This is a genomic window from Rhodanobacteraceae bacterium, from assembly GCA_024234055.1.
GTDB lineage: Bacteria > Pseudomonadota > Gammaproteobacteria > Xanthomonadales > SZUA-5 > JADKFD01.
The window spans coordinates 1-57,671 of sequence record JACKOW010000002.1 but is presented as its reverse complement, the minus strand read 5'-3'; the positions used below and the strand labels follow the sequence as shown (position 1 = coordinate 57,671).

Sequence of the window (57,671 nt, the reverse complement as noted above, 5' to 3'; positions counted from 1 at the left end):
CCTCTGACGATGCGAAGCTGCGGCCACACATCTACAACGCCGGCGCGAAGAAGCAGCTGGAGAAGCGCTTCAAGGACCCGAAGGACTCGCTCAAGATCGTCATCGTGCGCGATATGTGGCTCACCGGCTTCGACGTGCCATGCCTGCACACGATGTACGTGGACAAGCCGATGCGCGATCACAACCTCATGCAAGCGATCGCGCGCGTGAACCGGGTGTTCCGCGACAAGGAAGGCGGCTTGGTCGTCGACTACATTGGCATTGCGGCCGAACTACGGCAGGCACTGAAGACCTATACCGAAAGCCGCGGCAAGGGCCAGCCCACGCTGGACACTGCCGAAGCGCTGGCCAAGTTGCAGGAGCTGATGGACGTGGCGCGCGGGCTGCTGCACAGATTCGACTATTCCGGCTACCGCACGCAGGCTGTTGCGCTGTTGATGCCGGCTGCAAACTTCGTGCTCGGGCTGGAAGGCGGCAAGAAGCGCTGGTTCGACGTGGTACTGGCCATCACGAAGGCGTTCTCGCTCTGCGGAACGCTGGACGACGCGATCGAGCTGCGCGAAGAGATCGCCTTCTTCCAGGCCGTGAAGGGTGTCATTGCGAAGGCCACCGAGACCGACAGGAAACTGTCGCAGAACCAGAAAAACGCAGTGCTGAAGCAGATTCTCGACAACGCCGTGGTCGCCGAAGGGGTAGAGGACATCTTCAAGCTCGCCGGCCTGGACCGGCCAGACATCGGATTGCTGTCAGACGCCTTTCTGGAAGAAGTGCGGCAACTGCCGCACCGCAATTTCGCGGTCGAGCTGCTGCAGAAGCTGCTCAACGACGAGATCAAGTCGCGCAGCCGGACAAACGTGGTCCTTGAGAAGAAATTCAGCGACCGGCTCGCGGCCGCATTGAACCGCTACCGCAGCCGCGCGATCGAGAGCGCGCAGGTCATCGAAGAACTGATCGCGATGGCCAATGAGCTCCGAGAGGCGGCCAAACGGGGCGAAAACCTGGGCCTGAATGAATCGGAGCTCGCCTTCTACGACGCCTTGGCGAACAACGCGAGCGCCGTTCGCGAGCTCGGCGACGAGGTGCTCAAGAGGATCGCATTCGAGCTGACCGAGAAACTGCGCAACAGCACGAGTGTCGATTGGCAGAAGCGCGAAAGCGTGCGGGCGCGGCTGCGCAACTTGGTACGGATCACGCTACGCCGCCACAAGTATCCGCCGGACATGCAGGAGGAGGCGATTCGCCTGGTACTGGAGCAGGCAGAGCGGTTGTCGGACGAATGGACGAGCTAAGCACACCGATCAGAATGGATGCCCGGGAGTTGCGAATGGGTCCGCCGGTGACGTTCGTCGCCCATCACCGGCCCGGGAGTTCGGCGTTCCGGCATCCCATGCGTACGGATTTCTGCGTGTTCGTTCTTTCCCCACGGGTGTCCGTTCTTTCTCCACGTCAAAGGCTTGGGCGCGCCAGTTTTCTGCTGGGACCAATCGAGGAGCCAGTGCTGTCGTGGGCGCTGCCGGGAATTTTCTGCAACTGACCTGGAGAGGAAAGTCAAGTGTGAAGGAGTCGCGCGCAGGGCGACCAACGTTGCTTGACTGAAGACCAAAGCATACTCAAACTCACCCACGCCTCGACTCAGCACCCCACATGTAGTGGACCCGACTGTTGCGGAACACATGGGTTAGTTGAGTGGCGGCCAAATGAATGGGGCCGAGAGATTGCAGTCTCTCGGCCCCAGCTGGGTCGTTACCCGGAGGTGACCCAGGTTGACGCGTTGAAGGTGTAACACCGCCGAGGCTACACGCCTTGAACGAGACTGCCAACGTTTCTGCTCACACTCCGGATCTTCAATTGGAAACAGGAGCAACCACATGGCAAGGTCAGTCAAACCAGGCGGAAATGCAGGAAGAGATGGAGGCGTCTACCAGGAAGTAGGGCCTCGCGGTGGGAAAGTCCCGAACTTCGCGACAATCCCGGATGGCCATCGCGCCCCCCCTACAACCAAACCGGGGCACCGGTGGGTGCAAACCGAGCGCACGCCTGACAGCAAGCGTAAGTGACGGGCTAGGGAATAGTCGAGTTGTACCCGTAAAGAGCATGGGCGCCCAATAGGGCGCCCATGTGCTGGATTCGCCGCGGGCTCATACAGCCCGCATAGGATGCGCTGATGCACAAAACGCATCTGCCCTGATCTGCGACGAACGAAATTCTGCTCGACGCCTATCCGTGGATGCTGAGGTTCGTCGCTCCCTACTGATTACCCAGCGCAGCATGCCGTGAGACGTCGAAGCAGACTGCCCCGCAGGTTGCTGTCGCCTTTCGGGCGGTAGCGGTCAAGACCCAACCATCCTCCTTGTGGGAGAGGGAGCAGGTTTTCGAAGCTCCACCATAACTGGATACGGTTGTCAGAACGCAGACATCTGTTTTCACGCCACCTGTAGTCGGATCCTGTGCGGAAATCGTCTTGTCGCTGTCCTTGTAGAGGACCTGCGCGTAGAGGGTCCGGGATAGGCTTATGTCATCAGCGACGATCGGCTTGTCAGGCAGATTCTTTGGATCTGCCTTGTCCCGTTGATCGTCCAGGTACCGCTTCCATTGGACCGATGCTGCGATTCCCGCGCAGATCACACTGACCAGGCCTGCGATCAGTGCCGCTTTGATCGTGTCATTCATCTGATGCCCCCCAATTGAAGTTGCCAATCGCCCGAGCGTGCTTCCGTTGTTGGCAGCGGAAACCTGCGCAAGGGTTGCGCTCAGAAGGAGGCATCAAGGTGGGAAATGTCTCACCCCGCATGGCAACTGACTTTGCAAGCCCGCGCAAAGCGCACCGTTCGACCGCCAGCGAGTAGCCCGGGTAAGCGCAGCGCACCCGGGACGGCCTGCAGCAAGAGCCCCGGGTGCGCTGCGCTTACCCGGGTACGCTGGATGGCGGGGCCGTGAGGGATGTTGCCGCCGCCAACTGCTTATCGCCTGGGAGAATCCGCTGTGACTCGACCCCGCCTTTGGCGCGGCTTGTCAGGCTGCTGCGGAGGCGAGTGGCCGTGGAAGGTGCGCGTCGACCGCGGCGAGTTTGCACTCAACCGAGTTCGGCCAGCACATCCCTGATCAGCCTTTCTTGCCGAGTCGTGGTGTCATCAGCACTGGCCGCGCAAGCGAGCGCCGCCTTGAATTGGTGGGCGGGAACCGTCAGCTATTCGCTGATGCGGCCCTCGGCGAGGTACCTGTTGAAGTCCCATGCGTCCAGATCATCGACCTTTCGCAAATCCAGCCACGTCTTGTGGTTCAGCACCTTGCCGGGGATACCAAGGAAGAAGCCGGGGTAGGGATCGCCGTGAAAGCAGGGCGGATCCTCTGGTCGCAGGCTTGCGTAGCGACTCGTCAGCAGTCTGATGACGATGTCGGTTGCCGGCGGTGCGGCCAGCACCAGGAAGTACTTGGGCTTCAGCTCGCCCGAATCCAGATCCATGTAGAAGCTGGAATCGCGGTAGATACGGCCGGCCTGCGCGTTCATGCGTCAGTGGACGTGGGCCAGGCGAATCGCTTCGAGTTCCGCGGCAGCCTCGCGGACGACTTCGCCATGCGGGTCGTCACTGCGAATGGCCAGCGAGTACGGGATGCGTTCCAGATTCCCGCGACCGTTGTCCCAGATTGCCGCCCACGGTCCGCGTTCCGCATGAGTGATGTTGATCATTGGCTTGGCGCGCACAACAACGGACACCCATTTTGTAGGATTTTTCGTACAGAACTTGGCGCCGATTTCCGACTGACATTCGGCCGGGTGGGGTGAATGATCGCTTTCATGACCTACGCCCGCTCCACTCTGATTCCCACCGGCTCGGCTGGCACTTTTCACTGCGTCTCGCGCTGTGTGCGTCGGGCGCTTCTCTGTGGTGAGGATCGGCTGACGGGGCGCTCCTTCGAGCACCGTCGGCAATGGGTGGAGGATCGTATCCATGAACTGGCCGGGATCTTCGGAGTGGCCATCTGGGGCTACGCGGTGATGAGTAACCATATTCACGTTGTGGTGCAGACCTTGCGGGCGGCGGTCGCGGGTTGGTCAGCCGATGAGGTGGCTGCCCGCTGGTTGCGCTTGTTTCCGCGCCAGGATCAGAACCCCGAGATGCGTGCCGAGGTGCTGGCGGGTGATGTGGAGCGCATCAAGGTGCTGCGCGAGCGTCTGTCGGATCTCTCCTGGTTCATGCGTTGCCTGTCGGAACCGATTGCACGATCGGCGAACAAGGAAGACCACTGCAAGGGTCGATTCTGGGAAGGTCGCTTCAAGTGTCAGATGCTGCTGGACGAATCGGCAGTGCTGGCGGCAATGGCCTATGTCGATCTGAATCCGGTGCGGGCCAAGCTGTGTAACACGCTCGAAGCCTCGGCCCACACCAGCGCCCGAAAACGGTTGAGCGCCATCGAGAGCGATGCGACTGTAGCCGAGACAGCCCTCGCGCCGATGGCTGGAATCCACGGATTCGGCGTGCTACACCTGACGCAAGTCGAATATCTGCAGTTGGTGGATTACACCGGCCGCCAGATCCGCGGTGACAAGCGCGGCGCCATTGCGGGCCCGGCACCCGCGGCGCTGGGTCGATTGGGATACCACCCGGACACCTGGACCCGCCAGGTGCTGGCGGTGAAATCCGATTACAGCCGAGCGATAGGCGCGGTCGAGAGCCTGGTCGAGAAGGCCGCCGAGATCGGCCAGCGCTGGCTGCGGGGCATCGCCACGGCGAGGCGGCTGGCAGCGGCGTAGCCTCGGGTTGCCCGACTACCCGTGCTGATTGCCAATGTCGGCAGGAATGATGCTGCGCGGGAAAGTCCGGGTTTAACCCGCCCAGGTCGGCAGCCGGTAACCATCTGAAGGTGCCGCATCGCGTCGCGTTCCGCAACACCTGATGCCACGTCCTTCAAACAGAGGCGCCCGAGTGGCGGTTCGGAGTCGATTGAAGGGTGAGGGTCATGGGTGTCCCCGGTCGGGCCTATGGGTGTCCCCGGTCGGGCCTCAGCGAGGTGGCTCGTTGGTTGAGGTGTCTTCCCCTCTTACCCGGCCCGTCATGACCGCCCACTCACCAAACTTGTCCTGATAGATGGCCGCCTCGCGTTTGCGTCGCACGGCATTGGTGGAATCGCTGTAATAGGTGCGGACGGTGAAGTCGACGATTGCGGCTGTGACCGCAGCACCCGGCGGAATGCCGTCGATCACATTTTGCTCGTTGGCGGGGTAGGTATTGCCGATCTTGATCTCGTTGAACTCAATCGTCGTCCGTGGTGAGAAGTCGTCTCCAGCTTTCTCCCAGGTTTCACGCATCGCGCGCTCAACGTCCTCGCGCGTCGGCTGCGCGTTGGTGTTGCCGCAGGCGCACAGCAGAATCACCATCAACACTGCAGCCAGGGCGTACCGAATTGCGCGCATGAGAATTCCTCGGTGATTAGGTTCGGCATCCTCAGAACAGACGCCCCTTGCAGCCGACGTAGCGGCCACGCAACCGGGTCAGAGGATCCTTGGCAGGATCTCCCAAGCTTGACGCTTCGGCAACCTATGCAGGCTATGCGGGCTGAAGAGTGTGCGCAGGGTGGGAATGCTGTTGGTTGGATTCAGTTGGGATCGGCTTTGTTTGACGATTCCTTACATTGTGCCCTAGCCTAGCGTGCCATTGATTGGAGGTTCTGAGAAGATGAGGAACGTGCAGCTGTGCCGCCTTGCGGTTGGGGTCGTCGGGTTGACCATTGGAAGTTTGACAAGCGCGGTCGGACTAGATGCTTCAATCGATGGCGCCGGTGTCACGCATGCACGAGATGTGGCAGCAGTTGCCATGGAGTCTGGAGTCATTTCCCCTATTCGCGCCGGAGCCGGGGATTGGACGGTCTTCGGGGGACTTCCTGACGGCTGCAACGGCAGCATCCAGGCTGCTGCGAAATTCGCCGATGGACGAATTGCAGTAGGCGGTGTTTTTTCACTCTGCGGCTCCGTTGCGGCGAACCGAATTGCTATCTATACACCGGCAACAGATTCCTGGAGCGGCCTGGCGACAGGGATACAACCTGCGACACAGACTGAGTTCATCCAGATCAACGCGCTCGCCGTCGTGGGTAACGACTTGTACGTAGGTGGCCAGTTCGAACGGGCTGGCGGCGTCACGGTGAACAATATCGCGCGCTGGGATGGCAGCGTCTGGACTGCACTTGGCAATGGCCTTGACCAGGGGGGACAAGTTGATGCACTGGCTGCGTCAGGCGGCTCGCTCTATGTGGGTGGCACCTTTGGCAGCATTGGCGGCGTGATCGCGCAGCGTGTCGCGCGCTGGGACGGCAACAGTTGGAGCAGTCTTGGAAGCGGCGCGAGCAACGGCGTGAACGGCAGAGTGTTGTCCATAGGCGTTTCTGGCGCCGATGTGTACGTGGGAGGCGGCTTCACACTAGCCGGTGGGATCACTGCGAATCGGGTTGCGCGCTGGGACGGACTCGGTTGGAGCGGACTTGGCAGCGGTGTGGGGAGTAGTGCTTCGGACGTGATCCAAACTTTGGCAGTGTCCGGCAACGTCGTCTATGTAGGTGGGCAGTTCACGCAGGCCGGCGGCGTCTCGGCACTTCGAATAGCGCGCTGGAACGGCATTAGTTGGAGCAGCATCTCAGGCATTCCTGGCGACGGCGTGAACTCCCGTGTTTACAGCCTGGCCGTCTCTGAAAGCTCGATCTTCCTGGTCGGAGCGTTCAGCCAAGCGGGCGGATTAGCTGCGAGCTACGCGGCACAGTGGGACGGGAACCAATGGCGCACCATGGGAGCCGGTCTGGACCGTCCGGCAGCTTCATTGCTGGTCGCGGGCGGCGACGTCTTCGCGTTTGGCGAGTTTCGGCGGGCGGGCGGTTCACTTGCGAACAACGCCGCGCGTTGGGATGGAATTCAATGGAACGTTATGGGCCCCTCGATCCAGACTCAGGGACTAAACGGTAGTGTAGGAAGCTTGGCAGTTTCGGAGAATGACGTCTTCGTAGGCGGCGGATTTACACAGGTGGGGGCTGTCGCAGCCAACTATCTTGCTCGATGGGATGGAAATGCCTGGAGCAGCCTTGGCGCCAATCCAGGCCAGCTGACCTCTGCGCTCGCAGTTTCAGGGGACGATCTTTTCGTTGGCGGCTTGTTTGGTCAGGCGGGCAATGTGCCTGCCAACAACATTGCACGCTGGAACGCGGGCACATGGAGCCCGCTCGGGAGCGGTGTCGGCATTGGCGGAAATTCGAGTAACGATGTCGGCGTTTTGGCGGTGTTCGGGAGCAATTTGTACGTAGGTGGCCGATTCGGTTCAGCGGGTGGACTCCAGTCGTCCAATGTTGCGCGTTGGGATGGCAACAATTGGCACAGCTTGGGACTTGGTATCGGCGGAAATTTTGTCTCAGCGCTGGCTCCGACGGTCGCGGGCGTCTACATTGGGGGCGTGCTCCCCAGCACCAACAATCTTGCGTTCTACGACGGTCAGAGTTTCAGCAGCGTGCCTGCCAGCGGCCCGAACGGACTCAGTGATAGCGTGACGGCATTGCTCGTTTCAGGCAGCAGTTTGTATGTTGCCGGATACTTCAGCGTCGCGGGCGGTGTTGCGGCAAACCATATCGCCCGCTGGGACGGGGCCAATTGGCATAGTCTGTCCAGCGGTGGGGGTAACGGTACAAATGGCGTAGTCAACGCGCTAGCGATGGTGGGTAATGACCTTTACGTTGGCGGCGCCTTTACTCTGGCTGGCGCCACGGCGGCCAATAATTTGGCGCGCTGGGACGGAAACAACTGGAGCTCATTGGGCAATGGCGTTGACAATGGCGTACTTGGCCAAGTGTTCGCATTAGCGGCATCCAATGGAAAGTTGCATATTGGGGGGTCTTTCACACACGCAGGTGGCCAACTCTCTTATGCCTTTGCGCAATGGGCGCTGCCTGAAGCGACATTATTTGGCGATGGATTCGAATGACGTGCTGAGAGTGCCTGTTTGGGCAGCCGTCGTCTGGGCCAGTCCACAACAACACTGGACAACAACACTGGAGGACAACAACACTGGACAACAACACTGGACATCCACTTTGTAGGATTTTTCCTACGAGCTCTGACACCGTTTTCCGACTGACAGTCGTCGTGGCGGGGTGAATGATCGCTTTCATGACCTACGCCCGCTCCACTCTGATCCCCACCGGCTCGGCTGGCACTTTTCACTGCGTCTCGCGCTGTGTGCGTCGGGCATTTCTCTGTGGCGAGGATCGACTGACGGGGCGCTCCTTCGAGCATCGTCGGCAATGGGTGGAGGATCGCATCCATGAACTGGCCGGGATCTTCGGGGTGGCGATCTGGGGCTACGCGGTGATGAGCAATCACCTTCATGTGGTGGTGCAGACCTTGCCGTCGGCGGTCGCGGGTTGGTCGGCCAATGAAGTGGCTGGGCGCTGGCTACGGCTGTTTCCGCGCCAGGATCAGAACCCCGAGATGCGTGCCGAGGTGCTGGCGGGCGATGTGGAGCGCATCAAGGTGCTGCGCGAGCGTCTGTCGGATCTCTCCTGGTTCATGCGTTGCCTGTCGGAACCGATTGCACGATCGGCGAACAAGGAAGACCACTGCAAGGGTCGATTCTGGGAAGGTCGCTTCAAGTGTCAGATGCTGCTGGACGAATCGGCAGTGCTGGCGGCAATGGCCTATGTCGATCTGAATCCGGTGCGGGCCAAGCTGTGTAACACGCTGGAAGCCTCGGCCCACACCAGTGCCCGAAGGCGGTTGAGGGCGATCGAGAGCGATGCGACTGTAGCCGAGATAGCCCTCGCGCCGATGGCTGGAATCCACGGATTCGGCGTGTTGCACCTGACGCAAGTTGAGTATCTGCAGTTGGTGGATTACACCGGCCGCCAGATCCGCGCCGACAAGCGCGGCGCCATTGCCGGCCCGGCACCCGCGGCGCTGGGTCGATTGGGATACCACCCGGACACCTGGACCCGCCAGGTGCTGGCGGTGAAATCCGATTACGGCCGAGCGATAGGCGCGGTGGAGAGCCTGGTCGAGAAGGCCGCCGAGATCGGCCAGCGCTGGCTGCGGGGCATTGCTACGGCGAGGCGGCTGGCGGCGGCGTAGCGTTGGGTTGCCCAACAACCTTCACTGCCGAAATCGGTACGAACGATCCGGCACGTGTCACGCCTCAGGCTTCACCAACTCAATGCAGCGATGGCTCCCCGCCAAAGAGCCGTCATGTTGCGTTCTGCCCCAGCAGATTCCGCCCCTTCGCAACTATCGCAGTCGGGCGGCGAGTAGGAGATGATCGAGGGGTGAGGTTCATGGGTGTCCTTGCTTTCTACCATCCTTGCTTTCTCCTTGCTTTCTTGCTTGGGTGTCCTTGCTTTCGCTTGCTTTCGGGTGTCCTTGCTTTCGCGGGTGTCCTTGCTTTCGCTGTCGGTGTCCTTGCTTTCGCTGTCCTTGCTTTCGCTGTGGGTGTCCTTGCTTTCCGCTTGGGTGTCCTTGCTTTCCTGCTTTATGAGGTATTGAAGAGAATAGCGATTGATCTGAGCTCAACTCTAGGCGCGAAGGATCGTGCTGCGCGTTGGGGCGGCGAGGAATTTGTCGTGCTCCTGGATGCGGCTGACGTGACCCGATGTCTGGCGTTTGCGACGCAGTTGCAGAACCAATTGTCAATTGCGGCGAACGCTGATCTACCTCGGATCACGGTCAGCATCGGAATCGCTCTTGGCCAGGGTCGCGACATGTCTACCGTTCTAGCGGCTGCGGATGCGGCGATGTACGAGGCCAAGGGCAAGGGCCGCAATCAAGCTTGCGTCGAATCCGATGTCGCTCCACCCAAGAATCCCGCCGATGGCCTGCCATGAGGCGCATGGGTTGGCTTGGTGCGCCCAGATCATTTTCAAGGAACTACCTATGGCTCCCATCAGGCCGCACCCGCTCCCGTCCGATGCCTTGCTGAAGCGCTAACGTGGGCAGGGTGGTTACACCGACTGTTTTACGGTCACAGTGGGCCTGCGGTTGACACAGGTGGATTACGTTGTGGCCTTCTACACAAACCCGCGTAAGGCGGGTTCCCGGGTAGGGTGGATCCCGCAGCCATCCTTCACCGTGCGGAATCCACCGTCACGCGTATGCCACGACGGACGTTTGTGTGTCGCGATCCGGGCGGCGGATTCCGCGCGGGTGGGGCACGGCATGGCCTTTGGAACAAGAACGGAGAACAAGAACGGACACCCATTTTGTAAGATTTTTCCTACAGAATCTGGCGCCGTTTTCCGACTGACAATCGGCCGGGCGGGGTGAATGATCGCTTTCATGACCTACGCCCGCTCCACTCTGATTCCCACCGGCTCGGCTGGCACTTTCCACTGCGTCTCGCGCTGTGTGCGTCGGGCTTTTCTCTGTGGTGAGGATCGGCTGACGGGTCGCTCCTTCGAGCATCGTCGGCAATGGGTGGAGGATCGCATCCATGAACTGGCCGGAATCTTCGGAGTGGCGATCTGGGGCTACGCGGTGATGAGCAACCACATTCATGTGGTGGTGCAGACCTTGCCGGCGGCGGTCGCGGGTTGGTCGGCCAATGAAGTGGCTGCGCGCTGGTTGCGCTTGTTTCCGCGCCAGGATCAGAACCCCGAGATGCGTGCCGAGGTGCTGGCGGGCGATGTGGAGCGCATCAAGGTGCTGCGCGAGCGCTTGTCTGATCTCTCCTGGTTTATGCGCTGCCTGTCCGAGCCGATTGCACGCTCGGCAAACAGGGAAGACCACTGCAAGGGTCGATTCTGGGAAGGTCGCTTCAAGTGTCAGATGCTGCTGGACGAATCGGCAGTGCTGGCGGCGATGGCCTATGTCGATCTGAATCCGGTGCGGGCCAAGCTGTGTGACACGCTCGAAGCCTCGGCCCACACCAGTGCCCGAAGGCGGTTGAGGGCGATCGAGAGCGATGCAGCCGCCGCCGAGAAAGCCCTAGCGCCGATGGCTGGAATCCACGGATTCGGCGTGTTGCACCTGACGCAAGTCGAATATCTGCATTTGGTGGACTACACCGGCCGCCAGATCCGCGCCGACCAGCGCGGCGCCATTGCCGGCCCGGCACCCGCGACGCTGGGTCGATTGGGCTACCACCCGGACACCTGGACCCGTCAGGTGCTGGCGGTGAAATCCGATTACGGCCGAGCGATAGGCGCGGTGGAGAGCCTGGTCGAGAAGGCCGCCGAGATCGGCCAGCGCTGGCTGCGGGGCATCGCTACGGCGAGGCGGCTGGCGGCGGTGTAGCGTTGGGTTGCCCAACAACCTTCATTGCCGAAATCGGTACGAACGATCTGGCGCGTGTCACGCCTCAGGCTTCACCAACTCAATGCAGCGATGGCTCCCCGCCAAAGAGCCGTCATGTTGCGTTCTGCCCCAGCAGATTCCGCCCCTTCGCAACTATCGCAGTCGGGCGACGAGTCGGAGATGATCGGGGGTGAGGTTCATGGGTGTCCTTGCTTTCAGGTGCTTGGGTGTCCTTGCTTTCCTTCATGGGTGTCCTTGCTTTCTGGGTGTCCTTGCTTTCCTTGCTTTCCCCAGTTCGTCGATCACCCTTGACTTGTCACCGCCATCTCACCGATCTGGTCTGATTGGATCAATTTCAGCACCACTCGATTGCCTGCAATTGCCATAACATGGAGGCTTTTCAGGGAGACCCTCATGTCTGCACGCGCCATCAGCCTCGTCCTGATCCTCGGCACCGTGCTGGCGGCCTGCCAGCAACCGCAGACCGAGACCAGCCCGACTCTTGAACCTGTGCCTGCCACCACCGAGGCATCGGTGCCGCACACCACAGATGCCGTTGCCGCGAAGGTGGCCGCCTACGCCGAGGTCACGCTCAGCGCCGACCTGTCGGCCCTGAGCGACGGTGACCGTCAGGCGATCGTGTTCTTGTTGCAGGCTGGCGAGATCATGGACGAGCTGTTCTGGAAGCAGGTCTGGGGCGACAAGGACGCTCTGTTGAAAGGCATTTCCGATCCGGCAACGCGCCGCTTTGTCGAGATCAACTACGGACCCTGGGATCGTCTTGATGGCGACAAGCCCTTCGTCGCAGGTATTGGCGAACGCCCGCCGGGTGCGCAGTTCTATCCCGCCGACATGAGCAAGGAAGAATTTGCTGCCGCCGATCTGCCCGGCAAGGACAGCCTGTACACGCTGATCCGCCGCGACGACGCTGGCCAGCTGATCGTCGTGCCCTATCACGAGGCCTGGAAGGTCGAACTCGAACAGGCCGCCGCGCTGCTGCGCCAGGCCGCAGAAGTCGCATCGGATCCGGGATTCGCTGACTACCTGAAACTGCGCGCCGACGCGCTTCTGACTGGTGATTATCAGCCCAGCGACATGGCCTGGATGGACATGAAGAACAGCCCGATCGATGTGGTGATAGGGCCTATCGAGAGCTATCAGGATGCGCTGTTCGGCACCAAGGCTGCATTCGAGGCCTTCTTGCTGGTCAAGGACATCGAATGGAGCGAGCGTCTGGCGCGCTTTGCCCAGCACCTGCCGGCCCTGCAGCGCGGGTTGCCGGTCGCGGAGGCATACAAGGCCGAGATGCCCGGCACCGACGCCGATCTCAACGCCTATTTCGCGATCTATTACGGCGGTGATGCCAACTCCGGCGCCAAGACCATCGCCATCAATCTGCCCAACGACGAGGCCGTGCAGCTGGCCAAGGGCTCACGCCGTCTGCAGCTGGAAAACACCATGCGCGCCAAGTTCGACAGCATCGTCGTGCCCATCGCCGACACGCTGATCGACCCCGAACAGCGCACGCATGTGCAGTTCGATGCCTTCTTCGAGAACGTCATGTTCCACGAAGTGGCTCATGGTCTGGGTATCAAGAACACGCTGGACGGCAAGGGTACGGTTCGTGAGGCCTTGACCGATCTCGCCGGCAGCTACGAGGAAGGCAAGGCCGATATCCTTGGTCTGTACATGATTGGCAAACTCGGCGAGATGGGTGAGCTGGATGCCGCCAGACTCAAGGACAACTACGTCACCTTCCTCGCCGGGATTTTCCGCTCGGTGCGTTTCGGCGCCAGCAGCGCACACGGCCAAGCCAATATGGTGGCGTTCAACTACCTGCAACGCGAGGGCGCTTTTGCACGTGACGAGAACAGCGGCCGCTATCGCGTCGATTTCGACAAGATGGCTGCCGCCGTCAACAGCCTCTCGGCAAAGATTCTCACTCTGCAGGGTGACGGCGACTACAACGGCGCCACCGCGTTTCAGAACGAGTTCGGTCAAGTCGGCTCGACGCTGCAGGCAGACCTTGACCACCTGCAGCAACAGCAGATTCCCGTTGATATCGTGCTCAAGCAGGGTCGCGATGTGCTGGGTCTCTGAGGGGCTGGCTCCTGCCGTGCTGCAAGGACACGACCATGCCCGGATCAATCATCATCGTGAGATCGAGATCGAGATCGAGATCAGTAGCAGAACAGCAGGCTCTGGACCCGAGTATTCGCAGCGGTGACAAGCGTTGGTCTGGCCATGCCTCCCGGGTGCGCAGCGCTTACCCGGGCTACTTGCTGTAGCGCCAAGCGTGTCCGTGCGGTGACAGGGTGATCAGCAGCATGCGCAAGTCGGCACTACGCTGCCATTGACGAAACACCTGTTGGAATGCGCGCGAACCGCAAAGACTACCGGTCTGACATCGGGCCATGGTTGGTCAAAGCTGTCACGGCCACCATCGGGAGCTTGGCAGCACTCGACATTCGATGTCGTATGAGGACCAGCAGGGGAAGGGCCAGGGCGCCGCCCAACGCAAACGGAGCGAGAAGATGATCAGCGAGATGGCGCTGCCAGTGGTCGTCAACGATGCAGATCCGACAGGCAAGGCCTGGCGTCATGCGGCAGTCCGCCCGTGGGGAGCTCTGGGGAAGCAGGGGCGCCCATCGACTGCCATTGATGGGCGATCCGATCGACTTCGATTCGCTGGCCGTCAAGCGCCACGCCCGACGGGCGTGCAAGGCGCCGCGTGGTGCCTGCTGTCCTGCCTGCTATGGCTTGGGGTGACGCATTGCCCGCCAGTGGGTGCGTCAACGATTCACAAGTGCAGCACGGACCAAGGTGAATGGGTCTACTCTGATCGCCCTTGCGCGTCGGATTCGGCTACCGACTCTCACGCGGATCAGTTGATCGAACAGAAGGACCTGCGGACCGTGTCCTCCGCTGACGGTGCGGGTCTGCCTACAGCCGCTGACATCACCCAGAGGTGTGAGTCGCCGAGCGGGCGCGAGTTGCCCATGGCAGAGGTGTTGGCTGATTCCCGGAGTGCGGCCCTTGACGCGCTCAAGGGATTGTTGACGTCAATGGCACTGTCAGCATACTCGCGAGAACGCATCAGCACCCTGAAGATCTACCAGGATGATCACGGCACGATCGCCTTGTGTCCGGCCTCACCCGCGTCGAGGTTCCCGATCTATCTGATCGAGCGCAATGGACGCGTCATCGAACTGCGACCGTCGGGTCAGGTCAAGTCCAGAAACGACGCCCACGATCCGATGGTCCTGGCCAGCCGGTGTTCGGACCTGCTTGCAGCCTGCATGGATCCGACCAGGTCGGGGCACTCCATTGATGCCTGTTTCGAGTCGGTGCCAACCTGTCCGCAGGGGACACTGGACCCTGGCATTCGCTGTTGCCCAGGTGCGTGCAAGGATGCTTACCGACTCGAACGCAGGAAAGGCACCGATCCGATGACGGCGTCTTCTGCCGTCCTCTTTGGAAATCTGGTGCGCGGCCAATCGTGCACGGCCGATGCAGCGGCCCGCTGAGGATCAACCCGCGCAAGCTGCGGCAAGCGCCTGGGACGCGGTGAGGTACAAACTGCACCTGTCGTGGCGGCTCGCTCGGTCGATCCGCAATTGACGGGGCTGCCATCGATGTACACCGCTCGCAGACAGTGGCTGCCGCCGCCCGTCATCCATAAGGTAGCAGTGCCTTGGCGGCCTCCACCCGCAAGGCCAGCGGGGCGCTAGCGTCGTTCATCACCTGCAGCAAGAATAGTCGTGGACTCAGATTGCTCGTCGAGGTTTGGGCGTGTTGTGGGGCCAGCGTGGGTTGGGTACCCGGCGCCTGCGACTCGCTCTCGGTAGCTTCAATTGCGTCCGGATGGAGCTGCTGCCATGCAGCCGCGAAGGCAGCCGGTGAGATGCTGGTCAGCCGCCGGAGCACGCTGGCCTGGCCGTCATCGCCGGGGGGTATGTCCATCCATGGGGTTTCGGCGAACATCGGGGCCAGATCAGGCGTCACGAAGGCCGACCAATTGCCGGTCCCGGCCTGGCAGGCCGGAACCGGTTTGGCCTGTTGGAACCGACCGGGCGCGTCCGGGTCTGCGACCGGCAGCAGACGGATGCGCTTGGCAGCGATATCGGGCCAGTAGCGTGTGCGCAGGCTGTGCAGAAAGGCCTGGGCTCGTGCGACGGAAACCGCCTCGGCCAGCGAGAACCAGAGCTGGAATCCATCCTCGCCGGACACCGCGATGGCCGGGGCCGGCAGTTCCAGGTCGGATTGAACGCCCTGCCAGAGCTGGTCCAGCGCCTCCCAGTCTGCCGGCCGCGACAGCTCCATGACCATGGCCCGCACCATCCCGTCTTGATCGATCAGCGTTGCTTCTGTCGTCTGGACCTGGGGCGCCGCGGCAGCCTTGGGCAGATAGAGTCGATGCAATTCAGTCTGCAGCTTGCTCATGGTGCAATCAGGCGCAGGAAGGTGGCGACGACTCTACGTTAGTTGCTCACTCGAAATTGGCGTAGTGCAGTTCGTCGGCAGGTATCTGCAGCATGCGGTCGGCCAGGACTGAACGTCTTGAGGTTTCGTGGCCGTCAGGCCAGCGCACCTTGATTTCGTCGACTCGGGTGGCGCTGCCCAGGCCGAAATGGGCTCGGGCAGGCTCCTGGCCGAGGAAGGAGATGCCCGCGCTCAACAGTCGATGCTGGGTCTGTCCGCCTGCTGTCACCGACACCCGCGCACCGATCGCGTGGGTGTTGCCAGTGGTTGCCCTGGGAACCACGACCAGATGGTGGTTGCCGGACGCCGTCGCGTTATGCAACAGGCGCAATGGTCCAGGCTGCGGGTGAATCTTGCAGGTCTGCAACAGATCGAGTTGGCCATCACCTTCGGCATCGATGGCAATCAGGCTGCTGCCCCAGAGCATGTCGTTGAAGCCGCTTTGGGTGGAGATATCGGTGTAGCTATCACCGCCGTCGTTGCGGAACAGTCGGGACTGGTCGTGAACGTTGACGAAGCCGTTGGTCACCGCCAGATCCAGGTCGCCATCCAGATCGGCGTCAAAGAAGGTGGCGCCCCAGCCCCATCCGGTATCGCCCACGCCGGCGCTGTCGCCGATATCGACGAAGAGTGGGTTGCCGATGGTCGAATCGTTACGCAGCAGCATGTTGTGCTCACCCGGCTCACGGCCATACACCTGGGTGACGTACATGTCGAAGTCGCCATCGTTGTCGTAGTCACCGACGGCAACACCCATGTCGTTCCAGTTGCGATTGACGCCGGCTGCTTGCGCGCGCTCTACAAAGACGTTGTTGCCGTGGTTCATGAACAGGAAGTTGTCGGTGAAATCGACCGCGACGAAGATATCCAGCGCGCCGTCGCCGTCGACGTCGAACATCACCGGCTGCCACTGTGAGGTCAGCGGACGATCGACACCCGCACTGACGGTGATATCGGTGAATTGTCCACTGCCATTGTTGACGAAAAGCCGCGAACGGCCATTCCAGGTTGCAACGTACAGATCCAGATCGCCATCGCCATCGATATCACCGGCGGCCATGCCGCCGCGATGGTGGCCGTCTTCCATCGTGCCCGAGTCCTGTTCGAGACCGGAGCCCAACGTGGCATCGACGAAGACACCGCTCTGCTGACGATACAGCCGCATCATCGCGAAGCCCGGGTCGCACTGGGGATTCCCGGTGCCCTGTGAGTTGCCCTGGCAATCACCCGCGACCACCAGATCCAGATCGCCATCGCCATCCACATCCAGCCACAAGGCGGTTCGGCTGCGGAGCATCGAGGCCAGCCCCAGTGCTGCTGCACGCTCCTCGAAAAAGCCGTTGCCCAGGTTCACGTAGAGCTGATCGGGAATGAGCTTCTCATTGGGGACGAACAGATCGACGTCGCCGTCGCCGTCGAAATCGGCTGCTGCCACCCCTCCTCCCATTGGCTGCGCCATCGCGTAACTGCCGATCCCGCGCTGGGCGCCGATGTCCTGCAGCGTGATCGCCGCGTCAGCAGCAGTCATGCCGATCAGGCCGCAGCAGCCCAGCGACCAGACTCGGGTCAGTCTTCGGCAGAACCGGATTGGGGAGTTTGAATTGCTGATCTTCATGCGCTGGGCCCCATATCGAGTGACGATGTGGCATCTGCCAATGGGCGGATCACGGCTTCAATTCGCGCTCAGCCTAGCACATGGTTTCGGCTCTCTTCCAAGGCTGCGCCAATCCGGCCTGGACATTGGGTCCAGGCCAGTTTGAGCAGATGCCGGTTGCGCCATCGGCTCGCGCAGGTGTGAGAAATGCGGACTAGATACGACCCATCAGCACCAGCACCAGCACGATGACGAGGACCAGTCCCAGGCCGCCGCTTGGTCCGTATCCCCAGGAACGGCTATGGCCCCAATTGGGAAGTGCGCCCAACAGCATCAGTACAACGATGATCAACAACAGCATGCCTAGCGACATTTTGCTCTCCGCGTGTGCAAGGGGTCGGGGCCAAGCATCGTCTGGCTCCCGCGTACGAGCAATCTGCGCTCTGGGCCACGCCCGGGTCGGTGCGCTGTCACACCGAGCAGAGCCGGGACCGGAGCATGCGCGCAACGCAGGTCTTGCTTGATTCGCAGTGATCGGCCAGCTCGCTGGTTGGCCTGAAGTCGGACGAGCGTGCGCCGTCGCACCGACGGCGGGAACAGCATCATGCAGATTGCAGGCACGCTACACACCCACAGGAGTTGCACCATGAAAATGAAAATGATGCCGGCGGCGCTGATCGCCATGCTGTTCCTTGGCGCTTGTCAGGAGACGCCGCAGGACACCGCCAAGGACGTCGTGGCAGCGAAGCAGGACGCCGCCAAGGACACCAGCGACGCGCGCGAGAGCAAGGATCAGATCGTGGCCCAGGCCAATGAGGATGTGGCGGCCGCACGCGAGGACTACGCCGACAAGGAATCTTCGGCTTTCGGCAAGCTCACGAACGCCGAGGCCGAGGCGATGGCAAAAACCGCCAGGGCGGACTTTGAACTGGCTACCACCCAGGCCAATGGCCGTGCCGAAGTGGCCCGACAGGCCTGCGGCGCCATGAAGGGCGCCGACAAGGACGCATGCCTGAGTGGGGCCGAAGCCGCGCTGGCCTCGGAACTGGCTGACGCCACCGCCACGCGCGATACGGCTCTGGTGGCCGCAGAACACCACGAGTAAGGCAGGACCAGCGCATCGGTTGTTGCCTCAGGCAAGCCCGTCACCCAGCGGTGACGGGCACTTCCCACGGGTTCAGGTCGAAACCTCACCCAAGGTGCCGTGCCGGCGAGATCACAATCGGATCGGAAGCACCAGGTGCGCTGCCTTGGGCGGCGTTCACGTGTTGCTGTGCCTTCTTTTCCACACGGCGGTAGGATCCAGCCATCCATCCAGAATTGGTAATGATGGCTGCGATGAATACCGACAAGGCCAGCGCCGATCCACTGATCACGGATCTGTTCGCGCCGAGACCGGGACATTGGGGTTTGCGCGGCGATCCCATGCTCTGGGACGAATTGGCCGAGCGTTTCGCCTACCTGCCTCTTCCGGCCAGCGCTGAGGATCTGCGTGCGCTGCTCGCGGAAGGCTACGTACGACTGACCGGACAGGCGCTGGAGCTGGACGATCAGGTACGGATCGATCGCTACGGGACGGCTGGGATGTCCGGCGGACTGGTTTCTCCCAAATTCTGGAGAACCGAGGCGATACCGTTGCTGTTGCAGCGCTACGCAGCTTGCATGGGCGACGGGAAAGGCGGCACTCCGCTGCCATGAACACGGCGGGCTAGAACTGCTGTCCGATCTCCAGAAACAGCGTGCCGTCGCCGCTTTCGCGCACGCCATAGCCGAACAGCATCGGGCCGATCCAGGAATCGAAGCCGAGGTAAATGCCGGCGTTGACCACGCTGCGATCCAGGCGCAGCTGCGAGCGCTGATCCCAGGCATTGGTGAATTCGACAGTGCTGCCGAAGTACGCGCTGCGGCCCATGACATCCGCCAGTTCGTACAGGTAACCGCCGATCAGCACGGCGTAGTTCTGGCCGCTGAGCTCGTTGCGCCGATAGCCGATGCCGCGACCGCGGCCACCGAGACGATAGATGCTCTGCAGCGGCGCGGTACCCGAGGTGGTGCTGTGCAGACGCAAACCGTATTGCAGGGCATGCTTTCCGAATCCACGGGCGCCGATGAAATCCAGATCGGCCTGGACGAAATTGCTGTCGGCACCGAGGGCCTTGCGTGAGCCCAGCATGCCGATGCGGGCGAAATGGCCCTGGCGCGGGAAGTACAGGTTGTCGAGTCGGTCCAGCGTCAGCGCAGCACTGACATCACCGATCTGGTAGCTGACTTCGGGCAGCGCCGGATCGCCGGTGGCGACCAGGGTTTCACCCAGGCCGCGCCGGATGCCGATGTTCAGTGCCCCGAGGCTGCCAAATTCGCGCACCCAGGCGGCACTGGTGGTCAACTGGCGCACCTCGTAGGTGGCGGTATTGTTGCCATCGCCATCGTAGGTCTGGATGTCGGCGGTTTCATAGAAGCCTCGGAACAGCAGGGCGTTGCGACTGAGCGGATCGAGCGGACGGTTGTACTCCAGCCCCAGCGTCGGTTCGCTGCCGATCTGCGCGAACACGCGCGCTTCTGCACCCAGCGGCGAGATCGGCGCCAGCAGCAGCGAGGCCCGGAAATTGGCGCTGAATTCGCTGCCGAAGTCGGAGCTGAGCGCCAGGCCGATCTGTACGTAGTTGGGGCCATGGGATTTGGGTACCGCGGTCACGACCACGCCGGTCTGGCCATGCTCGGTGACCACCTGATAACTCACCGATGCAAAAGTGCCGATGCCGTAGATCACACGCAACTGGTTCTCCAGGGCGACCATGTCCAGCGGCTGACCGATCTCCACATCCACACGAGAGAGGATCACTTCGTTGGCATACGGTGTGCGGTTGTCCAGGCGCACGAAGTCGATCAGCGGTCTGCGGTCACGATGCAGGGTGCGCTCTCGTTCGGGTGCGGACGAGCTCAGCTCAGCGAATCTCTCGCTCATCGCAAGCCCGGCGTCGAGCCCGACCTGTATGGCCAGTTCGCCCTTGTCAAAATCTGCCGATCCGAGTTCAGTCCCCAGTTCCGGGGTGATCAGCAGATCACGCTCGCCCAGGCTGGCGATGGCCGTACGGGTGTTGCCCACCGTCATCAGACTGGTCAGCTGATTGATGACCGTCAGCAGATTGGCGCTGCTGTCCAGGCGATCCAGTGGCATGCCCACATTCACGGCAATCACCACGTCTGCGCCCATCGCCCGCACCACACCTACCGGCAACTGGTCGGCGAGGCCGCCATCGACCAGAATCTGATCATCGATTTCCACGGGATCCAGCACCGCCGGCAGCGACATGCTGGCGCGCAGTGCGGTCGCCAGGCTGCCCCGGTCCAGTACCACCGGCAGACCGGTGTTGAGGTCGGTGGCGACTGCCCGAAACGGTATTGGCAGCTGATCGAAGTGGGCAACGCCGTTGGCAGCCACGGTCGATCTTTCCAGGAAGGCCTGAATTCGCTGTCCGGCGACCACGCCGGTGGCAATCTTCAGCCCGCTGCGATCCAGACCCACGCCGATGCTGCTCAGCGACAGCCGGTCCTCCTCCTTGCGCCGGATGGAGCGCTCCGGGCGTTCCAGCGCATCGTTGAACATGGTGCCCCAGTCCAGCGACAGCACGATCTCTTCCATCTCGTCGACCGGCATGCCCAGTGCGTAGAAACCACCGACCAGCGCGCCCATGCTGGTGCCGGCAATGCAATCGACATGCACGCCCGCGCCTTCCAGTGCCTTGATCACGCCAATATGAGCGATGCCGCGGGCGCCGCCGCCACTCAGCACCAGACCGATTCTGGGCCGGACATCGCCTTTGGCGCGCATACCGCAATGGTTGGTCATGTCCGTGGGCGGGTCCGCCGCCAGCGCCGACGTCGACAAGCACAGCGCCAGAAGGGCGCTGGTATGGAACCGCATCTGCCGTCACTCCTGTTTCCGCCATCCAGGCAGAGGAGGGTTCATTCTGGCAGGTATGGACAGCCGAAACCGGGTCACCTCCCGAGCAGCTGTCGGCGACCGTGGGTTTCGCGACGGCAGACAACCGGCCTGATCGGGGTTCGGCGTGCAGACCACCCGAGCCGTGGTCTGCACGATGCCGCCAGGCGCTGGCCCAGCTCATCGCTGATTGCTGCCAGGGTTGCCGGATCGCGCAGAGCGCCGATCTCCTGGCTCAAGGCTGCGGCCAGGGCGACGATTGCTGCCAACAACCCGGGAAGTGCGCGTATCCACCGGAGTTCCGGCGGCCTCCTGCTCGACAGCCTTCATGACCGAGGCCAGAAAGTCCTTGGATACGTTCAAAAGCTTGAGCGGGCCAATGCCGCCCGGTTGTGCTCATACAGCGAGCCGATTGCACGCACGCCAAACCATCCGGCCATGCCGCGCACGCGCGAGGGGCTTCGGCTTCCGATCAGGCCGGCAAACACGCTGACCGGGCGTGCGACCAGGAACAGGAACAGGGCAAAGCCGGCGGCGCGCCAACTGCAGGAATCGACGAACAGGACGACCGGTCGCCTGGCACTCGCGCTTACGGGACCGAGTCCAACGGTCTAGTCAGGCCGCTGGACGGACGGCTGCGCGCTGCCCCTGTTCGCTACGCCGAAGCTCGGCCATCATGCAGCGATCGTGGCTTGCCGCTGGCCGCATCAAGGTGGCTCAGAAACCGAGGTTTCCCATGTCCGAATTCGTATTGAAAACCGCTGATGGTCGCGCCTTTCTCACCATCACCGAGGTTGCCGAAGGCCCGTTCTTCGTCAACGAGTTGTTCCGGCGCAAGTTTGGTGGCGATGCCCCTGACATCCCGCGTCACTTCATCGCCTTCTACAAAGATCCGGATGGTGCCCTGCATGTGGCCGGTTTCTCGCACATGCTGCGCTTCAATCGGGTCTATCTGTCCGGCGGTTCCTGCAGTGACGGTTCCACGCTGAGGCGCATGAATGCGGAAGAGCTGGAACTGGTGCAGTCGCAGGGCGGGATCTGGGCGATGGTGCTGCGCCACGCCTTTCATCGACTGGATGGCGAATGCGATGCCTATTTCGGCCACTGCGGAGACAAGCGTGCCCGAGAGGTTGCCTTGGCGACGGGTTTCGAGGCCACCCACACGCCAGTGCACATCGTGCGATGGCACAAGCCGCTGCCGGAAGCGGACAAGGCCGCGCTGCTGGAATCGGTGATCGCGATTGGCTTGTTCTAGCCGCGAAGTCTTTGTGTCCCCGGGGAAAGTGCTAGTCCTCAAAACCATCGCGCAGCAGCAGGTCCGCCTCGCGCAGGGCGTCGCGGTGGAACTGCCAGTAGGCGCCTCCGAGCGTGTCCATCAGCGCCAGGACGGCGTGACCGACGCCGGGTACTTCGACATAGCTGCGGTTGAAGCCGAGCCCCAGCAGGTGCTGGTGGAAATCGCGGTTGGGCTGCAGTGTGGAGTCGAGCGTACCGATCAGCTGGCGCGAGATCTGTCCGGTCAGCGCCGCACCTGGGGCTTCGGCCAGGCGCCACGGGCTGCGCAATTCGAATACGGCCAAACTGTTGCCGTAGACTTCGGCCAGAATCTGCTGCCGCAGCGGCAAGGGCTGGTAGTTGGGATTGATCGCCAGGAAATCCAGCTGCAACGGTCCCGCACCCAACATCGAATAGCCGCCGAAAAGCTGCGGGTAGCGCAGTCCCAGGCGTGCCGCGCCGTAACCGCCCATGCTGAAACCCTCGACCAGGCGGGCCCGGGGGCCTGGCAAGGTGCGGAAGCGGGTGTCCACGGTCGGGATCAGGTCGTTGACGACCATCGATTCCACCGGCTGCAGGCCGCTCTCTGCGTCACACCACATGCCGTTGGGCAGACCATTGGGAAACACCACGATCAGTGGCGGAATCTCGCCCGCGGCAATGGCGTTGTCGAAGGCCGCCGACACGGCCGCAATGCCGCTGAGCACACTGTCGCTGCCGTGCAGGTAGTAGAGCACCGGAAAGCGGCGTGAGGGCTGCAAGGTGTAGGCCTCCGGCAGGTACACATGAAAGCTGACCTGGCCGCCGACCGCGCCACTGTTCATCAACTGGTACTGGACCCGCGGTGCCTGTACAGCTGGCGTGACCCAGGCAATTGAACCCGTTCCGGCCAGTGCCGGACCGACCGCCCAGGTGCACAGCAGCCAGCAGACCAGCAGCAGCCTTGTCAGCACCGGGCGCCGAGCTGAGACCGCCCAACGGCCGTGGATCGGCCTCATTGCGAGCCACCCGGATCGGCTCGACACTGGCGACGGGCCGCGAACCCTGGCGCCTTTGTGACCCCGGAATTGATTCGGGGGAAGCAATCCGGGGTCATGCGAATAGACACTGGATTGTTTCGTCACTGCGCTCGTCTCCATGAATCCATATCGTAAGTTGTTGATTCGGCATAAACGTGGGCGCAACGCTGGTTTTGTTCACCTGTAGGAGCGCCCTTGCGGCGCGACCGCTGCTGTGGACGTGCGACTCGCCGGTCGCGACGCGAGGTCGCTCCTACAGCCAATTTGATGGTTCATGGCCCGTGCGCAGTTTCGGACCGAAACAGGTGGCTCGCAATCACGCCTCAACCAACATCGATATGGACGCATGCATCACCCCCAGTTTCGTTTAGGTCGACGTAGTCGCCAGGCCGAGGCTGCCGCAGCGCGGCTCCCCGGCGCTCCTCGTGGCGCCGTCCCGGACGCGGTCGTCCGCTGGTCCGATCAACGCAGGATGTTGGCCCGGGTTGACACGGCAGGGCCTCAAGACCGCATCGCCGCTGGCAATTGTTTTCGAAAGCCGCTATTGCACCGGTCCAGGTCAGCGTCGAGTCCCGAGCCATGAAATCCAATCTGCCCCATGCCCTGGTCCGTGAGGTCAGCGCCAGTCTGGGCGATTGCCAGCTGTCTTTCGTTGGCCGCGCACCCATCAATGTGGACCTGGCGCGACGGCAGCATCGCGCTTATCAGCAGGCCCTGGTCGACGCCGGCTGCACCCTTGTGTCGGTGCCGGCTGAAGATCAGATGCCGGATGCGGTGTTTGTGGAAGACACGGTGCTGGTGCTGGATGAGCTGGCAGTCATGACCCGGCCGGGAGCAGTTTCGCGGCGCAGTGAGTCTGCTTCGGTGGCCGAGGTCATCGGGCGCTATCGGCCTTTGCTGTGGATCGATGAACCGGGCACGCTGGATGGCGGCGACATCCTGCGCATCGGCCGCGACATCTACGTCGGGGCGACTGCGCGCTCCAATGACACGGCGGTGGCGCAGCTGCGCAAGGCGGTGCTGGGTTACGGTTACCGGGTGCATCAGGTGGCGATCCAGGGCTGTCTGCACCTGAAATCGGCCGTGACCCAGATCAGCGATGACACGCTGCTGGTGCAACCGCAATGGCTGGTCGACGCCAAGGTCTTTGCCGGCTATCGCCGCATCGAAGTCGATCCCGCCGAAGAACATGCGGCCAACGCCTTGCGCATCGGCCGCTCGGTGGTCTACCCGAGTTGCTTCCCGCGCACGCAGGCGCGGATCGAATCCATCGGCGTTGAGGTGCGCGCTGTTGATGTATCGGAATTGCAGAAGGCCGAAGGCGCCGTGACCTGTTGCAGCGTGTTGTTCAGGGCGTGAATCATTCTGCAGAAGAGCGTCGGTGTTCGGGGCTGTTGTAGTGCCGAGCTTGCTCGGCAGGATGTGCGGCTCTTCACGCGGCGTTGCGGGAAGGGCAAAAGCCCAGCCAGAGCAGCGGAGCAAGCTCCGCTCTACGAGAGCGTCGGTGTACGAGGCTCTGGTGGTTCCGAGCTTGCTCGGCAGGATGTGCGGCTCTTCAAGCGGCGTTGCGGGAAGAGCAAAAGCCCAGCCAGAGCAGCGGAGCGAGCTCCGCTCTACGAGAGCGGCGCGCCAAGCGCAAACAATCATCCGCGCGAGTTGACGTGAAACTGACGGCTGGTCGATAACCATCCGCGTTTCGCGTCGGGGTGATCCGGGCGCGTGTCCCTCCCGGAGATTGCCCATGTTCCAGCGCACCGCGCTCGCGCTTGCCTTGTCCCTGGTAGCCGCAAATCTGGCTGCCCAGATCTCGACCACGCCCCAGCAGGGGCTGGCCGAGCACACGCCCCGACACACCAGCATCGTCGATGCCCGCATCGTGGTCGCGCCGGGCAAGGTGATCGAGAACGGCAGCGTGGAGATTCGCGATGGCCTGATTGTCGACGTGCGTGCCGGTCGCCGCGAAGCGCCTGGGGCGGTGGTCGTCGAGGCGCTTGGCAAGAGCGTGTTTCCGGCCTTCATCGACGTGCACGGCAGCTATGGTTTCGATGCCAAGGCACGCTGCCCGGCCCTGGAATCGTCAGGAGCCGGCCCTGCTGCCGGACGCGGCGGCCGCGGTCGTTTCGGCGGCGGTGGCTCGGCCAGCGCGCCGATTGCGCCGGCGGCGCGGCACTGGAATGACCGGGTGTGTCCGGAGCGTGATGTCAGTCGCCATCTGGCCCTGGATGCAGACGCGGCCAAGGCGCTGCGCCATCTGGGCTTTGCGGCCAGCGTCGCTGCGCCCGGCAGCGGCGTGCTGCGCGGCCAGAGTGCGCTACTCAGCCTGCGCGATCAGCCGACGCCACAACAGAATCTGCTGGCGCGCCGGGTGGCGCAGTACGCCGCCTTCGAGGCCGATTTCAGCTTCGGTGGCGTCTACCCCGGCTCGAAGATGGGCGCCATCGCGCTGATCCGGCAGGCCTTGCTCGACGCCGGCTGGCAGCGCGATCTGGCGGCCTGGCAGCAGAAGAACGTTGGCGAACGCGCCGAGGCCAATGCGGCCCTCGATGCCCTGTTGCCGGTGCTGGACGGGCAGCAGGCCATGGTTTTCGATGCCGATGACGAGCTGGATGTGGTGCGTGCCGCGCGCATTGCCGCGGAATTCGGTCTGAAGCGGGCCTGGGTGCTGGGCACAGGCAATGAATACCGGGTGCTCGATCAACTTCCCGATGGCATCGGCATGTTGTTGCCCCTGAACTTCCCGAAGGCACCCGCGGTGAGCGACGCCGAGGCCGCTCTGGAGCTCAGTCTGGCGGAACTGGAACGGTGGCGTTACGCGCCCTACAACCCGGCCAAGGTGGCCGCCAGCGGCCATCCGTACGCGCTGACGTTGGCCGGCCTCGACAAGCCCGACGCCGAGTTCTGGCCGGCCCTGCGCAAGGCAGTCAAGTACGGACTGAGCGCGGATCAGGCGCTGGCCGCGCTGACCCTGCATCCGGCCCGTTTCCTCGGGGCCGAGGGCAAGCTCGGCGAGATCAAGGCCGGGCAGCCCGCCAATCTGCTGATTGCCGATGCCGGCTTGTTCAACGCCGATGACGCCCGGATCTTTGAAGTCTGGGCCGATGGCGCGCGCGACCAGATTCACGCGGTGGACGCGCCCGAGATCACCGGGCAGTGGACGCTCAACTGGATGGGTGCATCGGGACCGGCCGAGTGGATCGTCGAGGGCAAGGCGGAGGCGCTGAAAATCAAGTCGGGCGAGCACGAGGCCACGGCGAAGCTGAGCAAGGGTCGCTTGCTGATCACGGCACCCGGCGAGTGGTTTGGCGCCAAGGACAAATCCACGCTGGAGGCGGCATTGTCCGAGGGCAAGCTCGATGGTCGTTGGCTGAGTGAGGATGGCCGTGTGCGCAACTGGAGCGCTGTGCGCGCGGGGGCAGCGCCGAAGCCGACGGAAGGTTCGGAACTGGCGGCCGGTGCGCAGAGCGATGCTGGACAGGATGGCGCCGACAAGGGCGCGGAGCGCGGCAAGAACGAGACCGTGCCAGCATTTCCGAATCAGATCCGCTACCCGGCCGGAGATTTCGGCCGAGTCGGGCTGCCGCCGCAGATCGACGCGCTGGTGATCCGCGATGCGACGGTGTGGATGACCGGCGCATCCGAGCCGCTCGCCGAAACCGATGTGCTGGTGGAGCGCGGCCGTATCAGCGCCGTGGGTCAGGATCTGTCGGTGCCACGCGGCGCCATCGAGATCGATGGCCGCGGTCTGCATCTGACCCCGGGCCTCATCGACGCCCACTCGCATATCGCCGGCAGCGGCAACATCAACGAACCCAGCCACGCGATCACCTCGGAAGTGCGCCTGGGCGACATCGTCGATCCCACCGACATCAACATTTACCGCGAACTGGCCGGTGGCACCACCACCTCGCACGTGCTGCACGGTTCGGCCAATCCGATCGGCGGGCAGTCGCAGCTGATCAAGCACCGCTGGGGCGCGGGCGCCGAAGCGCTGAAGTTCGCTGGCGCCACGCCGACCATCAAGTTTGCGCTGGGCGAGAACGTCAAGCAGTCGAACTGGGGACCGGTGGCGGTGCCGCGCTATCCACAAACCCGCATGGGCGTGGAGCAGCTGCTGAAGGATGCCTTCGTGCAGGCGCGCGCCTACGAGGCTGCGCGGACCAGCAAGAAAGGCCCGCCGCAGCGGCGCGATCTGCGCATGGAGGCGCTGGTCGAGATCCTCAACCATCAGCGCCTGGTGCACATTCATTCCTACCGCCAGGACGAGATCCTGATGTTCGCCCGGCTGTCGGCCGAACTCGGCATCAAGGTGGCGGCCTTCCAGCATGTGCTGGAGGGCTACAAGGTGGCTGAAGTGCTGGCCGAGGTGGGCGCGGGCGCCTCTACTTTCTCGGACTGGTGGAGCTTCAAGATGGAAGCCGTCGACGCCATACCCTACAACGCCGCGATCATGGTGGGGCAGGGGGTGCTGACCTCGATCAACTCCGACAGCAATGACCTGGGTCGACGTCTCAATACCGAAGCCGGCAAGGCCGGCCGCTACGGCGCGCTGAGCGATACCGAGGCGCTGGCCTTGGTGACCCGCAATCCGGCGCAGCAACTGCGCGTGGACGATCGCGTCGGCAGCATCAAGCCGGGCATGGACGCCGATCTGGTGCTGTGGAGCCACCATCCGCTGTCCTCCTACGCCCGCCCGCGCAAGGTCTGGATCGATGGTCGCGAGTACTTCGATCAGGCCGCCGATCTGGCCGAGCAACAACGCATCGTCGCCGCCCGTGCCGAGTTGGTACAGGCGGCACTGGCCGAAGCCCCCAAGGGCGGGCCGCCGGGAGGCCCCGGAGGGCCGGGCAAGCCGCGATTGCTGATCGATCCCACCCGTTATGCCGTGCTCAATTCCAGACTGGCCGCCCTGCGCGGTGCCTATCACAACGGCGAAGCCGTGCATTACTGCCAGGGAGAGCATTGAGATGGGAATGAATTTGTACAAGGTGGCAGGTGGCCTGGCCTCGCTGTTGCTGCTCGCCTCGGCCGCTCCTGCAGCCACGCTCTACACCGGCGCCACCCTGCATCCGGTGTCTTCGGCGCCGATCGAGAACGGGCAGATGCTGGTGGATGGCGGCAAGATCATTGCCGTGGGTGCGGATCTGTCGGCGCAGGCGGGCAATGCCGAGCGAGTCGATCTGTCCGGGCGCTGGGTGGTGCCGGCCTTCATCGCCGCCAATTCGGTGATGGGCCTGACCGAAATCGAATCCGTACGCGGTTCGGTGGATGTGGCCGAAACCGGCGCCATCAATCCCAACGCGCGGGCGCAGGTGGCCATCAATCCCGATTCCGATCTGCTGCCGGTGGCTCGCGCCAACGGCGTGCTCTATGTGCACGTGGTGCCGCAGGCCGGGCAGGGCGGCATCGTCGCCGGGCAATCGGCGCTGGTCCAGTTGGACGGTTGGACCTGGGAGCAGATGACGGTCAAGGCGCCGATAGGCTTGCACCTGATGTGGCCGTCGACACGCTTGCCGCCGTGGCTGCCGGCACCGATGCGCGCTGAGGCCATCAAGGGCGCTGCGCGCAGTCGCGAACTGATCGATCAGGCATTCGACAATGCCGCCGCCTATCGCACGGCCAAGGCCGCCGGTACCGTCGCCGCCCCCGATGCGCGCTGGGAGGCCATGGTGCCGGTGCTGGAAGGTCGGACCCGTTTGTACATCCACGCGGTTGATTTGCAGCAGATCCGCGAAGCACTGGATTTCACCCGCCAGCGCGGCCTCGAATTCGTGCTGGTCGGTGGTCAGGACGCCTGGCGCATGGCCGACGAGCTGAAATCACGGGCTGTGCCGGTGATCCTGCACACGCCCTGGGAGCTGCCCTTGCGTCGCCACGAGGGTTACGACACCAGCTACGCCAATGCCGGCAAGCTGGCTGCGGCTGGGATCAATGTGGCCATCGCCTCCGACGCCAGCGGATTCGCCGCCACCATGGAGCGCAATCTGCCCTATGCGGCCGGCCAGGCCGTGGCCTTTGGTCTGCCCTGGGCGCAGGGCCTGCGCGCCATCACGCTGGCGCCCGCCGAGATCCTCGGCGTGGCCGATCGCCTCGGCTCACTGGAAGCCGGCAAGGACGCCAGTTTTGTCGTCAGCGACGGCGATCCGCTGGACGTGCGCAGCAGCATCGTCGCTGCCTATCTGAACGGCGAGCCGGTGGACCTCAGCTCCAAGCACACCCGCTTGCGCGACAAGTACGAGCGCAAGTACCAGAACCTGCAGCGTTGATGTCTGCATCGAAGGCGGCTATCCCGCGTGGCGTGCCGCCACGCCAGGCTGGCCACGGCCGGCGCCCTGGGCCGGGAACCCGACAGGGCCTGTGCGGTCCGAGGCAGTCAGGTCGTGGCGGTGTGTCTTTCCCGATTTGGCTTGGAATCTGCCTGCGGCAGGCCATGTGCTTTCAATTATCATCAATTGGTTACAGTCTGCCGGGATCAGGAAATGCATGGGTGGTCATGCCTGTTGATGTCGCTGCTGGCCCTGGGCCAGTCTGCTCTGGCCTGGGCCGAGGGCGAGTCCTACCGCTGGGCAGCGCCTGAGCCTTGGGTGATCGGGCCGGTGCAGGTCCAGCCGAAGCCGGCTCCGAAAGATGGCGAGGCCCTGCACTGGTGGTTGGTGGACACCCGTGCGGGCTTTGTTGACGGTGAGGTCAAGCACTATGCCCACTTCGCCGCGACCGTGATGAGCGACAGTGGCCTGAGTCAGGTGGCCCAGCAGCAGATTCCCTTCCAGCCGGATTTCCAGCGCCTGGTGCTGCATCGATTGGGATTGTGGCGAGACGGTCGCTGGAGCGACCGTCAATCTCAGACCAGCCTGACCGATGTTGCCGTGGAGGATCAATTCGATCAGGGCATGACCACCGGCATGCACAATCTGCAACTGGTCATTCCTGATGTGCGCGTCGGCGATCTGGTCGAGTTCAGCTATACCGTCGAGGGATCCAATCCGATCCTGAACGGGGTGCAGGGCGGTGGACTTTCGCTGTCCACCCCGTATGCCAGCGAAAGGCTGAGGGTGGAAATCATCCGTGACCCCGAGCGCACACTCAAGCTCGCGCTGCGTGGGCCAGGTCAGCACCGCATGCCCGAATGGAAGGGGGCCGGGCCGTATCTGCACGTACTCATCGACCAGCAGCCGGCACAAACCATGCCGCTGCTGGATTCGGTACCGCCCGAGCATCCGCTGCAGCAAACGCTGGAATACAGTGAGGCGGCGGATTGGCCGGCGGTCAATCGCTGGGCCCAGGAGCTGTTCCGGATCGAGCCCGATGACCCAGCCTTGCAGGAGGAGCTCGCCAGGCTGCGGAAGATCGAGGGCGGGCAGGCACAGATACTGGCGGCGCTAGGCTTCGTGCAGCGCGACATCCGCTATTTCGCCAGGCTGCTGGGTGAGAACAGTCATCGGCCGCATGCCCTCTCCGAGATCCTCAAGCAACGGCTGGGCGACTGCAAGGACAAGTCCCTGCTGCTGGTGGCGCTGCTGCGGGGGCTGGGCTTCGAGGCATGGCCTGCGCTCTATTCGACCGAGGCCGAGGGCGCCGTTCTGACCCAACTTGCCCGCGGAACGATGTTCGATCACGTGATCGTTGCGCTCGACTACGATGGACGTCGCTACTGGCTCGATCCAACCCTTTCGATCCAGCGCGGGCAGCTGGATGAACTTGGCTTCTACAGCCTGGGTGCGGCCATGGTGGTAGGCGGCGAGCATGACCAGCCGGTGGCCACCGCCGCTGTCAGCGAGTTGCCGGCGAGCATCGATCTGCTGGAGCAGTTGACGCTGTCCGCCGACGGATCGGGCACTTTGCGGATGCGCTTCGAGTACGGCCGCGAGCTGGCCGAATACCAGCGGCTACGCATCAGCAGCATCGGCAGGCGCCAGATCGAACAGAGCTTCCGCGACTACTACAGCCGCCGATTCGGGCCGATCGAGAGCGCCGAGCCCTTGCAATTCGAATTGGATCAGCCCGGGAACAGGGTGCTGGTGCAGCAGAACTTCAAGCTCAAGTCAGCCACGCGCAATGCCGGAGCGGAGGCCACGGTACGGATCGAAAACACCGGATTGACCGATCTCTTCAGTGCGCCCCAGGTGGTGGATCGGACTGCGCCCTGGCGCCAGTTCTATCCGCTCGAGCTGCGCTATCGATTCGAGCTGGTGCTGCCGCCGGAACGGGCGATAAAGGCCGAACTCAAGCCAATGACCGTGGATGCTCCCGGCTTCCATTTCGAACAGGAACTGGAGCGCAGCGGCCAGACCATCGTCCTGCGCCAGCTGGCCCGGAGTCTCGCCCGCGACATCGCGGCCGAGGATGTGCCGAAGTACTCGCAGGCAATCGCGAAAGTGCAACAGCACGCAGGCTACGCCCTGGGTTTGCGAATGGCCGACGGCGGCGACAACGAGCGGCGGGAACGCCTGCGCAAACTTCTGCAAGGAGATTGAGGCCGTGTCCGGATCCTGGATTCGCAATTGCTGGCTGCTGCTGGCGCCGGTTTGCACCGCGCTGCCGGCGGCGGAGCGTGCCCCCTATGACCTGTGGTCCGAACCCTGTCTGTCCCAGCCGGCTGATCCGGAGGGCTTGCAGACGCAGTTGACCGCCGCGATGGAAGCGCCGCAGACAGCCGATTTTTCGGCGCTGGTCTGCGCCGCGCTGGGCAACCTGGATGAAGACCGCTGGCTGAAGCACTGGCAGGAATGGAACCAGGATTCGGACCAGGATGGTTGTGGCAGCAGTGAGCAGCTGCGGGCATGGCGCAGCCAGCTGTTCCTGTCGCCGAATGTGCATATGGTGGCTTCGAAGTGCCTGGCCGCCAGTGGCGATGATGCCGGCGCCCAGCGGGCAGTCGAATTTGCCGAGGGCGTGATGTCGGCCTTCCTGGAGCGCACTGCCGGGGCGAGCTTTGATCAAGGCGTACCGTTGATGATGCCGGTGGATCTGTTCGCCTACCTGCACCTGATCGATCGTGAGGTGATTGCCTTCTGGGGCAAACCGTACCACGGCGGAACCCGCATGGTGTTCAAGCTGGCGACCAGCGCCGATTCGGACCACGCCCAGAAGATTCTGTATTTCGAATGGGCTCTGCCGCTCTGGACCGCAGTGAAGGCCAAGCCAGGATCGCCCAAGGGTGGACCCTGGCAGACTTTCGTCAGTCATGGTCAGTTCGCCGAGGCAGCCAGTCAGGGCCTGTTGATGGGTCCGGCGCTCACCTACCGCGCCCTGGCGCAGTTCCAGAGTTCCCGACATGACGAGAAACTGCTGCAGGCCTTGCGCGAAACGCTGCAGCCGTTGCTGGATGCCGGAGATCCGGCCGGGATGTTCGAGATGGCCCAGTACGAGATGGAGTTACCCGATGGCGACCAGCAGCGCGCCGTGGACCTGCTGCTGGGATTGGCGGAAAAGGATGCGCGCGCAACCGCCATGCTGGCGGCACCCACGCTTCTGGCCTGGGCTGGCCTGGAGGGTGGCGCCGAGTCGGCAGAGGCGCTGGTGGCAAAAGCAGCCCGGCAATTGCCGCCCGGGGCGGCAGAAGCGTACGCGGCCTCGGAACTGGTCTGGCGTGATGATGCGCTGTCGAAGCAGTGGCAGGAGCGTTGGTTGGCCCGGTCAGCGGAGCTGGGCTACGCCGAAGGCGCGCAGAGCTATGCTGAATTCCTGGCGGCCAATGACCGCCAGGTAGAGGCCAGGGACTGGATCGAGCGCGCCGCCTCCGGCCATGTCAGCGCCATTCCCAAGCTGATTGTGCTGATGGGCAAGGACGATCCAGCCGCAGGGCCCTGGCTGCTCAAGGCCGCGCACTGGACGCCGAGCGCCATGCGCCAGCTCGCTGAGCGCGAGGATTCCGAGGAGTGGTGGCAACGCGCGGCGCTCGCTGGCGATTCGGCGGCTGCGGTTCGCATGGCCAGGCGCGAGTTTGCGACCGATTCGGTCGAGGCCGACGGTAATGCAATGCGCTGGGCTCTGTGGAGCGGGCAAGTCGGCAGCATCGAGGGTCTGGCGATGTTGGCCGCGGTAGACCTGCGTGCTCGCAGCCAACTCGCCAAGCCCGAGCGGGGGGCGAAGATCGTGGAGCGCCTGAAATCCATCCACTACCCCATTGATACGGTGCCCGAGCTGGCCTTTGAGGTGGCCCGACGCGAAGAGCGCGGAGATCTGCTTCGCAAGAACCCCGGTCGTGCCCTCAAGATGTATACCAAGCTCGCGGCCCAGGAACACGGACCTTCGCTGCTGCGCCTGGCCGAGAACGAGCTCCAGGGGCGACCCAGTGGCGCCCGCAGCAGGCGCGCCGCGGAATGGCTGACGCGCGCCCATGCCGCAGGCATGAAACAGGCGGCTGCGCGGCTGGTTGAGCTCTATCGGGATCCGTCCAGGCTGCTGGTCGACGAAGCCGAAGCGGCGCGCTGGGAAGCCCTCAAGACCGCAGCGGAGGAAGATGCCGGAGCAGCTTCACTGCTTGAGCCGGTACCCGGTGCGGAAAATCCACCAGACGATGACCAGGCACAGGGCAAAGAAGCCCAGGGTGGCGGCCAGGCTGACTCCGACGGCCACATCGGCGCTGCCGTAGAAACTCCAGCGGAAGCCGCTGACCAGGTAGACGATGGGGTTGAACAAGGCCACGGTCTTCCAGGCACCGGGGAGCATGTCGATGGAATAGAAAGCGCCGCCTAGGAAGGTCAGTGGGGTGACGATCAGCATCGGGATCACCTGCAGCTGTTCCCAGTTCTGCGCCCAGATGCCGGTGATGAAGCCGAACAGGCAGAAGGTGGTGGCGGTGAGCACCAGGAAAGCCACCATCCACAGCGGATGGGCGACATCGATGGGCACGAACAGATGCGCCGTGGCAAAGATCACCAGGCCCAGGATCACCGATTTGGTGGCCGCGGCGCCGACGTAGCCAAGCACGATTTCGAAAGGTGAGATTGGCGCCGACAGCAACTCGTAGATGGTGCCGGTCCAGCGCGGGAAATGGACGCCGAACGAGGCGTTGTTGATGCTCTCGGTCAGCACCGAGAGCATGATCAATCCGGGCACGATGAAGGCGCCGTAGCTGACGCCATCGACCTCACCCATGCGCGAGCCGATGGCGGCGCCGAAGACCACGAAATACAGCGAGGTGGTGATCACCGGCGTGAGCAAGCTTTGCCCCAGCGTGCGCATGAAACGCGAGATCTCGAAGTGGTAGATGGCCCAGACGCCACGGGCGTTGAAGGCCGGAACCCGCGTCTGGCCGCTCATGCCGGCACTCCGTCACGCTCGCTGGTCAAGCTGACGAAGATGTCTTCCAGCGAGCTCTGCTCGGTGTTCAGGTCGCGGAAGCTGATGCCGAGTTCGGCCATGCGCCGCAGCAATCGGGGAATCCCGGTGTGTTCGTCGTGGATGTCGAACTGGTATTCCAGTTCGAAGCCATCGCCCTTGAGGATCAGATTCCATTCCGCCAGTTCCGGCGGAATCGCGCTGAGCGCTTCGGGCAGGTGCAGGGTCAGGGTCTTGCTGCCGAGCTTGCGCATCAACTGGGCCTTGTTCTCGACCAGGATCAGCTCGCCCTTGCTGATCACGCCGATGCGATCGGCCATCTCCTCGGCTTCCTCGATGTAGTGCGTGGTCAGGATGATGGTGACGCCCTGTTCGCGCAGACCGCGCACCAGCGCCCACATGTCGCGTCGCAGCTCGACATCGACACCGGCGGTGGGCTCGTCCAGGAACAGCACCTGAGGTTCGTGCGCCAGCGCCTTGGCGATCATCACCCGGCGCTTCATGCCGCCCGACAACGTCTGGATGCGGGCCTTGCGCTTGTCCCACAGCGACAGATCGCGCAGCACCTTTTCGACGTAATCCGGTCGTGGCGGCAGCCCGAACAAGCCACGGGTGAAACTGACCGTGGCCAGTGGCGTCTCGAACATGTCGGTGGCCAGCTCCTGCGGCACCAGGCCAATGCGCACCCGCGCCTCGCGGTAGTCCCGGGCATGGTCGAAGCCATCGACGGTGACACTGCCAGTGCTGGCCGTGACAATCCCGCAGACGATGCTGATCAAGGTGGTCTTGCCGGCACCATTAGGGCCGAGCAGCGCAAAGATCTCGCCTTTCTGCACGTCGAGATTGATCGGCTTCAGCGCCTGCACGCCGGACGTGTAGGTCTTGCTGAGGTCGGAGATGCGAAGTATCGGATTCATGCGCTCAGACTAGAGCTTTCGCGCGGTTCGGGAAACCAGTAGCCCGGGTCAGCGCAGCGCACCCGTTGGCCGCACCCTGCGACCACAATGTCAGCTCGCCCCAGGTGCGCTGCGCTTGCCTGGGCTACAAGTTCCTTCAGCGCAGCAAGGATCGGCCTTTGGGTAGGAGCGACCTTGCGTCGCGACCAGCAGCCACTGGTCGCGGTACTGATGAATGATGCTCAAGGTCCTGGGACCAGAAGCTCCAACGCGGAGAACGCAGAGGGCCGCAGAGTACGCAGAGAAAATGCCCTCATGATCTGTTTGGCTTCGCTCCGCGTTCTCTGCGCATCTCAGCGTTCTCTGCGTTCCGCTACTGGCGATATTTCTCAAAGGGCCTGCACCAGGGCGGCCAGATACGGACGGTCGCGCTCGAGGGCGCTCCTACGCCAGATCGCTGCGCAGCGCCGCCACTACGGCACGCTCGAAGGCGCCGGGGTCGCCGTGGCGCCAGGCGCCGAGTTCGTCTGCGCCCCAGCGATGGCGGATGCGGCCCTCGTGCAGCAACACCGCATCGGTCAGCAGGGTGGGCGCGATCTCCAGGCCGTGGGTGGCCAGCAACACGCCGCACTGACGTTGTTCGCAGCGGTCAATCAGTTCCAGCTTCAGTTCGTGACTGGAAATCGGATCCAGCCCGTTCATGACTTCGTCGAGGATCAGCAGCGGCGGATCGCCGGTCAGCGCCATCAGGATGGCGAACTTCTGCCGCGTGCCCAGCGAATAGCTTTCGATCCGGCGGTCGATCCAGGGCATGGCGCCGAGGCGCTCGGCCAGTTCCAGCAGTTCCGCCGGCGGCTCGGGCAATCCCCGCGCGGCAGACACCACCGACAGCGACTGGCGCCCGGTCAGCGACAGCGGCAAGCGTGCCGGATCGGGTGCATAGCCGAAGCCTGTCTTCGCTTTCAGCGCGTCTGTGGCCAGATCGACGCCAGCAATCTGCACCTGACCCGAGCCCGGTATCAGCAAGCCGGTGATGGTGCGGATCAGGCTGGTCTTGCCGGAACCGTTGGGCCCCACCAAGCCCATCAGCTGGCCACGCCGGATCGCGAGGTCGACACCGCGCAACACTGGCTGATTGCCGTAGGCGAGGGTCAGTCCGGTGACCTCGAGGAGGATGTCGGTGTTCATGCATTTCCCTTGCGCCAGGCGCCGATGGCGCATGCCAGTAATACGAGGGGTGCCGCTGGTGGCAGGACCTGCAGGCAGGCGGTCACGACCACCGCGTGCAGCATCAGCAGCAGCGGGTAGCGCCGAGGCTGCAGTCGAGTGGCAAATCCGCAGAGCACGGCATCGGCCACGGCCGCGATGAGGGTGATGCCGACCAGCAGCGTCATCAACAGTGGAGCACCGATGGCATGCAGGCAGGCGCAGACAACAGCAGCGGCTATCGCCGTGCGCTTCAGCAGTGGCGGCAGATAGGCCGCGAACAGACGTCGGGGTGTCAAAGCCTCGGCGGCCAGCCATTGCGCATCCAGCAGATAGCGGGCGCGCCAGTGCGAAACCAGGTCGATCAGCAGCGACAGGGTGCTCAGCAGCACCAGCAGCGCCAGCAGGGCGACCACGGGGATGGATGGCGGAAACAGCAGGAAGCTGCCGCCGATCCACGGCGCCGTTTTCGGCAGTCGCGCTGCCGCCGGTTCCAGGGCTGCGCCGAGCAGGGGAAGTCCCGATACCGAGTCGGATACCGGCACAGATTGTCGTGCTGCAACGTTGGCCGCCGCCGCAGGGGGTGTGGTCCCAGCCGGAATCCATGCTCCCGCCAGCGCGCCGACGGAGATGCCCAATGCCAATGCGAGGCACAGCTGCGTACTGTGATCAGGACTGCGCCAGCTGGCCCACAGCAACAGCATCAGCGCCGCAAGCCCTGCGATCAGCAGCCGTGGTGCACGCTGGCGGGCTCTGGCGTGGCCGCGCTGGGCGTCGGTGACAGGCAGGGTGCTAAGCCAGTCGCCCTGATGGCGGGCAAGCATCCGGGCCTGCAACTGGCGTGCCTGCATCAGAAATCCCGCGCACACCAGCGTGCCCAGCAATAGCGATGGCCAGGGCCGCGTCCAGGGTGCCTGGTCGCTGAGCAAGGCCTTCCACCAGCCGTCCATCAGCCAGAGGCCGAAAGCCAAGAAGGCCAGCATTGCCAGAATCTGGAACATCAGCTCGCCCAACCGTGCCCGCCAGGCGGCAAGCAGGTTCAGGCGCTCGAAATGGGCGGCGAGCAGGTCGGGATTGGTGCGGACCGGTGTCATCGTGGGTTGGGCAAGCTCGGAGGCGCAGAGTTCCTACGCCGCCGATGCCAGCAGCAGCCGCAGTGGTTCAGGGCGATGGAAGGCAAAACCCTGCACGGCATCCACGCCCAATTGCTGCAGAATCGGGCTGAGGCGCGCATCTTCGACGGATTCGGCCACGGTGCGCTTGCCCAGCACCCGCGCAATCTCGACGATGGACTTGACGATCGCCAGTGACAGCTCATTGCTGTCGACATCGCGGACAAAGCTGCCGTCGATCTTGAACACGTCGACGTCGAGGTCGCGCAGATAGGCAAAGGAACAGAAGCCAGTGCCGAAATCATCCAGGGCGAAACGCACGCCCATGGCCTTGAACTGGGCAATCAGCTGACGGGCGTGATCGAGGTCGCGCACCGCGCTGGTCTCGGTGATCTCCAGGCAGATCTGGGCGGGATCGACACTACTGCCCTTCAGGCGGCGACTGAGGAAGGATGCAAAATCGGCATCGGCCAGGGTGGACGCCGAGAGGTTGATGTTGAAATGGAATCGGCTGGCCCTCGGGTCTGATTCCAGCCAGCGCAGGCTGCGATCGATGACATGGCGGTCGATGCGGGCCGACATTCCGAAACGCTCTGCGGCGGGTATGAATCGACCCGGCAGCAGCGGTTCGTTGTGGCCGTCGCGCAGTCGCAGCAGGATTTCGTAGGTTTCGACATTTCGAGATTCAAACGACAGGATGCGCTGGCCATAGAGTTCAAACAGATCGTTCTCGAAGGCAGCATTGATGCGCACCACCCAGCCCATGCTTTCGGTGCGCTCGAGCACCGCGGCGTTGTCCGGCGATTGCACCTGTATCTGGTTGCCGCCCAGCTCCTTGGCGGCGTAGCAGGCGGTATCGGCCTGCGCCAGCAACTCTGCCACGCTGGCGCGGCGGCTGGGAAAGGGCACCAGGCCGATGCTGGCGGTGAGGGCGAAGACGTGATCCTCCCAGGCGAAGCGAAATTCGGAGATGGCCAGGCGCAACTTCTCGGTATCTGCCGATGCGCGCTCCAGGCGCGCGTCTTCCCAGATCACGCCGAATTCGTCAGCGCCCAGACGGGCCAGAAACACATCCTCATCCAGCTTGGCCCGCATCACGCTGGCTAGTTGGCGGATGGCTTCATCCCCGGCCGCGTGGCTGGCCAGGTCATTGACCAGCTTGAATTGATCGAGGTCGACATAGGCGATCGCACCACCGTGACTGATCTCAGGTCGATGCGAAAGCGCCTGCGCCAGCGTCTCTTCGAAGGCGGTCCGGCTGCGCAATCCGGTGAGCCGGTCGGTGCGGGCGCGCTGGAGCATGTCAAAGGCACTGGTGCGCATGCGGAAGTTGGCCACCGAAACCAGCTGCGGAACAATGGCGATCACGCTCATCAAGGACAGCAGGATGAAGGTTTCCAGCAGAGTTCCAGGTGCGCGGAAACCGCCGACATTGAGTCCGATCAGCGTGACCACGACGAACGCAAAGGCCATCGTGGCTGCGGCCGTGAAAACGGGCTCGAAACGCAGAGCGCTCCACAGCAGCAGCGTCAGCGGCAACGAGCTCAGACCCAGTGCATAGGCAGGGCTGGCGGCGCTGGCCTGCGTGACCAGGGCCATCCCCGCGATACTGGCAGCCAGCCAGATCAGCTTTTCGCTGCGACCGGCGAAGTCCAGCGCTACTTCAGTCCAGCTCCCGCGTTCCAGCGAGCGCAGCACCATCAGGGTCAATGGCGTCACCGCCACGATGCCGAAGATGTCTCCGGCCGTCCATTTGCCCAGGGCCGGCACGAAATCCTCGGGCGCAATCATGCTGGCGAGCAGCATGCCAACCACACCGATCAGCCCGCTCAGCAGAGCCGCGAAAGCACCACCGGCCAGCATCAGAAAGCCGTTGGTGACTCTCAGCGTGATCAGTTCCGGGCCCGAAAAACGTTTCACCAGGCAAACGGCCGCGACGGTGGCCAGCGTGTTGCTGGCTAGCGAAAACGGAAAGAACAGCCACGGTACCGGCGAGATCAGCAGATGCGTCAGCGCGATGCCGCAGGGAATGACCGGCCACCAGCGTGGACCATGAAACAGCAATACCGCATACGCCAGACCGGCAGATGGCCAGATCAGCGTGACATCGGTGGGCAGGGAAACGAACACCACCGAGAATTCCGCCGCCACGACATAGAGCGTGACGTAGATGAGGAAACGCAGGACGTTGGCGCGCTGGGTCAGCATCGGCCAGAAGTGTACTTGGTCGCCGGCGTTTTTTTTCATCCCAGGGGCAGCGATTGTGGATCCAGCTGCGCTGTGGGGCGAGGCTGCGAGCAGCATGCAGCGCAAGTTGTCGGCACATCCTGCCAGCGGGCACTGTTCTTGCGATGTGTCTCCAAGCCGACTCCGAGGGGGCGGTTCGGATTACTTGCCCACACCCGCGGGCCAGGGAAGCTGATCGTCCTGGAGCATCCACATGCGTGCGCTGCGGGGCGGCAGGTTGATGCGGTAATCAGGACGATCGATGCGCAGCAGCTGTCCGCTCAGCAGGTCGCGGTAATCCCGTTGCCCGAGGAGTTTCTCGGCAGAAAGGTCGAGATCGACGTCGATGGCGCTGCCGCATTTGTTGATGCCGACCAGACCGATGATCCCGCGGCGAAACAACAGGAAGCAGGGCCCCGATGCCAGCATGTGCATATCGCTGTCGGCACTGCGGTTGTGAAACTCGATCATGGCAGCGAGATCGGCGCGCCGGTAGGCATCGACCCAGCGGCCATCGCCGCTTTCGTCGTGATCGCTGTAGACCATGGGAATGCCGCCGGCCCGTCCCAGCAGATAGGCATAGGCCAGGGTTTCGTCGACCGGGTCGAGCAGCAGGCCGCGAAAGCCGGTGTTGTTGGGCATGTCGTGGGTCAGCGTGAAGGTGATCGCTCGATCGTCCGGCAGCGCTCGGCCGACACGCACGGGATCGGCCAGAACGGCCAGATCGCCGCCGAAACCGAATCCCTGCCGCAGGCTGGCGTGCAGAGGGAAGTCGTAGGCGCTGAGCCCGGTCTGGGCCAGCCACGGCGCCAGGAAGCGTTCGTATTCGATATTGCCGACCCCGCCGCCGGTGATCAGCTCGCCGAAGATCAGCATGCCGTCAGTGATGTCGGCGGTGAAGATCCGAGCCAATTGCTTCAGGCTCATGTGCTTGGCGGCATCGATGCGAAAGCCGCTGACACCCAGCGCCTTCAGCGCCTGCAGATAGCTGCGTTGAGCGTCTACCGCGACATTGCCATCGCCGAGATCGGGCAGCCCGGGATCGCCGCCACCGCCGCACAAGCGCCAGTTCTGCACCTGGAAGACATTGTTGTAGTCCTGGATGCAGCGCGCTTCATGGAACTCGTTGCCCGAGTAAAGATTGAGCGCGAGATTGCCGAACAGGCGCTGGCGCTCGAAATAGGCCGGGTTGGAGGCGTAGATCGCCAGTACCCGTGAACCCGGATAGGCGAGATCCGGTCGCTGCCCGGCCTCGTTGGCCATGTGGTTGATGACGATGTCGGCGTACAGGCGCAGCCCGACGGCGGCCAGTTGCTCGGACATGGCGCGGAAGTCTTCGGTATTGCCGAGCGGGTTGTCGATCAGCCGAAAATCCTGCGGCTGGTAGCGCGCCCACCAGGCACTGCCTTCCGATCTGAGCGGTGGCGATACCAGCACACTGCCGTAACCCTGGGCCTTGATCAGCGGCGCCTGTGCAGCCATATCGGCATAACGCCAGTTGAAGGCGTGCAACATGACCTCGGCGTCGCCGGGGCGAACCACCAGTAGCGCACAGAACAGCGCCAGCAGTCTGATCAGGATCGTGTTCATGGTCGCGTACGCAGCACTCCGGGCAACTGCATGAGAGTGTAAAAGCCTGGGCGCGCCATGCCGGTGCGTGCAAACGTATGCAGCGCGCGCTGGGGGCTGTAGTGTCCCGTCGCAACCGACAGTGCGGGTGTTCTGGAGGGCGCCGCGCTGCGGCGCCGCTCACGCCGTTGCGTCTGCTTTTCTGGAGGGTGCCGCGCTGCGGCGCCGCTCTTGCCGTTGCCGAAAATCAAGAGCGGCCACGCAGGCGCGTGGCCCTCCTCGGAGTCTGTGCAGTCACGCCGCGGCCGCCGGCGCGAATGACCCTGGCGCACAACACGGTCCGCCGCGCGCCGGAGCCGCGCTACCTCACGACGCGCGAGTCCCACCCACCACCTCATCCAGCTAGGATGGGTCTTCCCATCGCTCAAGGCCCAGCCCATGTCCGCTCTGCGCAGCTTGCGTCTGAAACCTGAGGCTGAACGGCGTTTGCGCCTGGGTCATTCCTGGGTCTATGCCAATGAATTTGAAGGCAAACTGGGCGCGCTGGGCTTGCAGGCCGGACAATTGGTCGAGCTGATCACGGCCAAGGGTCGCAGTCTGGGCGCGGCCTACGTCAACCCCAATGTGCTGATCGCCGGTCGATTGCTGCAGACGCCCTCGGATGGATTTGACGTGCGTGGATGGCTGCAACAACGCATCCGGTCGGCGTTGGCCTTGCGCCAGCGCCTCGGTGTCGCTCGTGCCGGTCGGCTGATCTTTGGTGAAAGCGACGGCTTGCCGGGCCTGGTGGTCGATCGCTATGGGCCGCTGCTGTCGGCGCAGCTGGGTACCGCGGGCATGGCCGCTTGGGCAGACCAGATCGCGGACGAGCTGCGCCGGATCGAGGGCATTGACGCGCTGGTGTGGCGCAACGATGCCGCCGGGCGCGAGCTGGAAGGCCTGCCGCGCGAGGTCCAGGTGGCTTTCGGCGAGGTGTCAGAGCCGATCTGGATCGACGAGAACGGCGCGCGCTTCGGTATCTCGCCGGTGTCCGGTCAGAAGACCGGTTGGTTCTATGACCAGCGCGACAACCGCGCCGCACTGATGCCCTTTGTGGCGGGTGCGCGCGTGCTGGACCTTTTCAGCTATGGCGGCGGCTGGGGGGTCTGCAGCGCCGTGCACGGCGCGAGTTCGGCCCTGTGCGTCGACAGTTCCAGCGCTGCGCTGGAAGCGGTGCAACGCAATGCCCATGCCAGTGGCGTGGGTGAGCGGGTGTCGGTGCTGGACGTGGATGCCTTCGACGCTTGCCGGCAGTTGCGGGATGCCGGCGAACGCTTCGATGTCGTCGTGGTGGATCCTCCGGCCTTCATCAAGCGCAAGAAGGATGCCGAGGCCGGCACTTTGGCCTACCGGCGTATCAACGAAGCCGCGCTGAAGCTGGTCGCCGACGGCGGCTTGATTGTCAGTTGCTCATGCTCACATCACTTCAGTGCTGATGCCCTGCTTGATGCCCTGAACCGCGCCGCCTGCGCCCTTGGCCTGCGTCTGCGCGTGCTCAAGCGCCTGGCGCAATCGGCCGATCACCCGATCCATCCGGGCATGCCCGAAACTGAATACCTGAAAGGGTTCCTGGCGGAAGTGCGTAGGCCTTGAGTTCGTGTTCTTTGCCTCCTGCTTCTGCAGGCAATCTGGCGGTGTGATCGGGTTTTTGCGAGTGACTCCACGGTGGTCGCGTGGTCTGCGATGCGCATGAAATCCTGTTGCATCGCCTATGATCCGGCCTTGATCCCTTTGCCCTGCTGACCCATCGATGCCCCTGATCCACGATATTGATCCCGTTGCCTTGCAGCTCGGGCCGCTGGCGATCCGCTGGTACGGGTTGATGTACCTGGCGGGTGGCATTGCCGCCTTCCTGCTGGCGCGCCGGCGCGCGGCCGAGAGTTGGCGCGGTTTCAAGCCGGAGCAGATCGAGGACATCATCTTTTACGGCATGCTCGGCGTCATCATCGGCGGTCGCCTGGGATCGGTGGTGTTCTATCACTTCGATGAATTCCTGGCCGATCCGTTGATGCTGGTGCGCGTGTGGGAAGGCGGCATGAGCTTTCACGGCGGTCTGCTCGGCGTGCTGGTGGCGCTCGGCTGGTACGCGCGCAAGCACGGTCACGCCATCTTCGGGCTTTACGATTTCATCGCCCCGATGGTACCCATCGGTCTGGGTCTGGGCCGGGTGGGCAACTTCATCGGCGGTGAACTGTGGGGGCACAAGACCGATCTGCCCTGGGGCGTGATCTTTCCCCATGCCCTGCCGGGCGGGCCGTACACCGTGGAGCAGATCCAGTCGCTGGTGGCCCAGGGGCAGTTGCTGGGTGAGGCACGGCATCCCTCGCAGCTCTATCAGGCCTTCTGGGAAGGCGTCGTGCTGTTCGCCATCGTCTGGTGGTTTTCGCGCAAGCCGCGGCCGCTGATGGCCACTTCCGGTGTGTTCCTGATCGTCTATGGCGTTGGCCGCATCGCGGTGGAATTCGTACGCGAGCCCGACGCCAACATTGGCTATCTGGCCTGGGGCTGGCTGACCATGGGCCAGGTGCTGTCTCTGCCGATGGTCTTGTTGGGCGTGGTTCTGCTGCTGTGGCCGAAGTTCGGCGCAGGAGCGGGAAAAGGGGAAAAGGAAAATGGAAAAGGGTAGGGGCGGAGCAGGAACCGCTGCTGTCAGTGCGGATTTCCGGGTTCCCGCTGGGGTGTCAGCGCCACATTGCATGCGGGTCACTAGCCCCGGCGTCATTGCGGGTTCTTCTTGCCGCTGCTGTGGAGGGCGCCGCGCTGCGGCGCCGCTTCGCTTTCCGAGAGATCAAGAGCGGCCGCGCAGGCGCGCGTCCCTCCTCAAGGCCGCTCCGTGCCAGCCAGGTCGTTCATGGACCCTTGAGCCCCGTGCTTTCCCTATTTCCTTCTTCCCTTTTCCTTTTTCCAGCCTTCGATGAACCAATACCACCAACTCCTCCGCCACATCCTTGAGAACGGTACGGTCAAAACCGACCGCACCGGCACCGGCACGCGTTCGGTGTTCGGGTACCAGATGCGTTTCGATCTGGCGGAGGGCTTTCCGCTGGTCACCACCAAGAAACTGCATCTGAAGTCGATCATTCACGAATTGCTGTGGTTCATCGCCGGCGACACCAATGTCGGCTATCTGCACCAGAACGGTGTGAGTATCTGGGACGAATGGGCCGATGCCGATGGCAATCTCGGCCCGGTCTACGGCAAGCAGTGGCGCTCGTGGGCGGCGCCGGGCGGGCAGTCCATCGATCAGCTGGGCCAGATCATCGGCCAGATCCGCAGCAATCCCGATTCGCGCCGATTGCTGGTCAGCGCCTGGAATCCGGCCGATCTGCCAGCGATGGCGCTGGCGCCCTGCCACGCGCTGTTCCAGTTCTATGTGGCGGACGGGCGCCTGTCCTGCCAGCTCTACCAGCGCAGCGCCGATGTGTTTCTGGGCGTACCCTTCAACATTGCGTCCTACGCGCTGCTGACGGCAATGGTCGCCCAGGTCTGTGATCTGGCCCCGGGCGACTTCGTGCACACGCTCGGCGACGCGCATCTCTATCTCAATCATCTGGAACAAGCCGAGCTGCAGCTCACACGCGAGCCCTACGCGCTGCCGCAGCTGCGCCTGAACCCGGAGCGGCGGCAGCTGGAAGACTTCCGCTTCGACGACATCGAGATCATCGGCTACCAATCGCACCCGGCCATCAAGGCGCCGATCGCCGTGTAGGAGCGACCTTGTGTCGCGACCGACTTCGAGGCACGGGTTGCCAAGAGCATTGGTCCGCAAAGGACGCAAAGGACGCGAAGAAGAGCGTTGATTCTTTTGCTCGGAGAGGGTTGGCGATATTGCTCTGCAAGCCACAATGGGAGCGTTGGAAGCGACGACAAAATCTCAGCGCTTGGCGTTGTACGCCATGGGCGAGTGTCTCGTGATCAATCTTGCTCTTCTTTGCGTCCTTTGCGGACAAAATGCTCTCCTCCGCTATTCAAACCCACTCGCAAACACCGGCCAGCGGGCAAAGCCCGCGCTGTAATGGATGGCGTTCAGCAGGATCTGGAAGTTGTTGCCGGGCCCGAGTGCATTGGGTTGGTACTCGCCGGGTTGGTAGACGATGACCACGCCCTGCCAGTCGGGCTGGCGCAGCTGGTAGCCGAGCAGGTGTTGGCTGCCGTTCTGGGTGTAGTTGCTGGCGAATAGCGGCTGGAAGAATCCGCCGACTGGCAGGCGGGCCATGGTCGGGTAGCGTTCGTCCGGGCTGTTGTTGAAGGCCGGGTAGTTGCCTGCAGCGACGCCATTGGCCGGATCCGCATAGGACTGCACGTCGGGATAGCTGATGCCATTGCTGCTGACGAAATGCTCAGCACCGACGTTGATGATGTTCTGTCCCTCGGTGGTGTTCCAGAACACCGCGCCGCTGGCCTGCGCACCGAGCAGTGCTTGCATGGATTCCTTGCCGGGCAGCAGATAGATGCCATGGTGGAAGGAAACCACGCCGCCGCCCTGCTGCAGAAATTGCTGCACGGCTGCCACGAAGGCTTCCTGGCGCGCCACGACGTTGTTGCCGTCGTCGGGAATGCGATGCGAGAAATAGATCAGCACATCGTAGGCCAGCGGGTCATCGACGGCTCGCAGCAAGCGGCTGGTCGCCTGTTCGATGCTGTTGGTGGGCAGTTCCAGCAGCGCTTCGGGGCCGCTGTCTAGATTCAGCGTGGGCGCGCTGGCCAGCGCTGCCGAGATTTCTCCAGGTTGAGTCAATTGCGCTGGGGTCAGCCCGTGCGGATTGACTTCATCGCTGAGGATCAGAATGCGCAGGGGTGGATGTGGCGGCAGGGTCTGGGCTGTTGCGTTCAGGTGGGTCAGGCAGAGCGTGGCGATCAGAACCCAGGTCAGTCGCACGGATATGTCCATGGTGACTCGCCTGGTCTTGCGGGCGCAGAACCTGGGCGATGGGTTTGGAGGGCGCCGCGCTGCGGCGCCGCTGTCCGCTGTGGAGATCGAGAGCGGCCGCGCAGGCGCGCGTCCCTCCTCAAAGCCGCTCCGATCCAAGCACTTTCTGCAAGGCCCGAGGAGCGTGTCTGACCGACACAGGTGGTTCGCAAGAGCGATAGCGTATCGGTACATGGCAGCAGAGGCCTTGCCCTGGGGCGACACTTTGGGCTCTTCAAGGTTAACGCCGAAGATCGAAATCGGGGGACAGGGGAATGCCCCAATATCAGTTCGAGCCGCTGCGTGAGTCTGATAGCGTGTGGGCTGACGCCAAACTGGCGCTGCGCAGACCTCGAATGGCCAGCCTCAGGCCCGGCCGCTGAACTCGCCGGTTTCGGTGTTGACCTTCACCCGCGTACCGTTCTCGATGTACTCCGGCACGTGGATTTCCAGCCCGGTCGAGAGCTTGGCCGGCTTGGCCCGGCCGGTGGCGCTGGCGCCCTTGACGTAGGGGGCGGTGTCGACCACTTCCAGCTCCACCGACGGCGGCAGCTTCAGGCCCACCGGTTCGCCGTCGATCAGCAGCAGTTGCACGCCTTCCAGTGCGCCATCGGCCGAGTACAGCGGCAAGTCGCCGACCATCGCCGGTGACAGCGTGTACTGGGTGTAGTCCTCGTTGTCCATGAACACGTAGTCGTCGCCGTCCATGTACGAGAAGGTGCTGTCGCGACGCAGCAACTCGGCTTCGGTCAACTCGTCATCGGCGCGCAGGCTGACATCGGTCTTGATATCGGTGCCGACCTGGTACATGACAAAGCGAAAGGTCGTGTTGCCGCCACGCCCGGTCGGGGCGCTGCGTTCCACATCACGGATGGACCAGTATTTGCCCTGGTATTCAACGACGGTGCCGCGTTTGATGTCGGTGGCTTTCATGGGGTTTGGGTGCGTGGAGTCTTGATGGTTGGAAAGGGTTCAGTGGTTGGAATCTGAGCGCAGTGGCGGACAAGTCAAACGTAAAACGTGAAACGTCAATTTGCCGCACGGCATCTTGAGGCCATTAGGGGATCCTCTAAACAGGTCGTCATTCCCGCCGGCGCGGGAATGACGACTTGTTTAGAGCTTCCAAGGTAGATCACGACGCAGTGCATGGTGGTTAGCCCTCGACGTGATCGGCTGCAGCATGAGCTGGGCAGCCGCGCCAAGGCAAATTGACGTTTTACATTTTACGTTTGACCATTCTCCCGCTACTTGGGCTGCATCCTCACCGCCCCGTCCAGCCTGAGCGTGGTGCCATTCATGTAGCGATTCTGGAGGATGAAACACACGGCGTCGGCGAATTCGGCGGGTTCGCCCAGGCGTGAGGGAAAGGGCACCATGGCTTCGAGGCTGGCCTTGACCTCATCGGGCATGCCGCCGGCCATCGGGGTCATGAAGATGCCGGGGGCGATGGTCATGACGCGGATGCCGAAGCGCGACAGCTCGCGGGCCATCGGCAGGGTCATGCCGACGATGCCGCCCTTGCTGGCGGAATAGGCGGCCTGGCCGATCTGGCCTTCGAAGGCAGCGACCGAGGCGGTGTTGATGATCACGCCGCGCTCGCCGTCGTCGCCGGCGGCGTTGTTCTGCATGATCTGCGCGCCGGCCTTGGCGACATTGAAGCTGCCGACCAGATTGACGCGGATGGTGCTCTCGAACTGAGCCAGCGGCATCGGGCCCTGCTTGCCAAGCACGCGACCGGCGCCGAGCACGCCGGCGCAGTTGATCACGGCGTTGATGCCGCCGATGACGATGGAGGCGGCCTTGAGGCTGCCGGTCACGCCGTCTTCGTTGGTCACGTCGGTGCGGAAATAGCGGGCTCTCGCGCCCAGTTGCGCTACGGCAGCAGCGCCCTTGTCGTCCTGCACATCAAGAAGGGCGACGCTGGCACCCTCCCGGATCAAGCGCTCGGCCACCGCAAGGCCCAGTCCCGAGGCGCCGCCAGTGATGGCGGCCTTGACCTGATCGAGTTGCATGGGCGTGCTCCGGCGGTGGCTGTGGCCGCGGAGGATAGCGGGGAAGGCAGGTTGGGGAGAAGCCAAGGTGCTTCACCAGTGGGTCCCGGTCGCCCCTGGCGATGTGCTTGTTCGCGCATCAAACTGTCGGCGACCTCCGGGTTTCATTTTTTTGTCCGCAAAGGACGCAAAGGACGCGAAGATTTCAAGGGTTGTCCGGTTGGGCACGATGTCTGGCGACGCCGTCAACCGAAATCTAGGAATGGCTCTACTTTGCGTCCTTTGCGTTCTTTGCGGAAAATCTTCTGATTCAGGTACTTGCGGCATCTTTGGTGAAAGCGGAACTATCCGCGATCGCCGCCCAGTGAGTGGCAAAGCATCGCGGGCAGAGCCCGCTCCCACAGAAGGCCGACGGCAACAACCCACAACCGACAACCGACAACCGACAACCAACCACTAGCCCTTCCGTAGCCGCCGGCGTTCGCGACTGAATCGGCTCATCCGCGCAAAGAATCGTCGATACGGCGTGGCCGAGGTGAAATGTCGCCAGGCGGTGTGTTCGGCGAAGAACCGGCGCATGGTCTCGGGGTGCTGCGGATAGCGCATCCAGTCCGCTATCGCTTGGTCCACGCGACGCAGGAACAGATTGGGGCCAGTGGGTGGTGATTCTCCCAGCACATCGAAGCCACTGCGCCAGGCCAGCATGGACAGGGTTTCCCGGGTGAAGCCATGCACGTGGCCGAAATGCCAGCGCGCGCTGGGGGTGCGTTTGGGGTCGGAGATATCCGGCACGTGGATATGGAACAGGCCGCCGGGGACGAGCAAGCGGTGCACCAGCGCGAAGGCCTGCTGCGGTGCCGGCAGATGCTCGAACACGTGCGAACTGGTCACCAGGTCAAAGCTGGCTGGCGTCAGCGGCGCCCGTTCCAGGGTAGTGGCGTGGATATCGGCCTGATAGTGCTCGCGGGCGAAAGCCGAGTAGCCCTGATGCGGTTCGACGCCGGTGGCCTTCCAGCCGGCGGCCTCGGCCGCGGCCACAAATGCGCCAGTGCCCGAGCCGATGTCGAGCACGCGATCTCCCTTGCGCAGCAGCGGCGCCAGCAATGCCACCCGTTCACGTGCCCCGCGCTCGTCACGCAGCAGGGATTTGGCTCGGGGCCTGGAATCGCCGTGATAGTGCTGACGATATTCGTCGCGGTAGTAGCGCTCGATCTCGGCCTCGGTCGGCATCGGGTCGAGAAAAACCAGTCCGCAGCCGCGACAGAGCACGTTGCGCAGGGGCATCAGATAGCGGTCGCGGGTGCCGACCACGCTGCGATCGGTGCCGCCGCAAAGTGCACAGGGGCGGGATTCGCCGCGGAATCGGTAGGGAAGCAGCCGTTGCAGCCAGGACAAGTGCGCAGTTCCAGCAATTCGGACGGTCATCGTAGCGCGCGCCCAAGGGAACTCGAAAGAGGCTCGAGTGTATGCGCACTGAATTGTTCGTGGCCGCAATCACCCCAAGACCGGTAGACTACATCCCCGGTTTGTACCTACCGGATTCCCCGATGACTCCCTTGATTTTCGTCACCGGCGGTGTCGTGTCCTCCCTGGGCAAAGGCATCGCCGCGGCTTCTTTGGCGGCCATTCTGGAAACACGCGGTCTGCGCGTGACGATGATGAAGCTCGATCCTTACATCAATGTGGATCCGGGCACGATGAGCCCATTCCAGCATGGAGAGGTCTACGTCACCGACGACGGTGCCGAGACCGACCTCGACCTCGGCCACTACGAGCGTTTCGTGCGCACCCGCATGACCCGCAAGAACAATGTCACCACCGGTCGCATCTACGAGAACGTGATCCGCAAGGAGCGCCGGGGCGACTATCTCGGCGCCACCGTGCAGGTGATTCCGCATATCACCGACGAGATCAAGCGCTGCATCGATGAGGCCACCAAGGGCTTCGATGTGGCCCTGGTGGAGGTTGGCGGCACCGTCGGCGACATCGAGTCGCTGCCCTTTCTGGAAGCCATTCGTCAGATCCGCATCGAGCGTGGGCCGGATTACGCGCTGTTCATCCATCTGACGCTGGTGCCCTTCATCAAGGCCGCTGGCGAGATCAAGACCAAGCCCACCCAGCATTCGGTCAAGGAACTGCGCTCGATCGGTATCCAGCCCGACATCCTGCTGTGTCGCTCCGAACAGCCCTTGCCGGAATCGGAGCGCCGCAAGATCGCGCTGTTCACCAACGTGCCGGTCAACGCGGTGATTTCAGCCATTGATGTGGACATCATCCACAAGCTGCCGATGTGGTTCCACGCGCAGGGTCTGGATCAGATCGTGGTCGATCGACTGCGGATGAAGGCCGGACCGGCCAATCTGGCCGAGTGGGAAGCGGTGGTCGAGGCCTGCGAGCATCCACAGGACGAGGTCAACATCGTCATCGCCGGCAAATATGTCGAGCATTCAGACGCCTACAAGTCATTGTCGGAAGCACTGCGCCACGGCGGCTTGCGTCAGCACACCAGGGTCAATCTGCGCTGGGTGGAATCGGAACAGGTCGAGAAGATAGGCCCGGCCATCTTCGACGGCGCCGACGCCATTCTGGTCCCCGGCGGATTCGGTGAGCGTGGCTTCGAGGGCAAGGTCATGGCCGCGAAGCACGCGCGCACCCAGCAGATTCCCTATTTCGGCATCTGCTACGGCATGCAGGCAGCGGTGGTCGATTTCGCCCGATCGATTGCCGGTTTGGATGGCGCCAACAGCACGGAGAACGCCCGCGATTGCGTGCATCCGGTGATCGCGCTGATCACCGAATGGCGCACCAGCACCGGCGAGGTCGAGCGCCGCACGGCCAGCTCGGACCTCGGCGGAACCATGCGCCTGGGGGCCCAGGAATGCCGCTTGAAACCCGGCACTCTGGCGCGAGCGGCCTACGGCAGTGAAATCATCCGCGAGCGTCACCGTCATCGCTATGAATTCAACAACTTCTACCGACAGCAGTTGGAGCAGCTGGGGCTGGTGATCTCCGGGCGCTCCATCGACGATCTGCTGGTCGAGATCGTCGAACTGCCCGATCACCCCTGGTATCTGGCCTGCCAGTTCCACCCGGAATTCACCTCCACGCCGCGCGACGGCCATCCGTTGTTCGAAGGCTTCGTACGTGCGGCCCGCGCCTATCGGGCTGCGCAGAAGGCGGGTGCGGGGGAGGCGCTTGAAGCTTGATTCGGTTGTTGGTTGTCGGTTGTTGGTTGTCAGCAAGAGCGGGCACACGTGGATGCGCGGAGGGCGCGGAGAAGGGCGTTTGGCGCTCTTGTGGGTCCAGACAAGTCTGGATATGGCAGGAGGGCTCCTCCCTTGGCGCGAGCCGGGCTGTGTCTGCCCGACAGTGCGCACGGGCCTGAACCCCGGCGTAGTAGGTCATGTTGTCCGCGTCAGCGGACTACGTGACATCGAGTTGCGTCACGTAGCTCGCTACGCGAGCAACGTGACCTACAAAAAGAAATCAACAACTTACGATATGGGTTCATGGAGAGCCGCATGTGTCGGCGCTACACTGCCCGCGCGCCATGAACTCGCCTGCCGCGCGTAGCCTGGTGTGCCGCGCAGCGGCTCACCGGGGCTCTTTTGCGTCACCGCCCGGAGAGCGCTGCGCGCACTTCGGGCTACAAGAGCTGGCTCTTGCGGCTCCGCCGCGCAGCAAGTTCGGCTTGCAGACATGCCCGCGCCCCTTGCCTTTTGACGCCAGTGACGCCAGATCCCGTGTAATCTGACGGGAGAGCTACGCGTGTTCCCTTTTCCATTTTCCTTTTTCCATTTTCCTGCTCTCAAATGAATCTCTGCGGTTTCACCATCGGTCTCAATCAGCCCTTTTTCCTGATCGCCGGTCCCTGCGTGATCGAATCCATGCAGTTGCAGCTGGACACCGCTGGGCAGCTCAAGGAAATCACCTCGCGCCTGGGCATTCCTTTCATCTTCAAGTCCAGCTTCGACAAGGCCAATCGTTCCTCCGGCACCAGCTTTCGCGGTCCGGGGATGGCCGAGGGTCTGAAGGTGCTGGCCGAGGTCAAGCGTCAGATCGGCGTGCCGGTATTGACCGATGTGCACGAGTACACACCGATGGACGAGGTCGCCAGCGTGGTCGATGTGCTGCAGACGCCGGCTTTCCTGTGCCGCCAGACTGATTTCATCCAGAAGGTGGCCAGCGCCGGCAAGCCGGTGAACATCAAGAAGGGCCAGTTCCTGGCGCCCTGGGACATGCAGCATGTGGTGCGCAAGGCCCGTGACGCCGGCAACGAGCAGATCATGGTCTGTGAGCGCGGCGCCAGTTTCGGCTACAACAATCTGGTGTCGGACATGCGCTCGCTGGTGGTGATGCGTGACACGGGTGCGCCGGTGGTCTTCGATGCCACCCATTCGGTGCAGTTGCCGGGCGGGCAGGGCGCCACTTCCGGCGGGCAGCGCGAGTTCGTGCCGGCACTGGCACGCGCGGCGGTGGCGGTCGGCGTGGCCGGGGTGTTCATGGAAACCCATCCCGATCCAGATCAGGCCTTGTCGGATGGCCCGAACGCCTGGCCACTGCCGCGCATGGAGGCACTGCTGGAAACGCTGAAGCTGCTCGATCAGGCGGTGAAATCGCGACCCTTCGACGAAGCAGCGTTATAGTCCGCAAGAGCTCCGGTCTGGGCACGAGGAAGCGGCATTGGCGTCTGCATCAGCGCGTCAGGGCGACAGGGCCAGCATGGCGATGCTGCTGGTTCTGGCGCTGTTCGTGGTTCTGGCCCTGTTTGCCGGGCTCAGCTTCTGGGAAGCTGAGCGCAGCGATGAGGTTCTGCGGCCGCTGCCCGAGCCGCCGATCGAACTGGCCGATCTCCCGGCGATCAGCCTCGTCGCCCTTCTCAATCAATCGAAGCTCGATCAGCTGACGCTGGAATCCAGTGTCCATATCCTGCGTCAGCGTCCGCTCTATCAGCGCCTGCCCGACGACACCCTGCCGCATCCCTCGGAGGGGTTCGAATTGCGTCTGGACTGGGCGGAAGCCATGGTCTATGCCGAGGCCTCGCAGGCCGGTGACTACCGCTTCGTGGTGTTCTGCGTGCCCCAGCGCAAGTGCTATTCCGAGATCTATACCGGCGCGCCGCGGGTGTTCCGCCCGGTGGCCTTTCTGCGCTTCGGCGCCGAGGATGCCCAAGCGGCACGCAAGCAGTTGGAAGCGCTGCGATTACTGATATTGCGGGAGGGCGGACAGCCGATCGTCAATGCTGACAAGACGCTCTCGCAACGTTTGCGGGAACTGCCTGAGGAGGGCGGAAATCCGTAGTGCCCGACGCCGCGGCGTCGCTATGCGGCACCCTCAACCTGCACGCCCTAGCCCGCATTTCTCACACCTGTTGCGGAAGATCGCGCAGGGCTTTGCGACTAGCGCAAGGCGCGACGACGAGGAATGGTGATTCCATTGCGAGGAGGAGCAACGCAGCGATAGTCGCAAAGAACCAGCGAGGGCCGCAAAGCGGGCAGATGCAGCCAAACAATCTGTGACTGGCACGTGCCTCGGAATCGCCTTGTACCACAAGGTAATTGGGGGCATCTGCTCGCGCAGGTGTGAGAAATGCGGGCTAGGCTACACCGAGTCGGGCCCGCAGCTTTTCCGACGCGGTTTGGCCGAGCAGCGTCTGATCGGTCGCGTCGAGTTCGGTGGACGCGCCGCGCTCGACGAGCAAACGCAGGATTTCCGGATTCGCCGCGATCGTCAGTGCGCGCCACCCGGCCGCGTCCGCTTGATCGACGGCGAATCCCGCGTCCAGCAAACATCGCACCGTCTCCACCGCCCCGACGACGCCGCCCGCCGCGCTTGCGCGATGCAAGGCGTTTCGGCCGTCCGGACCCGGAGCGGAGACATCGGCCCCTTCAGCAATGAGTAGCGACACGAGAAGGAAAGTGTGCTCGCTTGCCGCGCGCATCAGCGGCGTGTCGTGAGGCCGGCGAATCAGCTCTTCCATGAGCGGACTGATCGACGCATAGCGCTCCGCGAGTTGTCGCTCGTCGTCCCAGAGGAGTTGGCCATCCTGGCCCTTGGGAAGACCGAGGCCTGAGTGAAGTGCGATGGCCGCGTCGCCCGCGCGAGCGTTCAAATTTGCGCCTGCGGCCCGCAACGCGCGCAACGCGCGTTGCTGGAACGCATCGATTTCCGGCGACGAACGGAATTGGATGCCTCCGAGACCGAACAGGGCCGCGTCGACGGCGCACGCACATGCTGAGCCCGCTACCTTGAGAAGGAACGGCACGGCCCCTCCATGGATCTGCGCGGCGTAGACCAGTGCAGCGGGCTCGTCTCCCGGACGAACATCCATCACCTCGGCCTGGGTTTGCATGCCGTCGTCGTTCGAACCGGGAAAGTACACCGGCAAACCGCAGGTCTTCAGCGCGCGCAGAGCGTCCCACTTGCCCCGAACAACACAGTAGTCCGAGAGATCGCGCGCCAGTTCCACCCACTCTCCGAGGGGAAGCGGGCCGCGATGGGCAACCGACGAATGGTGACCAGGCAACGTGGTCGGATTCAGCGTGAGCTGAATGTCGAGCGTCTGACCGTCGTCAACAAGCGTTCGCAGATACGGTGCCAGCCGGTCGGGGCCATGATGCTGCGCGTCGGCCATCCACATCTCGGCCATGACGCCCCTTCCATGCCAGCCAGGCTTCAGCCGTTCCATCGGCGTCTCGCCGGTGAGATCGGCGAAACGTGGGTCCGCGCCATGAGCGAGAAGGGCGCTGATGGCTGAAGTCTGGTTGGAGGAGATCGCGTGAACGAGCGGGGTGTGACCGTTCTCATCAGTCGCGTCGACGTCGGCCCCACCGTCAACAAGCGCGTCGATCATTCTCGCGTGACTCACGCTGGCGGCGTAGTGCAGGGGCGCGCCCGAGGAATCCTTCAGGTTTGGATCGCCGCCTGCATCCAGCAGACGGCGCATGATGTCGACATCACGGCTCGCCGCGAAGTGCATGGGCGTGCTGCCATTCGTGAAGCGCTCGCTGACATCGGCGCCCGCCCGAAGCAAGGCATCGACGTGGGGCAGCTTGCGCTTTTCGATCGCGAGGGCCAGCAGAGAGCACCCGGAATTGAGTCCGAGATCCACGGAGGCGACAAGACCGTGCTGAGCGAGCAGTGCCGTCAAGCGGGTGGCGTCTGAATCTTGCAGCGTCTCGCGCATCCGCGCGCCGATGAATGCCCGGCTCGTTTCCAAGTCATCGGCGGCAACGTCAGCGGGCGCCAGAGTTCTGGCGAGTTCCGCGTGACCGACAGCCAGTGCAATGTCCGCGGCGGTTCGTCCCTTCGCGTCGCGCGCAGAGCGATCGGCTCCGTGCTCGAGCAGGGCCTCGACGGCAAGGGTGTTCTTGACCATCGCTGCTCGCATCAGCGGCGTGTTGCCGTTGGCATCCACGAGATCGGGCGACAGACCCTCTGCGAGCAGTCGGCGAAGCATCCGCGTCGACGGCACATCAATGGCCACCCGCACGGCTTCCGAGATCAGGGAGGCGGCAAGGGCCGGCTCGGCGGTCGCGATGGTGCTGGGGGTGAGGCCGGCCATGCGCAGCAGAGCGGAGAGCGCTCCGGGTGCGGGAACGGTCTCCCCGTGGTACAGACGGCCAATACGCGCCATCACTTCATCCGGCGCGACAGCCGTCCATTCCAATCGCAGGTCCCGGAACCTGAGCGATGTGTAGACGGGGGTGGTCATGGTCGGCCCCGAAGATGTCGAGGTGGAAGCGGCTCCAAGCTGGGTGAACTCTGCGGGCCGCGATTCGATGCGGGTCCAGCCATCGACCGTGTCCGGCATGGACGACAGGCCGAGGGGTCGAAAAAGCACAGCAGGCAAGCGCGGCGCACGATCGACAAACCAGATATCCGGTGCTTCGCCTTGCGAGCCGTGGTTGTATCCGACTTCGCCCAGTTGAACCTGATGACCGGTCATCCGCAGCACCATCAGCAGATAGGCCAGCGTCTCCTTGGTCTTGGCGCCCGCCTGAGCCAGCGCCTGAATGATTTCGAGGCGTGGCACCGTTGCCGCCTCCGCCAGGATTTCGCGGGACTGACCCTTCACTTCCACCGATGCGCCCGCGGCCAGCAAGGCCTTGACCGCGCGCGTCGATCCAGCGGCGGCGGCGAGAGCGAGGGCGGTTCGGTGATCGTCACTGAGCCCGTCGATCTCCGCGCCGTGCGTCAGGAGCCAGGCGATCGCATTCGCATCGTCAACAACGGCGGCAAGATGGAGCGGCGTCCAGCCGAGCCCGTCCATGGCATGAGCCCCGCGCGCCACGTCCGCGGGGGCGACCGCAGACAAGCGCCCTTCGCGCACGCCGGTGTGGAGCGGGGTTTCCGCCCAAACCGAGGCCAGATCGCGAACCGGTGATTCTTCGGACATGCGGCGCTCCTGTCGTGATCAGAAACCGGGCTTAGAGTGCACTTTCAACCGACCGCTTGTGGCCGACGTCTGCCGGTCAACTTTCCGCCGTTGCCGGTCAGTTTCGCTGGCGAGAGTGGTCAATTCTTGTGGCCAGACCGGCCAGATGGCTAGCGGTTTGCAGCACCCGAGCTACGTCCTGCCGGATCGTGCCTATCGGTACAGTTGCGCGTCCCATCGGATAAGCATGAGCATGGCCGGCAAGTTCGTAGTGAAAGCCGCGAGCAACGGCGACATCTACTTCCGACTGCAGGCGGGCAACGGCGGCAGAAGCGACCCGTAAGTCTCCAAGGTACCAGGAGCGCCGCCCGCGCTGGAACCGCAGCGTCTTCGACCCGGCCCTCGCCGCAGTCTGACCCCAACCTGCCAACCACGTCTGCCGTCCAACTTGCCCTTTTGAACCAAGCGTAAGTACTTGATCTGCCTCATGTTGGAAAAG

Annotated in this window: 41 protein-coding genes (1 of these 41 running past the window's edge); 21 read left to right on the top strand and 20 right to left on the bottom strand. The window is 63.4% G+C overall.

Annotation, left to right across the window (positions count from 1 at the left end; translation table 11 throughout):
- Nucleotides 1-1,289, top strand: partial view of a type I restriction endonuclease subunit R gene (locus H7A19_04610; protein ID MCP5474104.1) — the end only. Its footprint begins 1,897 nt before the window's first position; 1,289 of the gene's 3,186 nt are visible here — the last part of the coding sequence; its start codon lies off the left edge, out of view; it ends in the stop codon at nucleotides 1,287-1,289.
- A gap of 958 nt (nucleotides 1,290-2,247) precedes the next feature.
- Here H7A19_04610 and H7A19_04605 read toward each other — a convergent pair.
- The 3 genes from H7A19_04605 to H7A19_04595 form a co-directional block, all read right to left on the bottom strand.
- Nucleotides 2,248-2,670 carry a hypothetical protein gene (locus H7A19_04605; protein ID MCP5474103.1) on the bottom strand — a complete coding sequence of 141 codons (423 nt, stop codon included), beginning with the start codon at nucleotides 2,668-2,670 and terminating at the stop codon, nucleotides 2,248-2,250.
- 517 nt (nucleotides 2,671-3,187) lie between these two features.
- Nucleotides 3,188-3,508 (bottom strand): hypothetical protein, encoded by a 321-nt coding sequence (locus H7A19_04600; protein ID MCP5474102.1) that lies wholly within the window; start codon nucleotides 3,506-3,508, stop codon nucleotides 3,188-3,190.
- A 3-nt stretch (nucleotides 3,509-3,511) separates the two neighbouring features.
- Nucleotides 3,512-3,688, bottom strand: a complete 177-nt coding sequence (locus H7A19_04595; GenBank protein ID MCP5474101.1) for a hypothetical protein — start codon at nucleotides 3,686-3,688, stop codon at nucleotides 3,512-3,514.
- Between the two features lie 108 nt (nucleotides 3,689-3,796).
- Between H7A19_04595 and H7A19_04590 the strand changes: the two genes are divergently transcribed.
- Entirely contained in the window at nucleotides 3,797-4,753 is a 957-nt protein-coding gene (locus tag H7A19_04590) for a transposase (GenBank protein MCP5474100.1), read from the top strand.
- Nucleotides 4,754-5,002: 249 nt separating this feature from the next.
- Here the strand turns inward: H7A19_04590 and H7A19_04585 are convergent, their stop codons facing one another.
- Complete coding sequence (locus H7A19_04585) at nucleotides 5,003-5,377, bottom strand: hypothetical protein (GenBank protein MCP5474099.1); 375 nt, start codon at nucleotides 5,375-5,377, stop codon at nucleotides 5,003-5,005.
- A gap of 436 nt (nucleotides 5,378-5,813) precedes the next feature.
- Here H7A19_04585 and H7A19_04580 point away from each other — a divergent pair, with 436 nt between their 5' ends.
- The 6 genes from H7A19_04580 to H7A19_04555 all read left to right on the top strand — a co-directional run bounded on the left by H7A19_04580 (nucleotide 5,814) and on the right by H7A19_04555 (nucleotide 14,781).
- Nucleotides 5,814-7,958, top strand: coding sequence for a hypothetical protein (locus H7A19_04580; protein MCP5474098.1), 2,145 nt, complete (start codon nucleotides 5,814-5,816; stop codon nucleotides 7,956-7,958).
- Nucleotides 7,959-8,143: 185 nt separating this feature from the next.
- Complete coding sequence (locus H7A19_04575) at nucleotides 8,144-9,100, top strand: transposase (GenBank protein MCP5474097.1); 957 nt, start codon at nucleotides 8,144-8,146, stop codon at nucleotides 9,098-9,100.
- A 200-nt stretch (nucleotides 9,101-9,300) separates the two neighbouring features.
- A complete protein-coding gene (locus tag H7A19_04570) occupies nucleotides 9,301-9,846 on the top strand; it encodes a GGDEF domain-containing protein (GenBank protein MCP5474096.1) in 546 nt (181 codons plus the stop codon).
- A gap of 451 nt (nucleotides 9,847-10,297) precedes the next feature.
- Complete coding sequence (locus H7A19_04565; protein MCP5474095.1) at nucleotides 10,298-11,254, top strand: transposase; 957 nt, start codon at nucleotides 10,298-10,300, stop codon at nucleotides 11,252-11,254.
- 414 nt (nucleotides 11,255-11,668) lie between these two features.
- A complete protein-coding gene (locus tag H7A19_04560) occupies nucleotides 11,669-13,354 on the top strand; it encodes a Zn-dependent hydrolase (GenBank protein MCP5474094.1) in 1,686 nt (561 codons plus the stop codon).
- Between the two features lie 965 nt (nucleotides 13,355-14,319).
- Nucleotides 14,320-14,781 (top strand): hypothetical protein, encoded by a 462-nt coding sequence (locus tag H7A19_04555; protein MCP5474093.1) that lies wholly within the window; start codon nucleotides 14,320-14,322, stop codon nucleotides 14,779-14,781.
- A gap of 145 nt (nucleotides 14,782-14,926) precedes the next feature.
- Here the strand turns inward: H7A19_04555 and H7A19_04550 are convergent, their stop codons facing one another.
- From H7A19_04550 to H7A19_04540, 3 genes are all read right to left on the bottom strand, one after another.
- Nucleotides 14,927-15,697 carry a hypothetical protein gene (locus H7A19_04550; protein ID MCP5474092.1) on the bottom strand — a complete coding sequence of 257 codons (771 nt, stop codon included), beginning with the start codon at nucleotides 15,695-15,697 and terminating at the stop codon, nucleotides 14,927-14,929.
- A 46-nt stretch (nucleotides 15,698-15,743) separates the two neighbouring features.
- On the bottom strand, nucleotides 15,744-17,264 hold the full coding sequence (locus H7A19_04545; protein MCP5474091.1) for a CRTAC1 family protein: 1,521 nt from the start codon (nucleotides 17,262-17,264) through the stop codon (nucleotides 15,744-15,746).
- Nucleotides 17,265-17,544: 280 nt separating this feature from the next.
- Nucleotides 17,545-17,703 carry a DUF3309 domain-containing protein gene (locus H7A19_04540; GenBank protein MCP5474090.1) on the bottom strand — a complete coding sequence of 53 codons (159 nt, stop codon included), beginning with the start codon at nucleotides 17,701-17,703 and terminating at the stop codon, nucleotides 17,545-17,547.
- Nucleotides 17,704-17,976: 273 nt separating this feature from the next.
- On the opposite strand from H7A19_04540, the gene H7A19_04535 reads away from it, so the two are divergent.
- Together H7A19_04535 and H7A19_04530 are read left to right on the top strand one after the other, a co-directional pair.
- Nucleotides 17,977-18,435, top strand: a complete 459-nt coding sequence (locus H7A19_04535) for a hypothetical protein (GenBank protein ID MCP5474089.1) — start codon at nucleotides 17,977-17,979, stop codon at nucleotides 18,433-18,435.
- A 233-nt stretch (nucleotides 18,436-18,668) separates the two neighbouring features.
- On the top strand, nucleotides 18,669-19,028 hold the full coding sequence (locus H7A19_04530) for a hypothetical protein (protein ID MCP5474088.1): 360 nt from the start codon (nucleotides 18,669-18,671) through the stop codon (nucleotides 19,026-19,028).
- Between the two features lie 10 nt (nucleotides 19,029-19,038).
- On the opposite strand, the gene H7A19_04525 is transcribed toward H7A19_04530, so the two are convergent.
- Nucleotides 19,039-21,255 (bottom strand): patatin-like phospholipase family protein, encoded by a 2,217-nt coding sequence (locus H7A19_04525; GenBank protein ID MCP5474087.1) that lies wholly within the window; start codon nucleotides 21,253-21,255, stop codon nucleotides 19,039-19,041.
- A gap of 754 nt (nucleotides 21,256-22,009) precedes the next feature.
- Between H7A19_04525 and H7A19_04520 the strand changes: the two genes are divergently transcribed.
- Nucleotides 22,010-22,528 (top strand): hypothetical protein, encoded by a 519-nt coding sequence (locus H7A19_04520; GenBank protein MCP5474086.1) that lies wholly within the window; start codon nucleotides 22,010-22,012, stop codon nucleotides 22,526-22,528.
- 31 nt (nucleotides 22,529-22,559) lie between these two features.
- On the opposite strand, the gene H7A19_04515 is transcribed toward H7A19_04520, so the two are convergent.
- Nucleotides 22,560-23,501, bottom strand: a complete 942-nt coding sequence (locus tag H7A19_04515; GenBank protein MCP5474085.1) for an esterase family protein — start codon at nucleotides 23,499-23,501, stop codon at nucleotides 22,560-22,562.
- A 657-nt stretch (nucleotides 23,502-24,158) separates the two neighbouring features.
- On the opposite strand from H7A19_04515, the gene H7A19_04510 reads away from it, so the two are divergent.
- The 4 genes from H7A19_04510 to H7A19_04495 all read left to right on the top strand — a co-directional run bounded on the left by H7A19_04510 (nucleotide 24,159) and on the right by H7A19_04495 (nucleotide 32,038).
- Nucleotides 24,159-24,926, top strand: a complete 768-nt coding sequence (locus H7A19_04510; protein ID MCP5474084.1) for a dimethylargininase — start codon at nucleotides 24,159-24,161, stop codon at nucleotides 24,924-24,926.
- 382 nt (nucleotides 24,927-25,308) lie between these two features.
- On the top strand, nucleotides 25,309-28,530 hold the full coding sequence (locus H7A19_04505; protein ID MCP5474083.1) for an amidohydrolase family protein: 3,222 nt from the start codon (nucleotides 25,309-25,311) through the stop codon (nucleotides 28,528-28,530).
- A gap of 7 nt (nucleotides 28,531-28,537) precedes the next feature.
- Nucleotides 28,538-29,830: an amidohydrolase family protein gene (locus H7A19_04500; protein ID MCP5474082.1), complete on the top strand. Its 1,293-nt coding sequence runs from the start codon at nucleotides 28,538-28,540 to the stop codon at nucleotides 29,828-29,830.
- Between the two features lie 213 nt (nucleotides 29,831-30,043).
- Nucleotides 30,044-32,038: a DUF3857 domain-containing protein gene (locus H7A19_04495; protein ID MCP5474081.1), complete on the top strand. Its 1,995-nt coding sequence runs from the start codon at nucleotides 30,044-30,046 to the stop codon at nucleotides 32,036-32,038.
- Nucleotides 32,039-34,040: 2,002 nt separating this feature from the next.
- Here H7A19_04495 and H7A19_04490 read toward each other — a convergent pair.
- From H7A19_04490 to H7A19_04465, 6 genes are all read right to left on the bottom strand, one after another.
- A complete protein-coding gene (locus tag H7A19_04490) occupies nucleotides 34,041-34,829 on the bottom strand; it encodes an ABC transporter permease (GenBank protein ID MCP5474080.1) in 789 nt (262 codons plus the stop codon).
- Nucleotides 34,826-35,764: an ABC transporter ATP-binding protein gene (locus H7A19_04485; protein ID MCP5474079.1), complete on the bottom strand. Its 939-nt coding sequence runs from the start codon at nucleotides 35,762-35,764 to the stop codon at nucleotides 34,826-34,828. Before H7A19_04485 ends, H7A19_04490 begins: the two co-directional genes overlap by 4 nt.
- 423 nt (nucleotides 35,765-36,187) lie before the next feature.
- Nucleotides 36,188-36,931, bottom strand: coding sequence for an ABC transporter ATP-binding protein (locus H7A19_04480; protein ID MCP5474078.1), 744 nt, complete (start codon nucleotides 36,929-36,931; stop codon nucleotides 36,188-36,190).
- On the bottom strand, nucleotides 36,928-38,043 hold the full coding sequence (locus H7A19_04475; protein ID MCP5474077.1) for a hypothetical protein: 1,116 nt from the start codon (nucleotides 38,041-38,043) through the stop codon (nucleotides 36,928-36,930). The genes H7A19_04480 and H7A19_04475 overlap by 4 nt, the downstream gene beginning before the upstream one ends.
- A gap of 33 nt (nucleotides 38,044-38,076) precedes the next feature.
- The gene (locus tag H7A19_04470; protein MCP5474076.1) at nucleotides 38,077-40,308 is read right to left on the bottom strand and encodes an EAL domain-containing protein; all 2,232 of its coding nucleotides are present in this window, start codon (nucleotides 40,306-40,308) and stop codon (nucleotides 38,077-38,079) included.
- A 141-nt stretch (nucleotides 40,309-40,449) separates the two neighbouring features.
- Nucleotides 40,450-41,877, bottom strand: a complete 1,428-nt coding sequence (locus H7A19_04465; protein ID MCP5474075.1) for an alpha-amylase — start codon at nucleotides 41,875-41,877, stop codon at nucleotides 40,450-40,452.
- A 417-nt stretch (nucleotides 41,878-42,294) separates the two neighbouring features.
- On the opposite strand from H7A19_04465, the gene H7A19_04460 reads away from it, so the two are divergent.
- The 3 genes from H7A19_04460 to H7A19_04450 all read left to right on the top strand — a co-directional run bounded on the left by H7A19_04460 (nucleotide 42,295) and on the right by H7A19_04450 (nucleotide 45,604).
- Nucleotides 42,295-43,488, top strand: a complete 1,194-nt coding sequence (locus H7A19_04460; protein ID MCP5474074.1) for a class I SAM-dependent rRNA methyltransferase — start codon at nucleotides 42,295-42,297, stop codon at nucleotides 43,486-43,488.
- Between the two features lie 157 nt (nucleotides 43,489-43,645).
- Nucleotides 43,646-44,521 carry a prolipoprotein diacylglyceryl transferase gene (locus tag H7A19_04455; protein MCP5474073.1) on the top strand — a complete coding sequence of 292 codons (876 nt, stop codon included), beginning with the start codon at nucleotides 43,646-43,648 and terminating at the stop codon, nucleotides 44,519-44,521.
- A gap of 288 nt (nucleotides 44,522-44,809) precedes the next feature.
- The gene (locus H7A19_04450) at nucleotides 44,810-45,604 is read left to right on the top strand and encodes a thymidylate synthase (GenBank protein ID MCP5474072.1); all 795 of its coding nucleotides are present in this window, start codon (nucleotides 44,810-44,812) and stop codon (nucleotides 45,602-45,604) included.
- 255 nt (nucleotides 45,605-45,859) lie between these two features.
- Here H7A19_04450 and H7A19_04445 read toward each other — a convergent pair whose 3' ends face one another.
- The 4 genes from H7A19_04445 to H7A19_04430 all read right to left on the bottom strand — a co-directional run bounded on the left by H7A19_04445 (nucleotide 45,860) and on the right by H7A19_04430 (nucleotide 50,190).
- The gene (locus tag H7A19_04445) at nucleotides 45,860-46,786 is read right to left on the bottom strand and encodes a hypothetical protein (protein ID MCP5474071.1); all 927 of its coding nucleotides are present in this window, start codon (nucleotides 46,784-46,786) and stop codon (nucleotides 45,860-45,862) included.
- Nucleotides 46,787-47,170: 384 nt separating this feature from the next.
- On the bottom strand, nucleotides 47,171-47,737 hold the full coding sequence (yeiP, locus tag H7A19_04440; protein ID MCP5474070.1) for an elongation factor P-like protein YeiP: 567 nt from the start codon (nucleotides 47,735-47,737) through the stop codon (nucleotides 47,171-47,173).
- A gap of 311 nt (nucleotides 47,738-48,048) precedes the next feature.
- Nucleotides 48,049-48,816, bottom strand: coding sequence for an SDR family NAD(P)-dependent oxidoreductase (locus tag H7A19_04435; protein MCP5474069.1), 768 nt, complete (start codon nucleotides 48,814-48,816; stop codon nucleotides 48,049-48,051).
- 435 nt (nucleotides 48,817-49,251) lie between these two features.
- Nucleotides 49,252-50,190, bottom strand: coding sequence for a class I SAM-dependent methyltransferase (locus H7A19_04430; GenBank protein MCP5474068.1), 939 nt, complete (start codon nucleotides 50,188-50,190; stop codon nucleotides 49,252-49,254).
- Between the two features lie 152 nt (nucleotides 50,191-50,342).
- On the opposite strand from H7A19_04430, the gene H7A19_04425 reads away from it, so the two are divergent.
- From H7A19_04425 to H7A19_04415, 3 genes are all read left to right on the top strand, one after another.
- Nucleotides 50,343-52,001: a CTP synthase gene (locus H7A19_04425; protein MCP5474067.1), complete on the top strand. Its 1,659-nt coding sequence runs from the start codon at nucleotides 50,343-50,345 to the stop codon at nucleotides 51,999-52,001.
- 606 nt (nucleotides 52,002-52,607) lie between these two features.
- A complete protein-coding gene (kdsA, locus tag H7A19_04420; GenBank protein ID MCP5474066.1) occupies nucleotides 52,608-53,441 on the top strand; it encodes a 3-deoxy-8-phosphooctulonate synthase in 834 nt (277 codons plus the stop codon).
- A 37-nt stretch (nucleotides 53,442-53,478) separates the two neighbouring features.
- On the top strand, nucleotides 53,479-54,096 hold the full coding sequence (locus tag H7A19_04415) for a hypothetical protein (GenBank protein MCP5474065.1): 618 nt from the start codon (nucleotides 53,479-53,481) through the stop codon (nucleotides 54,094-54,096).
- 295 nt (nucleotides 54,097-54,391) lie between these two features.
- Here the strand turns inward: H7A19_04415 and H7A19_04410 are convergent, their stop codons facing one another.
- Nucleotides 54,392-57,193: an ankyrin repeat domain-containing protein gene (locus tag H7A19_04410; GenBank protein ID MCP5474064.1), complete on the bottom strand. Its 2,802-nt coding sequence runs from the start codon at nucleotides 57,191-57,193 to the stop codon at nucleotides 54,392-54,394.
- Nucleotides 57,194-57,671: the final 478 nt, after the last annotated feature.

Excerpts from the sequence above, each read along its gene's own strand:
- H7A19_04605 (MCP5474103.1), bottom strand. The coding sequence starts at position 2,670 with ATGAATGACACGATCAAAGCGGCACTGATCGCAGGCCTGGTCAGTGTG.
- H7A19_04600 (MCP5474102.1), bottom strand. The coding sequence starts at position 3,508 with ATGAACGCGCAGGCCGGCCGTATCTACCGCGATTCCAGCTTCTACATG.
- H7A19_04595 (MCP5474101.1), bottom strand. The coding sequence starts at position 3,688 with ATGATCAACATCACTCATGCGGAACGCGGACCGTGGGCGGCAATCTGG.
- H7A19_04590 (MCP5474100.1), top strand. The coding sequence starts at position 3,797 with ATGACCTACGCCCGCTCCACTCTGATTCCCACCGGCTCGGCTGGCACT.
- H7A19_04585 (MCP5474099.1), bottom strand. The coding sequence starts at position 5,377 with ATGGTGATTCTGCTGTGCGCCTGCGGCAACACCAACGCGCAGCCGACG.
- H7A19_04580 (MCP5474098.1), top strand. The coding sequence starts at position 5,814 with ATGGAGTCTGGAGTCATTTCCCCTATTCGCGCCGGAGCCGGGGATTGG.
- H7A19_04575 (MCP5474097.1), top strand. The coding sequence starts at position 8,144 with ATGACCTACGCCCGCTCCACTCTGATCCCCACCGGCTCGGCTGGCACT.
- H7A19_04570 (MCP5474096.1), top strand. The coding sequence starts at position 9,301 with ATGGGTGTCCTTGCTTTCTACCATCCTTGCTTTCTCCTTGCTTTCTTG.
- H7A19_04565 (MCP5474095.1), top strand. The coding sequence starts at position 10,298 with ATGACCTACGCCCGCTCCACTCTGATTCCCACCGGCTCGGCTGGCACT.
- H7A19_04560 (MCP5474094.1), top strand. The coding sequence starts at position 11,669 with ATGTCTGCACGCGCCATCAGCCTCGTCCTGATCCTCGGCACCGTGCTG.
- H7A19_04555 (MCP5474093.1), top strand. The coding sequence starts at position 14,320 with ATGGCACTGTCAGCATACTCGCGAGAACGCATCAGCACCCTGAAGATC.
- H7A19_04550 (MCP5474092.1), bottom strand. The coding sequence starts at position 15,697 with ATGAGCAAGCTGCAGACTGAATTGCATCGACTCTATCTGCCCAAGGCT.
- H7A19_04545 (MCP5474091.1), bottom strand. The coding sequence starts at position 17,264 with ATGACTGCTGCTGACGCGGCGATCACGCTGCAGGACATCGGCGCCCAG.
- H7A19_04540 (MCP5474090.1), bottom strand. The coding sequence starts at position 17,703 with ATGTCGCTAGGCATGCTGTTGTTGATCATCGTTGTACTGATGCTGTTG.
- H7A19_04535 (MCP5474089.1), top strand. The coding sequence starts at position 17,977 with ATGAAAATGAAAATGATGCCGGCGGCGCTGATCGCCATGCTGTTCCTT.
- H7A19_04530 (MCP5474088.1), top strand. The coding sequence starts at position 18,669 with ATGAATACCGACAAGGCCAGCGCCGATCCACTGATCACGGATCTGTTC.
- H7A19_04525 (MCP5474087.1), bottom strand. The coding sequence starts at position 21,255 with ATGCGGTTCCATACCAGCGCCCTTCTGGCGCTGTGCTTGTCGACGTCG.
- H7A19_04520 (MCP5474086.1), top strand. The coding sequence starts at position 22,010 with ATGTCCGAATTCGTATTGAAAACCGCTGATGGTCGCGCCTTTCTCACC.
- H7A19_04505 (MCP5474083.1), top strand. The coding sequence starts at position 25,309 with ATGTTCCAGCGCACCGCGCTCGCGCTTGCCTTGTCCCTGGTAGCCGCA.
- H7A19_04500 (MCP5474082.1), top strand. The coding sequence starts at position 28,538 with ATGAATTTGTACAAGGTGGCAGGTGGCCTGGCCTCGCTGTTGCTGCTC.
- H7A19_04495 (MCP5474081.1), top strand. The coding sequence starts at position 30,044 with ATGCATGGGTGGTCATGCCTGTTGATGTCGCTGCTGGCCCTGGGCCAG.
- H7A19_04490 (MCP5474080.1), bottom strand. The coding sequence starts at position 34,829 with ATGAGCGGCCAGACGCGGGTTCCGGCCTTCAACGCCCGTGGCGTCTGG.
- H7A19_04485 (MCP5474079.1), bottom strand. The coding sequence starts at position 35,764 with ATGAATCCGATACTTCGCATCTCCGACCTCAGCAAGACCTACACGTCC.
- H7A19_04480 (MCP5474078.1), bottom strand. The coding sequence starts at position 36,931 with ATGAACACCGACATCCTCCTCGAGGTCACCGGACTGACCCTCGCCTAC.
- H7A19_04475 (MCP5474077.1), bottom strand. The coding sequence starts at position 38,043 with ATGACACCGGTCCGCACCAATCCCGACCTGCTCGCCGCCCATTTCGAG.
- H7A19_04470 (MCP5474076.1), bottom strand. The coding sequence starts at position 40,308 with ATGAAAAAAAACGCCGGCGACCAAGTACACTTCTGGCCGATGCTGACC.
- H7A19_04465 (MCP5474075.1), bottom strand. The coding sequence starts at position 41,877 with ATGAACACGATCCTGATCAGACTGCTGGCGCTGTTCTGTGCGCTACTG.
- H7A19_04460 (MCP5474074.1), top strand. The coding sequence starts at position 42,295 with ATGTCCGCTCTGCGCAGCTTGCGTCTGAAACCTGAGGCTGAACGGCGT.
- H7A19_04455 (MCP5474073.1), top strand. The coding sequence starts at position 43,646 with ATGCCCCTGATCCACGATATTGATCCCGTTGCCTTGCAGCTCGGGCCG.
- H7A19_04450 (MCP5474072.1), top strand. The coding sequence starts at position 44,810 with ATGAACCAATACCACCAACTCCTCCGCCACATCCTTGAGAACGGTACG.
- H7A19_04445 (MCP5474071.1), bottom strand. The coding sequence starts at position 46,786 with ATGGACATATCCGTGCGACTGACCTGGGTTCTGATCGCCACGCTCTGC.
- yeiP (MCP5474070.1), bottom strand. The coding sequence starts at position 47,737 with ATGAAAGCCACCGACATCAAACGCGGCACCGTCGTTGAATACCAGGGC.
- H7A19_04435 (MCP5474069.1), bottom strand. The coding sequence starts at position 48,816 with ATGCAACTCGATCAGGTCAAGGCCGCCATCACTGGCGGCGCCTCGGGA.
- H7A19_04425 (MCP5474067.1), top strand. The coding sequence starts at position 50,343 with ATGACTCCCTTGATTTTCGTCACCGGCGGTGTCGTGTCCTCCCTGGGC.
- kdsA (MCP5474066.1), top strand. The coding sequence starts at position 52,608 with ATGAATCTCTGCGGTTTCACCATCGGTCTCAATCAGCCCTTTTTCCTG.
- H7A19_04410 (MCP5474064.1), bottom strand. The coding sequence starts at position 57,193 with ATGTCCGAAGAATCACCGGTTCGCGATCTGGCCTCGGTTTGGGCGGAA.